The sequence below is a fragment of the Actinomadura sp. 9N407 genome, assembly GCF_044326315.1.
In the GTDB taxonomy this organism is placed as follows: Bacteria; Actinomycetota; Actinomycetes; order Streptosporangiales; family Streptosporangiaceae; genus Spirillospora.
In genome coordinates, this window is the sequence record NZ_JBIRAW010000001.1 from 508775 (window position 1) to 563907 (window position 55133).

Below are 55133 nucleotides of genomic sequence, written 5' to 3' on the forward strand. Positions count from 1 at the left end.
CGGAGGAGTACCACGTGCTCCGGGAGGCGGGGACCGAGCGCCCCTTCACGGGCGAGTACACCGAGGCCAAGACCGTGGGCGTCTACCGGTGCCGGGCCTGCGGTACGGAGCTGTTCCGCTCGGAGACCAAATTCGAGTCGCACTGCGGGTGGCCGTCGTTCTACGAGCCGTCGAAGTCCGAGGCGGTCGTGCTGCTGACGGACACCTCGATGGGCATGGCGCGTACCGAGGTGCGGTGCGCGACCTGTGATTCGCATCTCGGGCACGTCTTCGAGGGCGAGGGGTACGACACCCCGACCGACCAGCGGTTCTGCATCAACTCGATCTCGCTGAACCTGGAACCCGCCGAGTGAACCCAGAGCCCGCCGACCAGGCCGCGCAGGGCCGGGGCGGCGGGCCCCAGGAGGCCGCCTAGCGGGTCTCGCCGACCTCACAGTCGTCCTTGTCGCTCTGCTTGTTGGCGAGGACGACGCTGCCGTTGCCCGAGCTCTTGCCGTGCACGAAGACGCGGGGCTTGTCGTCCCCGCCGCTCTTGAGGAACTCGGTGGTCCACTCGCACAGGGAGACGGCGGGCTTGGAGTTCTCGTCGCCCTCCTCCAGGTCGGTGTAGACCCGCAGGAAGTCGCCGGTGCGCTGGACGTCCTTGACGTACTTGGAGACCTTCTTGTCCGGGTCCTTGGTCTGGATGTAGGGCAGGACGTCGGAGGTCTCGTCGCCGGGAGCGGCTCCGGCGGCGGTCTGCCGGGGCGAGGCGGAGGGGCTCTTCTTCTGTGCCGCGGCGGCGGTGGCGTCGTGGCCGCCGCCGGTACCGGTCGCGGAGAGTCCCACGGCGACCGCCACGCCGACGAGCGCCACGGCGCCGGTGCCCGCACCGGCCGCGACCAGCTTCCGTCTCCCGAGCGATGCCCGCACCAGCCGGTTCCATCGAAGGCTGATCTGGGACGGCGGTCTGGCATGCCTGCCACGGCTGTGCTTGGGAGGAGCTTTGGTCACGGCCAGCACCTTACTGGCCTTTTGCCCGGATCCGGTCCGCATCCCGCAAACCGCCGCCCGGCGGCCGCGGGACGCGGCGGACACCGCTACGGCAGGCTCGCGACCAGCTCCGCCACCGGCTTGCGGCGGCCGGTGTAGAAGGGGATCTCCAGCCGGACGTGCCGGCGCGTCGCGGAGCCGCGCAGGTGCCGCATCAGGTCCACGATCCGGTGCAGGTCGTCGGCCTCGAACGCCAGCACCCACTCGTAGTCGCCCAGCGAGAACGAAGGGACCGTGTTGGCCCGCACGTCCGGGTAGTCGCGCGCCATCTTGCCATGCTCGGCCAGGAGGGCGCGGCGCTCCTCGTCCGGCAGCAGGTACCACTCGTACGAGCGCACGAACGGGTACACGCTCACGTGGGCCTTTGGCTCCTCATCTGCGAGGAACGCCGGGATGTGCCCCTTGTTGAACTCGGCGGGCCGGTGCAGCGCCATCTGCGACCACACGGGCTCGCTCGCGCGGCCCAGCGCCGTACGGCGGAACCGGGAGTAGGTCTCCTGGAGGTCCTCGGACGTGGGGGCGTGCCACCAAAACATGTAGTCGGCGTCGGCGCGCAGGCCCGCGACGTCGTACAGGCCCCGCGTGGTCACATCCTTCTGCGCGGCTTGGTCAAGCAGGTCCTGTACCTCGCCCGCGTCCTTCTCGCCTACGACGCCGGTGTCCTTGACCCGGAAGACCGACCACATCGTGTAGCGGATCGTCTGGTTAAGGTCGCGTGCCTTGGGCTTGCCCTCTGCCATGGCTCATTCCTCCCCGACTATCAAGAAACTCCTGTACCCGGGCCGCCGCAGCGCGCGCGCTTGCGATGCAGGCCGGGATGCCCAGTCCGTCGTACGCCGCGCCCGCCACGGCCAGCCCTGGTTGCTGGAGTACGGCGGCGCGGACGCGGGCCACCCGATCGGCGTGGCCCACGTTGTATTGCGGGAGCCCTCCGCCCCAGCGGGTCACCCGGCTCTCCACGGGAAGCTCAGAGATCTCACAGGTGGCGGCCAGCTCCGCCATCGCGGCGGCCTTGAGCTCGCCGTCGTCCCGCTGCAGGACGTGCTCGTCCCCGAACCGCCCGATGGAGCACCGTACGGCGATGACGTCCGGCTCACGGTCGCGCAGGTGCGGCCACTTGATGGAGCTGAACGTGACGGCCTTGACCTCACGCCCCTCGACGGCCGGTACGAGGTAGCCGCTCCCGCGAGGGAAGCGCCGGAACGCGGTCGTCGAGTAGGCGAGGGTGATGATGGCCATGCTCGCGTACTCGACGCGGCTCAGTTCGCGCGTGGCGGCCGGTACGTCGTCGTTCAGCAGGCGCGCGGCCGGGGCGGCGGGTACGGCCAGCACCACGGCGTCCGCGTCCACCTGCTCGGGGTCGCGGGTCGGTCCCAGCGTCAGCCGCCAGCCGTCGGGTGTGCGGTGCAGCTCGCGGACCATCGTTCCGGTACGGATCGTTCCGCCCGCGGCGGTGAGGTCCTCGGCCACCAGCTCCGGCAGGGTTCCGAGGCCTCCGGGCAGTGTCGCGAACACCGGCCCGGCGGCGGCGGGGTCGGGTGCCGCCTGGCGTATGCCGCGTACGGCGGCGATGAGTGAACGGTGCGAACGGGCGGCGGCGGCGACGGCCGGCAGCGTCGACTCGAACGACAGCTGCTCGACGCGTCCGGCGTACACCCCGCCCAGCAGCGGCTCGACCAGCCGGTCCACGACCTCCCGGCCCATCCGGGCGCCGATGTAGTCGGCCACCGACACGTCACTGCCGCGCGGGGTCTCCGGGAGCACCAGGTCCAGCGGTACGCGCGCCATCCCGGAAGGTGACAGCACGCGCGAGTCCGCGAGCGACCGCAGGTCGGAGGGGACGCCCATGACCTGGCCGGCGGGAAGCCGCCGCAGGGCCCCATGGCTGAGGATCGCCGACGACGTCGTCCCGGGATTCACCAGGTCATCGGAGCGGCCGAGGTCGCGGACGAGGTCCAGGCCCTCGGGACGGCGGGCCAGCATCGCCTCCGCGCCCTCGTCCACGGGCACCCCGGCGATCTCGCTGACCTGGAGCTTGCCGCCGATGCGGGGAGAGCCCTCCAGTACGGTCACGCGCGCGCCGCCGCGGGCCAGCAGGCGCGCCGCCGCCAGGCCCGCGATGCCCGCCCCGACGACCACGACATGGGAGGTGCTCATGGCGTCAACGATCCCAGATACCCCCCGCGGACCGGTAAGCACCCCACCCTCGCCGGAGGGTTCGGACGCCGTCCCGGCGAAGGCACGGCCGGGACGTGACCTGAGCGCCGCGGGCGTGACCTCAGCGCCGCCGCATCGTGGCCTTATCGCGACGCGGGCACCGGAACGGTGACTTGCGCCATAGCCGTCCAAGGCCCATGAGGACCGTGATGACCGTCAGACACGCTCCGGGCGTGCTCGTCGCCCTGCTGCTGGCCGGCACCCTGGCCGCCTGTGGCGGAGGCGGTGGCAGCGACTCCACCCAGGCGGGACAGCCCGCCTCGGCCAGAGATGGCGGGAGCACCCGCAACCCGGCCGGCGACCGCGATCCCACCGCCGCCGGCGGCGCCAACCAGAACAGGGAAGGCGGGCAAGGGACCGGCCAGGCCCCCGGCAAGCAGCCCGGCCAGGTCACCGTGCCCACCGGCCGTTCCGTCGTCCACACGGCCGAACTACGGGTCAGTGCCCCCGATGTCGACCAGGCGGCGACCAAGGCCAAGCAGATGGCCACCGGTGCGGGCGGCTACGTCGAGAACGAGTCCTCGACCACCTCGCCCGCCTCCGCCAGGCTCTCCCTGAAGATCCCGGCCGACCGCTACACCAGCGTCCTGGACCAGCTCACCCGGCAGCTCGGCGAGAAGCTCTCGCTGCGCCAGGAGGCCGACGACGTCACCGAGGAGGTCGCCGACGTCGGCAGCCGGGTCCGTTCGGCGGAGGCCACGCTGGCCTCGTTCCGCAAGCTGCTCGACAAGGCCGACACGGTCGGCGAGGTCATCAACGTCGAGGAGCAGATCGCCGAGCGGCAGGCCAACCTGGAGTCCCTGCAGGCGCGGCAGAAGGCGCTGCAGGAGAGCACGAGCTACGCGACCGTGTCGCTCACGCTGCAGACGCCCGCCAAGGCCGCGAAGGAGGCCGAGGAGGACCCGGGAGGCTTCATCGGCGGCCTCGAGAACGGCTGGAACGCCTTCACGGGCTTCATTTCCGGGCTGGCGCTCGTGGTGGGCTGGCTGTTGCCCTTCCTGGTCCTGGCCGCCGTCATCGGCATCCCCGCGTACCTCTACTGGCGCCGGCACCAGCGGAGCCAGGGCCCGAGCCCGAGCTCCGCACCGGCACCCACTCCGGCACCGGCACCGGCACCGGAATCGGTTCCGGCTTCGGCTTCGGAATCAGGGGACGCGCCCAAGCCGCCCCAATAGGGGACGGCCCGCGTCAGCGCTCGCTCGCCTCGTGGACCAGGTCCGTGAGGCGGGCGAGCATGTCGGGGTTCGCCGTCGGCGGCACGCCGTGCCCGAGGTTGAAGATGTGGCCCTCGGCGGTACGGCCGCGCGCCAGCACGTCGCGGGCCCGCCGCTCCACGACCTCCCAGGGCGCGAACAGCAGCGCCGGGTCGAGGTTGCCCTGCAGCGCCTTGCCGGGCTCGACCCGGCCGACGGCCTCGTCCAGCGGCACCCGCCAGTCGACGCCCACCACGTCGGCCCCGGCCTCGCCCATCAGGCCGAGCAGCTCGCCCGTACCGACGCCGAAGTGGATGCGGGGCACGCCCAGCGCCTCGGTCTCGGCGAAGATGCGGCGGGTGTGGGGCAGCACCGAGGCGCGGTAGTCCTCCGGCGCCACCGCGCCCACCCACGAGTCGAAGAGCTGGACGGCGCTCGCCCCGGCGGCCACCTGGACCTTCAGGAACGCGATCGTGATGTCGGACAGCCGCCGCATCAGGTCGGCCCACAGCTCGGGCTGCCCGTACATCACGGCCTTGGTCAGCTCGTGGTTCTTGGACGGGCCGCCCTCGATCAGGTACGAGGCGAGCGTGAACGGCCCGCCGGAGAACCCGATCAGCGGCGTGTCGCCCAGCTCGCCGACCAGCCCGCGCACCGCCTCGGTGACGTACGGCACATCGCCGGGCTCCAGCGGGCGCAGCCGGGCCGCGTCCGACGGGTTCCGGATCGGGTCGGCGATCACCGGGCCGACGCCGGGCTTGATGTCGAGGTCCACGCCGATCGCCCGCAGCGGCACCATGATGTCGCTGAAGAAGATCGCCGCGTCCACCGCGTACCGCCGTACCGGCTGCATCGTGATCTCCACGATCAGCTCGGGCCTGGCACAGGCCTCCAGCATGGCCACGCCCTCGCGGGCCTTAAGGTACTCCGGGAGCGACCGGCCGGCCTGGCGCATGAACCAGACCGGGGTGTGCGGAACCGGCTCACGGCGGCACGCCTTCAGGAAGGCGCTCTCCCGGAGCCCGGCGGAATCCTGCGGAACATCAGCGTCGTCGGCCACCTCTCGATGGTCCCACGGGGCCCGCACCACCACGCACCCAGGTCGCGGGTACGAGGCACGGCACCGGCCACGAAGTTCCGGACACGCCGAGCGAAGTCCCGCATTCTGTCGGTGGCTCATGCGAACGTGATCCGTGTCATAGCCGAGGGAGGTCCCCCTTGTACTGCTCCACCTGCGGCGACGAGCGCGAGTTCGAGCGGCCGCCCTGCCAGGACGGGCACGGCCCGGACTGCCCGGAGCGCGCCTGTGTCGAATGCGGCTCGGCCGTTCTGACCGGCCTCCCGGCCGGCGTCGCGTGGCCTGACGAGCCCGCCGCGACCGGCTCCGCACCCTCCCCCAGGGCCCACCCGGCCACGTCCGCCCCCCGCGCGACCGCGTCCAAGCGGGCCGTGGCCTGAACGCCCCGGCCCCCGAAACGAAAACACCTGTGCTGTGCCTGCATCCCCGCCCTCCGTACCCGTCTCCACGCCTCCCGGCCTGGCGGGTCACCCTCCTATCCCTCCGGCCGGCCCGCACCACCGGGCCGGTCTCCCCGCAGCGCCGCACACCCCCGCGACAGCGGGTACGGCCATGACCCCGGCACCGTTCCAGAAGGCCGTCGACACGCTGCAGGCGATCCTCGAGGGCCCGGCGCCCCGGCCCGAGCTCGAACTCGAGGAGATGCCCGCACCGCAGCGCCTGGCGCCCCACGCGGCCGCGCTGTCGGGCAGCGTCTACCGCGAGGACGACACCGAGATCGCCATGGGGCGGCTCATCGTCCTGTACGACCCCGACAACCGCTCCGGCTGGACGGGCGGGTTCCGCATCGTCGCCTACATCAGGGCCGATCTGGAGCCGGAGATCGCCGCCGACGAGCTGATCGGCTCGGTGGCCTGGAGCTGGCTGCTGGAGTCCCTGGAGCCCGCCGGATACGCCGGCGAGTCGGGCACGATCACCCGCGCGGTCTCCGAGAGCTTCGGCGACAAGCGCGACGAACCGTCCACCACCGAGCTCGAACTGCGCGCCTCCTGGTCACCGACAGGTGACGATCTGGCCCCGCACGTACGGGCATGGTGCGAGGTGATGTGCACCACGGCGGGCCTGCCGCCCTCCGGTGTCAGCTCGCTACCCGACCGCCCCGGCGGTACGACCGGCTGAGCGACGTACGGTAGGGGCGTGGGAAGCACAGCGTCCGAGACCGAGACGGCCGGAGGCGGCGAGCAGCCGCCCTCCCCGGCGGCCGTCCGGCCCGCAGCAGAGTCCGAGGAGTCCGCCACGACCGATCAGGCCACCGAGCCCGAGCCAGAAGCCACCCCCGGCGCGGCCACCGCCGCCGCCGAGGCGGGCGCTGCAGCCGTGGACGCGGGAGCGGCCGCCGCCACGACGGCCGCCGGCGCCGTCGTGGCCGAGGGCCCGCCCCCGGTCCCCCTGCTCGACCCCCGCGAGGGGGTACCGCCCGTGATCACCGATGCCGCCGGCTTGGAACGTGTCATCGCCGCGTTCGCCGCGGGCACCGGCCCGGTCGCGGTCGACGCCGAGCGCGCCTCCGGCTACCGCTACGGGCAGCGCGCCTACCTGATCCAGCTGCGCCGGGCCGGAGCGGGCACGGCGCTGATCGACCCGATCGCCTGCCCCGACCTGTCGGAGCTGGACGCCGCGCTCGCGGAGACCGAGATGGTCCTGCACGCGGCCAACCAGGACCTGCCGTGCCTGGGCGAGGTCGGCCTGACCCCCCGGCGGCTGTTCGACACCGAGCTGGCCGGGCGGCTGCTCGGCTACCCCCGGGTCGGGCTCGGCTCCATGGTCGAGAACGTGCTCGGCTTCGTCCTGGAGAAGGGCCACTCGGCGGCCGACTGGTCCACCCGCCCGCTGCCGGAGGACTGGCTGCGGTACGCGGCGCTCGACGTCGAGCTCCTGGTGGAGCTGCGCGACGATCTCGAGCAGCGGCTGGTGGCCGCGGGCAAGCTGGAGTGGGCGCTGCAGGAGTTCTCGGCGATCCTGGCCACCCCGCCGAGGTCGCCGCGTCCCGACCCCTGGCGCCGTACGTCCGGGATCCACCGGGTGCGCAACCGCCGGGCCCTCGCCGTCGTACGGGAGGTCTGGGAGGCGCGCGACGAGATCGCGCAGGAGCGCGACGTGTCCCCGGGCCGGGTGCTCCAGGACACCGCGATCGTCGAGATGGCGCTCAACACCCCCAAGACCCCGGCCGAACTGCACGCCCTCCAGGGCATGCGCAACCGGGGCGCCCGGCGCCACCAGACGGCGTGGCTGCGCGCGGTCTCGCGAGCCAAGGGCCTGCCGGACGACGCGCTGCCCGAGCCCAACCTCCCCGGAGACGGCCCGCCGCCGGCGCACCGCTGGGCGGAACGCGACCCCGAGGCCGCCAAGCGCCTCACCGCCGCCCGCGCCGTGGTCGCCGCACTGGCCGACGAGCACACGCTTCCCAGCGAGAACCTGCTGCAGCCCGACTCCGTACGCCGGCTGGCCTGGTCTCCCCCGCAGGAGAGCACCCCCGAGACCGTCGCCGCCGCCCTGCGCGCGCTGGGCGCGCGCGCCTGGCAGGTCGATCTCGTCGCCAAGCCCTTGGCGAAGGCCCTGCTCCGCCTGGAATGCAAGGGCGACCTGTAGCGACGGCCTACAAGGTGGTCTTGCCGCCCATCGCCAGGGCCAGCTTGCGGAACGGCTCGGCCTCGGCAGGGCGGCTCCGCCGTTCCAGCGTACGGGCGAGGGCCTCGTGCGCCCACGCGTTGCACGGGTCCAGCTCCACCAGCCTGCGGAACGTCTCCTCGGCCCGCGAGAGCTGGGCGGAGTGGAAGTAGGCACGGGCGAGCAGTTCGACGACATCGCGGTTGCCGGGCTGCTCGTCGGCCAGCGGCTTCAGGATCCGCGCCGCCTCGGCCGGGTCGCGCAGATCGAAGTAGAGGCGGGCCCTTTCGAAGGTCTGGAAGTGCTGCTCGTTCGCCATGCCTCGCGCAACGACCGCCGGCGGCCGGCTATTCCGGGTCACAGGTCGGGCAGCGGGTCCCTGGGGAGGCTGTCGCGGGCGAAGATCTCGGCGTCGGCGGCGTTGAGGACCGGCACGTACTCGTCGTCCACCTCGAAGAACGCCCCCGCGAACTCGAACGAGGCGCCCGTGCCGGTCTCCACCGGGCCGATCCGCGTGCCCCGCGGGTAGCTGCCCCACACGCTGCGCGGCTTGGCGCCGCTGAGCGATCCGGTGGAGATCACGGCGATCTGCTCGTCGGTCACGATGAAGATGAAACCGGCGCCGCCCCCGTACGTCATCGCGGGGAAGATGTAGCGGATCTCCCCCTCGATGCCCAGGAACTCGCGGCATCGGTCGCGCATCGGGCGTGGCACCGGCATGGCGGCGGGAACCTCCGGGGAACGAGCGTCGTCGGCCGTCCCAATCATGCACCGGTTCCTCAGACCGTGGCCAGAGCCATGGTCGGCGACAACCGGGCCGCCCGCATCGCCGGGTAGAGCCCCGCGACCGTACCGATCAGCAGCGTCGCCGCGAGGGCACCGCCGAGGGCCCACGGCGGTACGACCGGTGGCCAGCCCCGGTAGAGCGCGAACCCCGCGGTCACCCCCGTGCCCAGGACGACCCCGACGGCTCCCCCCAATGCCGACAGCAGCAGCGACTCCGCCAGGAACTGCACCCGCACCTGGCCCCTGGTGGCCCCCAGCGAGCGGCGCAGACCGATCTCCCGGCGCCGTTCCAGTACGGAGATCACCATCGTGTTGGCCACCCCGACCCCGCCCACCAGCAGCGCCACCGCGCCGAGCCCGAGCAGCAGGCCGGTGAACGCTCCGGCCGCCGCGGCCTTGGCCTCCAGCGCGTCCGATGGCCGGCTGACCTCGACCTCTTCGGGGTTCTCCGGGTTGACCGTACGGGCCAGCACCGCCCGCACGTCCTCGACCGACGCGTCCGTGGACCGCTCGTACAGCGTCGTCGGATGCCCGTCGAAGCCCAGGTAGCGCTTCGCCGCGTCCCAGCCGACCATCGCGGAACGGTCGATCTCGGGCGCCAGCTCCGCCGGTCCCAGGACGCTCAGCACCGTGAACCACCGCCCGCCGATCCACACCTGCCCGCCCGGCCGGTCGAACCCGAGCCGCCCCGCCGCCTCCGCTCCGAGGACCACGCCCGGGTAGCGAGCCGTACCCGCGTTCAGCCAGACCCCCTCCCGTACGCTCACGCCCAGCGTGCCGATGAGCTGCTCCGAAGCGGCCACGACCCCGATCCCGTGCGTGATCTCCTCGGGAATCCGGTCGGTCCTGCGCACCGAGGCCTCGACCGTCCCGGTGGCTCCCACGGCCGTGACGGGACCGATCCGCGAAACCATCGAAACGGCACCCTGCGGCAGTCGGGCCTCCGCACCGAAGAGCGTGTCGCCCGGCTTGGCGGTCAGCAGGTTGGTCCCGAGCCGGTCGAGCCGGCGCAGCAGATCCTCCTTGCTGGACGAGGAGATCCCGATGACCGCGACCATCGTGGCGATCCCGATCGCGATGCCCAGCGCCGACAGGACCACGCGGGCCGGCCGGGCGCGCAGCCCGGCGAGCCCGACCCGCAGCACGTCCCGCCCGCTCAGCCGCGCCGGTACGAGCCCGCTCATCGGACCTCCACCATGATCGCCCCGTCCCGCATCCGGACCCGCCGGGGCGCCCGCCCCGCCACCTCCATGTCATGCGTGATGATCGCGATGGTCGTCCCCGTCCCGTGCATCCCTTCCAGCAGTTCCAGAACCTCGGCGCCCGCCGCGGAGTCCAGATTCCCGGTCGGCTCGTCCGCCAGCAGCAGGTCCGGCTCCCCCACCACCGCGCGCGCCACCGCCACCCGCTGCTGCTCCCCGCCCGACAACTCGTGGGGCCGATGCGTGACCCGCTTGCCGAGCCCGACCCGTTCCAGCGCGGCCCTCGCGCGCTCCCTGCGCTCCCCGAGCCCGGCGCCGCTGTAGAGGATCCCGTCGGCCACGTTGTCGAGAGCGCTCACGCCCACCGCCAGATGGAACTGCTGGAACACGAACCCGATATGCCGCGCCCGCAGCGCCGACAGCTCCCGATCGGTCAGGCCGGCGACCTCATGGCCCGCGATCCGCACGGTGCCCTCGCTCGGCCGGTCCAGCGTCCCGATCATGTGCAGCAGCGTGGACTTCCCCGTTCCGGAAGGCCCCACGATCGCGGTCAGCTCGCCCCGCCCGATCACCAGATCGACCCCCTTGAGCGCCTGCACGCCGCCCGCGTACCGCTTGACGACCCCTTCGAGCTCCACGATGCGCTCACTCACTGAACGGCACCCCGACCTTCATGCCCTCGGCCAGCCCGCCCCCGCCGACCTCGACCCGCCCGCCCCCGAACGTCCCGGTCTCGACGGGAACGACCCGCTTCGCCGTCCCCTCCACGACCTCGACCCCGAAGCCGCCCTCCTTGAGCGCCAGCAGCGCCTCGATCGGTACCGACAGCACGCCCTTGCGCCGCTCGCTCTCCAGCTCCACGGTCACGGGCGCCTGGTCCAGCCTCGTCTCGGCGCCCTCACCGAGCGTGATCTCCACGTCCACCGTGGTCTTGGGACTCTGCTCGGTCCCGGTGCTCTCGGCCACCGTGCCCACGGACGCGATCCGTCCCGCCGCCGTCGTACCGCCCGGCATCTCGACCGACACCTTCGCGCCCTTGCGCGCCATGTCCTGCTTGTCGGCCTCCAGATCGACATGAACGACCCGCCGCGTACCCGCGACGGTCAGCACCGGCTGCCCGGGACCGGCCTTCTCGCCCTCCGGAGCCTTGACCTCCTTGACCCGTACGGCCCCGGCCAGGAAGACCACCTGACGCGAATCCACCGCGCCGCTGACGGCCAGCCCCAGATCGTCCTGCCACTCCCGTACGGCCGAATCCGTCGCGCCGGTGAACTCCTTGTCCACGGTCAACTCATCGCCGTACCCGAGGGCCTTGAGGTTGCTCTCCAATTGCCGGACATCAGCGCCGTCGGAAACCCCGCCCTGAAGCGTCCGATACATGGGCGTTCCCCCGTACATGAGCACCACAGGCTCGCCCTGCACCCGTACAAGAGGCTTCCCCCTTCGAACGGTCGCCCCCTGAGCCGGCGTCCAGGTGACAACCCCCGAAGCGCCCACCCAAACGGACTGCTCCCCGTCATAAGTGAGGGTCCCGTCCACTTTCTCGGTATCAACGAGATCGCCCTTGGTGACCACAGCCGTGGCCGGCCGCACAGCACCCTCGCTCTTCGCCTCCCCGTCGCCGCCGACAGCGAAGGCCACACCACCTGCCACCACGATCACCGCGGCACCCACCACCAGGACCCGCTTCACTTCGCCCGCCCTGGCAGGAGCTCCCCGCAGACCTTCCGCGCCTTCTCCAGCTGCGCCCGGTCAACGTCCTGCACCAGGCCCTTGAGCCCTTCCTCCCCGGTCGGATCGGGAATGTCGATCCCGTTCTTGCGCGCACACTGAGCGAACTTGACGAGCTGGTCCCGCGTCTTGGGATCGTTCAGGTCGGGCAGCTTTCCGCTCGCCTCCAGGAACCGCCGGCACTTCTCCAACGCCGTCTGCAGCTTCTCCCGATCGGTGCCCTTCCTCATCTCCATCCGGAAGTCCTGGCCGGGCTTGGGGTCGGGAACGTCCACTCCGTTCTCCCGCATGCACCGCGCGAACTGCAGCTGCGCGTCCTCAGGACTCAGCGACCTCGACGGCGAAGCCGAAGCCGTGGCCGCAGCTCCCCCAGCACTGGCGACCCCGCTTCCTTCCTGGCCACCCCCACACCCGACCAGCCCGAGCAGCACCGGCACGGCAAGCCCCACCAGGGCCCATCCACGGATCCGCATCCCATCCTCTCCGCCAGAGGCACCACACCCCCAGCGGAGCTCATGAGACCGCCCCCAGGGTTAAACCAGCATCAGCCCGAGGCGCTCCCACCTCGTCGCCCCTCCGCGTCTTTCCGGGGCGGGTGGGGTTTGTGGGAGATCTTCAGGGTGTTGTCGGCGTACTTGCAGGTACGGGCCCTAGAACAGAGGGTCATGGGGCTGACACGGCGGGGATTCATGATGGGGGGCGGCCTGGTCGGGGCCGCTGTCGTTGCGGGAGGGGTGGCCTCGTTCCGGCAGGAGCCGGCTCGGAGTGCGCCGGCGACCGGGCCCAAGAGGTTCGTGACCAGGCCGGACATCGAGATTCCGGAACTGAGCGTACGGAAGTCGGGGGCGACCGCGAGCGGGCTGCTGTTCCTTTCGCCGCATCGGGGGACGGGACTGGCCGACGCGCTGATCTTCGACGATCAGGGCGAGCCGGTCTGGTTCCACCGGTCGAACCAGCTGCTCACCGACTTCCGGACCCAGATGTACGACGGTGAGCCCGTGCTCACGTACTGGGAGGGACAGCGCAAGACGGGCGGGCACGGGGCGGGGGTCGGCGTCGTCCTGGATCGGAGTTACCGGAGGGTGGCCACGGTACGGGCCGCGAACGGGGTGCACAGCGATCTGCACGAGTTCCGGCTCACCGATCGCGGCACCGCGCTGATCATCGCCTATCCGGAGGTCAAGGCCGATCTGCGGGTGCTCGGCGGGGACGAGCGCGGAAGGATGCTGGACAACCGGATCCAGGAGATCGACATCAGGACCGGGCGCGTGCTGCTGGACTGGAGTGCGCTCGATCACCTTGAGCTGGACGAGAGCTTCGTCAAGGTCGATGAGGGGACGGTCGATCCGTTCCATGTGAATTCGGTGGAGGCCGACGGGGAGACGCTGCTTCTTTCGGCTCGCAATACGCATGCCGTCTACTCGATCGATCGGCGTACCGGGAAGGTGCGCTGGCGGCTCGGTGGGAAGAAGGGCGACTTCGCGCTGGGGACGGGGGCGTCGTTCGCGTGGCAGCACGATGCGCGGCGGCGTGGGGATGGGAACATCTCGCTGTTCGACAACAGCATCGCGAACGCGGGTGACGGGCCCTCTCGCGGGATCGTCCTCAAGGTGGACGAGACTCGCCGCCAGGCGTCGCTGGTGAGTGCCTATTCGGTCGGCTCGCGGTTCGGGCAGTACATGGGAAGCCTGCAGAACCTACCCGGGGGCAACATGCTCATCGGCTGGGGCTCCACACCCGGGGCGACCGAGTTCTCGGCCGACGGCAGGACCGTCATGGAGGTCGAGGTGGCCGAGAGCGCCTCGTACCGTGCGTACCGCCTGGCTTGGGAAGGCTCCCCCACGACGAGGCCCGATGTGGCCGTGAGTTCGGCGGGGACCGATCGGGTGGAGGTCTACGCGAGCTGGAACGGGGCGACAGGTGTGGCCTCGTGGCGGTTCCTTGCGGGCGCGGCTGAGGGCTCGCTGGCCACGGCGGCGACGGTGGAGCGGGACGGGTTCGAGACGTCCGCCAGGATCGGGCGCGCGAGTCATGTGGCGGTCGAGGCGCTCGGGAGTGATGGGACGGTGCTGGCGCGTTCGGCGGTACGTGCGGTGGGCTGATCTTGGGCCTGCCGCACGGGCGGAAAACGCGCGATGTTGGGAGGCATGAGATCACGACTTCTGAGTGTCGCGTTGATGGTGGGTCTGCTGGTTCCCGCGGGCGGGGCGGCGCAGGCCGGCTCTGTTGACAAGCCCGCGTTCCCCGATCGGTTCTCGCTGCCGGACGGGTTCCAGCCGGAGGGGATCGCCATCGGTCCCGGGCCGGTGGCGTACTTCGGGTCGCGGGTGGACGGCCGGGTCTACCGGGTCGATCTGAGGAACGGGCAGGGCCGCGTCTTCAGCCCCGGACCCGGCACGCCCTCGCTCGGTATGAAGACCGGGAAGGGCCTGCTGTACGTCGCGGGCGGCAGCGGCGGCGATGCCCGGGTGATCGACACCCGGAACGGGAGGGTGCTCAAGCGGTACGCCCTCGCGGCGGGTCCGGCGTTCGTGAACGACGTCATCCTCACCCGGGACGCCGCGTGGGTGACCGACTCGACCAATCCCGTGCTGTATCGGCTTCCGCTCGGGACCAGGGGCAAGGCCGAGACTCTGGCGCTGAAGGGTGAGATCGCGTACGGAACGGGCGTCAACGCCAACGGGATCGTGCAGTCACCCGACCGCAAGTCCCTGGTGATCGTGCAGTCCAACACCGGCAAGCTGTTCACGGTCGACCCCCGGAGCGGCGACACCAAGGCGGTCGATCTGGGCGGCGAGTCCCTTCCCAACGGCGATGGGATGCTGCTGAACGGCGACACGCTGTACGTCGTCCAGAACAGGCTCAACCTCGTCGCCGTACTGAAGATCAGCCGGGACGGCTCCAAGGCGCGGGTCGTGGAACGGATCGGCGACCCGAGGTTCGACGTGCCGGCGACGGTGGCGCGCTTCGGGCACCGGCTCTACCTGCCGAACGCGAGGTTCACGACACCGCCCACCCCGACGACCCCGTACGACGTGGTGGCCATCCGCCCCTGATCGGCGGCTTACCGGGGCTTAACGCCGGGTGGAGCATGCTTCGGGCATGCGCGTACTGATCGTTGAGGACGAGCGGGTGCTCGCGGACGCGATCGCCGAGGGGCTGCGGGACGAGGCGATCGCCGTGGACGTGGTGTACGACGGGGACGACGCCCTGGAGCGCGCCTCGCACACGGGCTACGACGTGGTGATCCTGGACCGGGATCTGCCGACCGTGCACGGCGATGACGTGTGCCGGGAGCTGGCCGGGCGGCATCCGGGCCGCATCCTGATGCTGACGGCGGCCGGGGACGTCGAGGAGCGGGTGGACGGGCTGGCGCTGGGCGCCGACGACTACCTGCCCAAGCCGTTCGTGTTCGGCGAGCTGGTGGCGCGGGTGCGGGCGCTGGGACGCCGGTCGGCACCGGCCGTACCGCCGGTGCTGGAGCGGGCCGGGGTACGGCTCGACCCGCACCGGCGGACGGTCGTCCGGGACGGGCGGGCGCTGCGGCTGACCAAGAAGGAGTTCACGGTCCTGGAGGAGCTGCTGCGGGCCGATGGCGGGGTGGTGAGTGCGGAGACGCTGCTGGATCGGGCGTGGGACGAGCACATCGATCCGTTCAGCAACATCGTGCGGGTCACGATGGCGACGCTGCGCAAGAAGCTGGGCGAGCCGCCGCTGATCGAGACGGTCACCGGGTCCGGCTACCGGCTGGAGGCGGCGCGATGAGGGCCCTGATGAACGCGCGGGCGCGGCTGAGCGTGCGGGTCCGGCTGACGCTGGTGTACGGGTCGCTGTTCCTGGTGTCGATCGCCGTGCTGGTCGCGGTGAGCTACGTGCTGACGGCGCGGGCCATCGACCAGGGGGTCGGGACGATCCCGACGACCGGCCGGAACCGCTCGCTGGAGGCGATCCTGACCTCGACCGACCGGATACGGGCGATCGCGGAGGCCAAGGCCGCGCTCGATCGGCAGCTCGAGGAGCAGAAGCAGGACGTGCTGGCGCAGCTGCTGCAGACCTCGCTGGTCATGCTGCTGGTGTTCGGGGTGCTCGCGGTGCTGATCGGGTACGTGGTGGCGGGCCGGATGCTGCGCCCGCTCCACACGGTGACGGCGACGGCGCGCCGGCTGTCGGAGGGCAATCTGCACGAGCGGATCGCGCTGGCCGGGCCGCAGGACGAGATCAAGGACCTGGCCGACACGTTCGACCGGATGCTGGACCGGCTGGGCCGGGTGTTCGACGCGCAGCGCAGGTTCGTCGCCAACGCCTCGCACGAGCTGCGGACCCCGCTGACGATCAATCGGACCGTGCTGGAGGTGGCGCTGGCCAGCAGGCGGAGCCCGCCGGAGACCAAGGCGCTGGCGGACGTGCTGCTGGGTAACACCGCGCGGCACGAGCGGCTGATCGACGGCCTGCTGCTGCTGGCCCGGTCCGAACGGGAGCCGCAGGGACGGGTGGCGACGCCGCTGCGGGACGTGGTGCGCAGCGCGCTCGACCAGGTGGACGGACCGCACGGCGACGTCGAGGTGGAGGCGCGGCTGGCGGACGTGGTGGTCGAGGGCGATCCGGTGCTGCTGGAACGGTGCGCGGCCAACCTGCTGGAGAACGCGCTGAAGTACAACGTCGAGGGCGGGCGGGTGTGGGTGCGCACCGGGCGGCGGGACGGCATGGCGGTCCTGCATGTGGCCAACACGGGCAAGCCCGTCCCGTCGTACGAGGTGGAGCGGATCTACGAGCCGTTCCGGCGGCTGCGGGCCGATCGGGTGGGGTCGGCGGACGGGGCGGGGCTCGGGTTGTCGATCGTCCGGGCGGTGGTGGAGGCGCACGGCGGGACGGTGGAGACGGTCCCGCGCCCGGACGGCGGGCTGGCGATCACCGTGCGGATCCCCGAGTGCGGTGCCGTCATTGCGGGCCCGCCGGGTCGGGAACCGGCGGATCCGGTACGGGAGCGGCGGCCATCGGTACCGGCGGATCCCACCTGACCCGGCCTTCGGGCAGGGAGCGGCGGGGCTCGGCCGTCAGCCAGCGGTAGACGACCTTGCCGGTGGCGTTGCGCGGCAGTTCGTCGATGAAGTGGACGTCGCGCGGGACCGCGTACCGGGCCAGCTGGGCGTGGACGTGCGCGCGGACGTCGTCGGCGTCGAGGTGGGCGCCGGGACGCAGCACGATGTAGGCGGCCAGTCGCTGGCCCCACGAGTCGTCGGGGACGCCGACGACGGCGGCCTCGTGGACGGCGGGCAGGGTGAGCAGGGCGTCCTCGACGTCGCGGGGGACGACGTTCTCGCCGCCCGAGACCACCATCCCGTCCGTGCGGCCGTCCACGAACAGCAGCCCGCGATGGTCGATGTGGCCGAGGTCGCCGGTGGCCAGCATCCCGTCGTGGACCTCCATCGGGTCACCGCTGGTGTAGCCCTCGAAGAGCAGCTCGTTGGCGGCGAAGATCTGGCCCCGGGTGGAGCGGCCGACCGCGCGGCCGTCCGCGTCCAGGATCGCCAGCGAGGTGTTGCGCGGGGGCCGTCCCGCCGTACGGGGGTCGGTCCGCAGGTCGCGCGGGGTGGCGATGGCGACCCAGGAGACCTCGGTGGAGCCGTAGACGTTGTAGAGGCGGTCGCCGAAGGCGTCCATGAAGCGGGTGGCGAGGTCGCCGGGGAGGGCGGCCCCGCTGAGCGCGACGATCCGCAGCGAGGACGTGTCGTACCGGCGGCGGACCGCCTCGGGCAGCTCCATGATCCGCTGCAGCATGACCGGGACCATGAAGACGGTGGTCTCGCGGTACGCGGCGATGGAGCGCAGGGTCTGCTCGGGGTCGAACCGGCGGCGCAGCACGATCGGGGCGCGCAGGCCCCAGGCCATCTGCAGCGCCGCGTACCCCCAGGTGTGGAACAGCGGCGCCTCGATGATCATGGTGTGCCGGGCGCGGAGCGGGATCCGGGAGGTCATCGAGGCCAGCGACCACAGCCCGGGGCGCGGCGGCCGGCGGGCGCCCTTGGGGCGGCCGGTCGTCCCGGAGCTGAGCACGATCGTCCGGCTCTGGACGTGCGGCGGGGCCAGCGGGGGCGCGGGCGCGGTGTGCACGATCTGGTCGATGGTCGGGCCGGCGCCGTCCGGGCCGGTGAAGCCCGGCGGGCGGTCGGCCCACACCACGACGCGGCGCAGCGCGATGGGAACGGTCGCCAGTACCGGCGCGAACTCGGCGTCGGCGACGACCAGGTCCATCCGCAGCTCGCTCAGCACGGCCCGGACCTGCCCGGCCCCGAAGCCGGTGTTGATCAGGACGACCTCGGCACCGCGCTTGCTGCAGGCGACCAGGGTCTCGACCATCCCGCGGTGGTTGCGGCACAGCACGCCGACGCGCGGGCGTGGGCCGTCCAGGGGCAGCCCGACGGCGAGCCGGGTGGTGCGGTCGTCGAGTTCGGCGAAGGTCATCCGGCCGTACTCGTCGATCACGGCGGGCCGGTCGGGGCCGCGGGCGACGGCGGCGGCCACCACCCCGGCGAGCGTGGTGCCCCAGCGGCGCAGCGCGGCGGCCTGGGCGAACGCGTGCCGCGGTGATCCGCTGAAGACCACGCCGGTGCGCAGGAAGAGGGCGGCGAGGTCGCGGACATGCCCGATCCGTCGCCGCGGCCCGGGACGGTACACGGGTCTCGCATGTACCACCGCGCCTCCTCCGGTGATTTCCGGTCACGTTACCTACGGTCCCGGAGGCGGACAAGAGGGCCCCCTCCCGTACGGCGATGTCCGTGGTTCGTCAGTGGTTACTGACGAGTAGGATTGCTTGTTACTGACGAGTAGAGGAGGGGCGACCGTGCCTCGTACCGCACGTGACGTCGTGTTCGTCGACGGCGTACGCACGCCGTTCGGCAAGGCGGGCCCGAAGGGCCTGTACGCGGAGACCCGCGCCGATGACCTGGTGGTCCGCGCGATCCGCGAGCTGATGCGCCGCAATCCGTCCCTCCCGCCCGAACGGGTGGACGAGGTCGCGATCGCCGCCACCACCCAGACCGGCGACCAGGGCCTGACCATCGGCCGCTCGGCCGCCGTGCTGGCCGGGCTGCCCAAGAGCGTGCCCGGGTACGCGATCGACCGGATGTGCGCGGGCGCGATGACCGCCGTGACCACCTCCGGCGCCGGGATCTCGTTCGGCTCGTACGACGTCGTCATCGCGGGCGGCGTCGAGCACATGGGCCGGCACCCGATGGGCGAGGGCGTCGACCCGAACCCGCGCTTCATGACCGACAAGCTGGTGGACCCGTCCGCGCTGGTCATGGGCTCGACCGCCGAGAACCTGCACGACCGGTTCCCGGAGATCACCAAGGAGCGCGCCGACGCCTACGCGGTGCGCAGCCAGCGGAAGGTCGCCGCCGCGTACGCCGCCGGGAAGATCCAGCCGGACCTGGTGCCGACCGCGATCCGCTCCGCCGAGAAGGGCTGGGGCCTGGCCACCGAGGACGAGCCGCCGCGCCCGGGCACCACGATGGAGAGCCTGGCCGGGCTGAAGACCCCGTTCCGGGCCGCCGGCAGCGTCACCGCGGGCAATGCCGCCGGGCTGAACGACGGCGCCACCGCCTGCCTGCTGGCCGCCGAGGACGTGGCCGCCGAACTCGGGCTGACGCCCCGGATGCGGCTGGTCGACTTCTCCTTCGCCGGTGTCGAGCCCGAGGTGATGGGGATCGGGCCGGTCCCGGCCACCGAGCGGCTGCTCGGCCGCAACGCGCTGACCATGGACGACATCGGCCTGATCGAGATCAACGAGGCGTTCGCCGTCCAGGTGCTGGCGTTCCTGGAGCACTTCAAGATCGCCGACGACGACGTCCGGGTGAACCCGTGGGGCGGCGCGATCGCGCTCGGCCACCCGCTGGCCTCCTCCGGCGTCCGGCTGATGAACCAGCTGGCCCGCCTCTTCGGCGAGCGCACCGACGTCCGGTACGGCCTGACGACGATGTGCGTCGGCATGGGCATGGGCGGGACCGTCCTCTGGGAGAACGTGAACTGGGAAGGCACCAAATGAGCGACGGAGTCGTCCGGGGGACCGCCTCCGGGGAGAACACAGTGAGTAGCGTGGAAATGTGGCGCTCGCTACTGGCGAGCGAGGATCGCAATGCGGATGAGGTCGTCACTCACGCACGCGTACGTGACGTCGAGTTGCCGTTCGGCGCGGGCAGGGCCGCGCTCATCACGCTGGACAACGGCTTCGATCACACCAAGCCGAACACGTTCGGACCGCGCGGCCTGCTCGCGCTGAACGACGCCCTCGATCAGGTAGCGGTGCGAGATGACATCGTGGCCGTCGGGGTCACGGGCAAGCCGTTCATCTTTGCCGTGGGCGCCGATCTCAAGGGGGTCTCCTCCTTGAAGGAACATGAGGAGGCACGGCTCATCGGCAAGCTGGGACACGACGTGTTCCGGCGGCTGGGCGAGCTGGACGTGCCGTCGTTCGCGTACGTGAACGGCGCGGCGATGGGCGGCGGCGTCGAGGTGGCGCTGCACTGCACGTACCGGACGATCTCCTCCGGTGTCCCGGCGCTGGCGCTGCCCGAGGCGTTCCTCGGCCTGGTGCCCGGCTGGGGCGGTACGTACCTGCTCCCCCGCCTGATCGGCGCCGAGAAGGCCCTCCAGGTCATCATCGACAACCCGCTGGCGCAGAACCGCGCGATCAAGGGCCGGCAGGCGTACGACCTCGGCATCGCGGACGCGATCTTCGAGTCGGCCGACTTCCTGGAGGAGTCGCTGGCCTGGACCGCCCGCGTCCTGAACGGCGACCTGCGGATCGAGCGGCCCGCCGCCGACACCGGCAAGGCCTGGGACGACGCGGTCGCGCAGGCGCGCTGGACGGTCGAGGGCAAGCTGCACGGAGCCGCGCCGTCGTTCACCCGCGCCCTCGATCTGGTCGCCGCCGCCAAGGACCGGACCCGCGACGAGGGCTTCGCCGCCGAGGACGAGGCGCTGGCCGACCTCATCATGAGCGATGAGCTGCGGGCCGGGCTGTACGCGTTCGATCTCACCCAGAAGCGCGCCAAGCGGCCCGCCGGGGCGCCCGGCAAGGAGCTGGCCCGCCCGGTGACCAAGGTCGGCGTGGTCGGCGCGGGCCTGATGGCCTCGCAGCTGGCGCTGCTGTTCGCGCGCCGGCTGGAGGTCCCGGTCCTGCTGACCGACCTCGACCAGGACCGGCTGGACCGGGGCGTCGCGTACGCGCACGGCGAGATCGACAAGCTGCAGGTCAAGGGCCGGGTCAGCGCCGACAGGGCGAACCGGCTCAAGTCGCTGATCGGCGGCTCGCTGACCAAGGACGCCTTCGCCGACGCCGACTTCGTGATCGAGGCCGTGTTCGAGGAGATGTCGGTCAAGCAGAAGGTGTTCGCCGAGCTGGAGGAGTACGTCTCCCCCGAGTGCGTGCTGGCGACCAACACCTCCTCGCTGTCGGTCACCGAGATGGCCTCCGGGCTGCGGCATCCCGAGCGGGTCGTGGGCTTCCACTTCTTCAACCCGGTCGCGGTGCTGCCGCTGCTGGAGATCGTCCGCGGTGAGAAGACCGGGGACGCGGCCCTGGCCACCGCGTTCGCGGCCGGCAAGCGGCTGAAGAAGTCCTGCGTGCTGGTCAAGGACGCGCCCGCGTTCGTGGCCAACCGGATCCTGCTGCGGCTGCTGGCCGAGATCGTCCAGACCGTGGACGAGGGCACCCCGATCGAGGTCGCCGAGCGGGCCGCGGCGCCGCTCGGGCTGCCGATGCCGCCGTTCGTGCTGATGGGGCTGGTCGGCCCGGCGATCGCGCTGCACGTGAACGAGACGCTGCACGGCGCGTTCCCGAACCGGTTCCCGTTGTCGGAGAAGTTCGCCGCTTTCGTCGCGGCCGGCAAGACCGGGGTCTACCGGCCCGACTTCACCCTCGACCCCGAGGCGGTCGCGCTGCTGTCGGGCGGGACGTCGCCGTCCACCGAGGAGCAGGTCCTCGACCGGGCGCTGCGGGCGCTGGCCGAGGAGATCGGGATCATGCTGGACGAGGGCGTCGTCGCCGCCGCGCAGGACATCGACCTGTGCATGATCCTCGGCGCCGGCTGGCCGTTCCACCTGGGCGGCATCACGCCGTACCTGGACCGGGCCGGCATCGCCGAGGCGGTCAACGGCCACCGTTTCCTCGAGCCGGGCACGGCTTCGCTGCCGCGCTAGCGATCACAACAGACGAAAGAGGCGTTCCGGGTTCATTCCGGAACGCCTCTTTCGTTTCTTTCCCCCAAACCCGCACGCCGTGGTTTCGGGCGTGCGCGAACGGCGATCATCTGTCCGTACCAGCACCCCCGCCGAGGAGGACGGCGTGAGCCTGTTCCGTACCAAGACCGTCGAGGATTCCATCCGCGACACCGAGGCCGAGGCTCCCGAGCACCGGCTGCGCCGCGAGCTGTCCGCGCTGGACCTGGTCGTCTTCGGGGTCGGCGTGATCATCGGCACCGGGATCTTCGTGCTGACCGGCCAGGTCGCCAAGGACAAGGCCGGGCCGGCGGTCGCGATCTCGTTCATCCTGGCCGCCGTCGTCTGCGGCCTCGCCGCGCTGTGCTACGCCGAGTTCTCCTCGACCGTGCCGGTGGCCGGATCGGCCTACACCTTCTCCTACGCCACGCTGGGCGAGCTGCCCGCCTGGATCATCGGCTGGGACCTCATCCTGGAGTTCGCGCTGGCCGCCGCGGTGGTGTCGGTCGGCTGGTCCGGGTACGCGGCGTCGCTGCTCGACACGCTCGGCCTCACGCTGCCCGCGGCCATCGTCAGTCCACCGGGCGAGGAGGGCGGCGTGGTCAACGTCCCCGCCATCCTGCTGGTACTGGCGGTCACCGCGGTGCTCGTGCTCGGCGTGAAGATCTCCTCGCGGGTCAACGCCGTGGTCGTCGCGATCAAGGTCTCGGTGGTGCTGCTGGTGATCATCGCCGGGCTGTTCTTCGTCAAGCGCGACAACTACACCCCGTTCATTCCCCCGTCCGAGCCCACCGGGGCCGTCGAGGGCGCCAAGGCACCGCTGATGCAGGTGCTGTTCGGCATCGAGCCGGTCAGCTTCGGCTGGCTCGGCATCTTCGCCGCGATCGCGATCGTGTTCTTCGCCTACATCGGCTTCGACATCGTCGCGACCGCCGCCGAGGAGGCCCGCAGGCCGCAGCGCGACATGCCGATCGGCCTGCTCGGATCGCTGGCCATCACGGCGGTGCTGTACGCGGCGGTCTCGACGGTCGTGGTCGGCATGCAGAACTACACGCAGCTCAGCGAGGAGGCACCGCTGGCGGACGCGTTCAAGTCCGTCGGCAAGCCGGTGTTCGCCACGATCATCAGCTTCGGCGCGGTGGCCGGGCTCACCACCGTGGTGCTGATCCTGCTGCTCGGGCAGAGCCGGGTGTTCTTCTCGATGAGCCGGGACGGACTGCTGCCGGCCTGGCTGTCGGCCGTGCATCCGCGGTTCGGTACCCCGTACCGCTCGACCGTCCTGATGGGCGTGATCGCGGCCGTGCTGGCCGGGTTCATCCCGCTGTCGGCACTGGCCGAGCTGGTCAACATCGGCACGCTGTTCGCGTTCCTGGTGGTCTCGATCGCGGTGCTGATCCTGCGCCGGACGCGGCCCGACCTGCCCCGCGCGTTCCGCGTCCCGCTGGTGCCGCTGGTCCCGGTGCTGTCGGTGCTGGGCTGCCTGTTCGTGATGCTGAACCTGCCGCTGGACACCTGGCTGCGGTTCCTGGCCTGGATGGCGATCGGCATCGTCGTCTACTTCGCGTACGGCCGCCGGCACAGCCGGCTGCGCCCCGACGTCCGGCACAAGGCCGGATGACGCGCGCCGACCTGGGAAACCATCCGGTTCGCCGGGGCCCCTGTGCGGTTTCCCACCGGAGATGGGCACAATGGCGCGCATGACCGTACCCCCGCATGTCGCAGTGATCGGCTCCGGGCCCGCCGGCCTCTACGCCGCCGAGGCCCTGGTCAAGCAGACCGACGACCACGTCCGGGTGGACGTCTTCGACCGGCTGCCGTCGCCGTACGGGCTGGTCCGGTACGGCGTCGCGCCCGACCACAAGTCCATCAAGTCGATCGCCCGCTATCTGCAGCGCGTCCTGGAGAACCCGGCCGTCCGGTTCTTCGGCTGCGTGGAGCTCGGCCGCGATCTGGCCCGGACGGACCTGCTCGACTGCTACGACGCGGTGATCTACTCCACCGGCGCGATGGTGGACCGGCAGCTGGGCATCCCCGGTGAGGACCTGCCCGGCAGCATCGCCGCCACCGACTTCGTCAACTGGTACTGCGGGCACCCCGACGCCGCCGACCACGCCTTCGACCTGACCGCCGAGGAGGTCGCGGTCATCGGCGTGGGCAACGTGGCCGTGGACGTCGTGCGGATCCTGGCCAAGACCGTCGACGAGCTGCGCGAGACCGACATCCCCGTCCATGTCATGGAGGCGCTGGCGGCCAGCAAGGTACGCCGCGTCCACATGATCGGGCGGCGCGGGCCGGCCCAGGCCAAGTTCACCACCAAGGAGCTGCGCGAGCTGGGCGAGCTGCCCGGAGTGGCCGTGCACGTGCGGCCCGAGGACATGGACCTCGACCCCGCGAGCGCGGAGGTGGCCGAGTCCGACCGGCACGTGCGGGGCAACGTCAAGGTCATGAACGGCTGGACCGGTGACCCCGACGAGAGCCGCCCGCGCCGGATCGACGTGCGGTTCTGGCGGGCCCCGGTGGAGATCCTCGGCACCGAGCGGGTCGAGGGGCTGCGGGTGGAGCGGACCCGCCTGGACGAGTCCGGGCGGGTCACGGGCACCGGCGAGTACGAGACGCTCCCGGTCGGCATCGTGATGCGCTCGGTGGGCTACCAGAGCGTCCCGCTGGACGGGGTCCCGTTCGACGAGCGCGCCTACGTCGTCCCCAACGAGGGCGGCCGGATCCTCGGCCCGGACGGCGCCGCGGTCCCGCGCGAGTACGTCGCGGGCTGGATCAAGCGCGGCCCGAGCGGCGTCGTGGGCACCAACAAGTCCGACGCGGCCGAGACCGTACGGAACCTGCTGGAGGACCACGATCCGGACGGTCCCCGGCCCGCCCGGACCGTCGAGGAGCTGCTGGAGTCGCGCGGGCTGCCGGTCATCACCTACGCCGACTGGCTCCACCTGGACGCCGCGGAGATCGAGCTGGCCCGCTCGCTCGGCCGCGGCGAGCGGGTCAAGCTGGCCCGCTGGGAGGCCATGCGTTCGGCCTGCCGTCCGGACCACTAGCCCGGCCCCGCTCATCCCGGCGAAAAGCGCGGGTCGCCCGAGAACCCGATGGCGAACTAGTGACGCAGACCGGACCGGGGCGCTACGGTGCGCGTGTGAGCGGCGGTCCAGAGCTGTACGGATTCCCCCTGCCCGGCCGGCTGCCCGACCTCAGGTGGCTCGGCCCCGATTACGTGTCGGTGCTCGTCTACGACCTGACGCAGGGCCTGCTGCGCCAGGATCCGGGCACGCGTGTCATGGGCGTGCGCTGCGAGGGCGACCCCGAGCTGCGGCCGCAGGTCGATCCGTCCGGCGTCATCCGGGCGCACGACGCGACGTTCCCGCTGCAGGTCTTCGTCCAGGACGGGGCGGGCCGCCCCTGGCGGCTGCGCGGCCGGTGGACCTACTCCGGCCGCGACCTCGGCACCGCCGCCGCCTCGATCACCCACTTCTGGCAGCTGGGATCGGCCGAGGGCGTCTGACCGCTCAGCGCATCCAGATCACCGGGGCCCGGTGCGCGCCGTTCCGGCCGCCGTCCCGGCTCGCGGGCGCCAGCCCCAGCAGGCCGCTGAGCGGGCCGTTGAGAAGCGCCGGCAGCCACCGGTCGACGTAGTGATCGGCTTCGATCAGGTGCCCCACGTCGTACCCGTCCTCGACGGCGGGCGCGGGCGCCGTGCCGGGCTCGGCGGAGCTGTCGGCCGAAGTACTGGGCGATGTGCCGGCAGGGGTGCCGGGCTCGGGCGTGGTCGGGACCGGCCCGCCCGACGGCGGTACGGGCTCGGCGGCGCTGGTGTCCTCGACCGCGCGCTCACCGTCGACCTTCGTGGAGTCGAGCTGCTCGGAGTCGAGCTGCTTGGAGACCCGCGGGCCCATGCCGCCCGACGAGGAGATCGAGGCGGAGGTGTTCCGGCGGACCCGGAGCGTCGACATCCCCTTGCCCGCCCGCAGCCGCACGTCCTTCAGCACCAGCTTGACCCGCGGCCGCCCCGCCAGCTCGATCAGCGTCCTGACCTGCTCGGTGCCGCCCCAGGCGATCGTGGATCGGTTCCCCTCGATGATGAGGTCCTTGGTGACCGCCGGCAGCGCGGAGCCCGACCCGTGCCGCTTGGTCACGGTGTACGTGCACTCCTCGGCGAGCGTGATGGTGCCGCCGGCCTTGAAGGCCCGTACCAGCGCGGCCTCGTTCCCGCGGCCGTCCGGGCAAGGCACCGGCGCCGCCACGGTCGCCGCGGCGGGCAGCGCGGGCAGCGCCGCCACCAGCGCGACCGCGGGGACCATGCCCCGCAGCGCCGATCCGATCCCGATCCTGTCTCGCATGCTCTTCCCCCGTTGCTCGGTTGATCACTACGATCAACTACACACAGTTACCAATCCGCGACGCTTCAAACCGAAGCCGCAGGTCGACGGGGTACCAATGACCAGCAAAACCACTCTTTAATTACTCACAGTGTTCGTCTTGTTCGGCGGGGTAATGGACCGCGTGGAAAGTTCCGCATCGACACTTGCGCCGTGGGAGGGGGCACTCCCGACCACGGCACGAGGGGAGAGAAGAGTCGAATGAACAACCTGCAGCGCATCACCATCGTGGGCTTCGCGTCCGCCGGGATGGCACTCTTCGGGGCCGCGGCCGCATCGGCCGACGCTTACCACCAGCACGACGCGCTGGCCGCGGGCCCGCACGGTGCGGCGGCACACGGTGTCAAGGCGCACGCCGGCGACGACGGGCACCACGGCGACCATGTCTTCTTCAAGAAGTACAGCATGGTCGTCGGCCCGCACGGTGCGGCCCTCTGGGCCACCAAGAGCGCGGCCGGAGACTAACGACTCCGTCGCCGCAAGGTGATATCACCGGTCCCGCCCGCATCCGCGGGCGGGACCTCTCCTGCATTTGACGACCACACCATCGAACCAGCAAGGACGTCCGTGACCCACTCACTGCACCGGCTCACCTTCACCGGCCTGGCCGCCTTCGCGTTCCTGGCCGCCGCACCGGCCGCGGCCATCGCCGACGCGTCCCACAGCGACACCGGCATCAAGACGGAAAAGAGCGGCGCCTTCCTGCATGTGCGCTCCGGCTTCGTCGCCGATGACGGCCGTGCCTACGTCCGCGACAGCTACTACTGGGCCGGAGCCGGCTCCGCCTCCATCCGGCGAGTCGACCGCCTCGCCCGCTGACCCTGCCCTGCCCTGCGCACCGGCGGGTGCCAGGCACGCGATGGGCCGGGCCGGCCCGCTCCGGAGCGCGGAACGCCGGACGAGCGGGCCGGCTCCGGCTTCGGAGTCGGCTGGACGGATCTTCCTGAAGCCGGTTCAGTCCGAAGGGGCGGGCTCGTGGGCCTCCACCGACGTGGCACGGGAGACGGCCTCGATGATGTCGCGGGCCAAATCCTGCGGGGTGAGGCCGATGTCGGCGAGGATCATGGCGCGCTTGGCGTGGTCGAGGAACTCCTGCGGGATGCCGAACGTACGGACCGGGGTGTCGGCTCCGGCGTCGCGCAGCAGCCGCGCCACGGCGTCGCCGACGGCTCCGACCCGGCCGTTGTCCTCGATGACCGCGACCATGCTGTGCTGGGCGGCGGCCTCGACGAGGGCCGGGTCGAGCGGCTTGACCCAGCGCGGGTCGACCACGGTCGCGCCGATGCCCTGGGCGGCCAGCCGCTCGCCGACCTCCACCGCCGGGGTGGCCATCGCGCCGGCCCCGACGACCAGCACCCGGGCGCCGTTGGCGCCGTCGTGCCGGGCGAGCACGTCCATGCCGCCCAGCTGGTCGATCGCTTCGATGTCCTCGGCCACCGGGCCCTTGGGGAAGCGCAGCGCGGTCGGCCCGTCGTCGACGGCCACCGCCTCGCGCAGCAGCTCGCGGACGCGGGCGCCGTCGCGCGGCACCGCGACCCGCATGCCGGGGACCAGCTGCAGGATCGACAGGTCCCACATGCCGTTGTGGCTGGGCCCGTCGTCACCGGTCACGCCGGCGCGGTCCAAAACGAACGTGACGGGCTGGCGGTGCAGCGCGACGTCCATCAGCACCTGGTCGAAGGCCCGGTTGAGGAACGTGGCGTAGACCGCCACCACCGGGTGCATGCCGCCCATCGCCAGGCCGGCGGCCGAGGTGACCGCGTGCTGCTCGGCGATGCCCACGTCGTAGACGCGGTCGGGGTAGGCCTCGGCGAAGTCGGCCAGCCCGACCGGATGCAGCATCGCCGCGGTGATCCCGACGATGTCGGAACGCTCCGCGCCGAGCGCGACCATCTCCTCGCTGAAGACGTTGGTCCAGATCCGGCCCTTGGGCTTCTGCACGCCGGTCTCGCGGTCGTACGGCCCGGGCGAGTGGAACTGCTCTTCCTCGTCGTTCTCCGCGGGGGCGTAGCCGTGGCCCTTCTTGGTGATGCAGTGCACGATCACGGGGCCGCCGAAGTCGTGCGCCTTGCGCAGCGCGTGCTCGACGGCCTGCTCGTCGTGGCCGTCGATGGGGCCGATGTACTTCAGGCCGAGGTCCTCGAACATGGCCTGCGGCTGCAGGATGTCCTTGAGGCCCTTCTTGATGCCGTGCAGCGCCTCGTACGCGACGCCGCCGACGACGGGCGCGCGCGGGACGGTCTTCTTGACCAGCTCCAGCGCGTGCTCGTAGGTCGGGGTGACCCGCAGGTGGGCCAGGTGGCTGGCCAGCCCGCCGATGGTCGGGGAGTACGAGCGGCCGTTGTCGTTGACGACCATGATGACGCGGCGCTCTTTGCCCTCGGCGATGTTGTTGAGGGCCTCCCAGCACATGCCGCCGGTGAGCGCCCCGTCGCCGACCACGGGCACCACCACGCGGTCGCTCTCGCCGCGCAGCTCGAACGCCTTGGCCAGCCCGTCGGCGTACGACAGGGCGGTGGAGGCGTGCGAGTTCTCGATGATGTCGTGGTCGGACTCGGCCTGGCTCGGGTAGCCGGACAGCCCGCCGCGCTGCTTGAGCCCGGCGAAGTCGTGCCGGCCGGTGAGCAGCTTGTGCACGTAGGCCTGGTGTCCGGTATCGAAAAGGATCTTGTCGCGCGGCGAGTCGAAGACCCGGTGCAGCGCGATGGTGAGCTCGACGACCCCCAGGTTGGGCCCCAGGTGTCCACCGGTCTTGGCCACGGCCGCCACCAGGAACTCCCGGATCTCCCCGGCGAGCCGCGGCATCTGCGTGGCGTCCAGTCGCTTGAGGTCTCGCGGACCCTTGATCGACTCCAGCAGAGACACGCGCGTCAACTCCTCCATCAGGGGCTCCAGAGCCCCTGCTCGTCGGGCCGTTCCGAGTTTAGTCCCGGATGGCCCGCCCCGCGCCAGGGGTCGATCGTCTGCACATTCCCGCCACGAAACCCGCACGCGACGGCCATGGGGCGATGGGGTAGGAAGGGACGCATGGGTGTCGAAGAGATCGTGCTGCTCAACGCGTCGGACGAGGCCATCGGTACGGCGCCCAAGGTGCCCAGCCACCATCGTGACACGCCGTACCACCTGGCCTTCTCGTGCTTCCTCGTGGACACCGAGGGCAAGGTGCTGATCACCCGGCGCGCGCTGGGCAAGCGCACGTTCCCCGGCGTGTGGACCGGAAGCTGCTGCGGGCACCCCGGTCCGGGCGAGGGCCTGCGGGACGCGGTGATCCGCCGGCTGCACGACGAGCTGGGCGTGACGGGAAGCACACTGACCCCGATCCTGCCCGGATTCCGCTACCAGGCCACGGCCGACGACGGCACCCTGGAGAACGAGCGGTGCCCGGTCGTCCGGGCGCTGGTGCCGTCCGGTGCGCCCGTACGGAGCAATCCCGACGAGGTCGAGGACGCCGAGTGGTGGACCTGGGAGCGGTGCGTCGCGCTGGCTGACCTGCCCGAATCGTCCCCCTGGTACCGGCTGCAGATCGCCGAGCTCGCCCCGCTCGGACCGCCGCCGGCCTGGCCGGACGCCGGCACCGCCGGGCTGCCGCCGTCGCTGGCCTGGTGACGGTCCGCTCACCCGCCGGATAACCACGAGATCACTTTTCCGTTCCGGCTGTTGCTTCTCCCACCACCCGAACGGACGGTGGTGGTCCCGGGGGTGAGCGAAGGGACCGACGATGCGTGGACGATGGAAGGCGGTCGTCGCCGTGGCTCTCAGCGGCGTCCTGGCCGCTTCCGGCTGCGGTGGCGGCGACGACGGCGGCGGTGACGCGTCCCAGGTGGAGGTCTTCTCCTGGTGGACGGGTCCCGGCGAGGCCGACGGGCTGAAGGCGATGCAGGCCCTGTTCGAGCAGAAGAACCCCGGGACCACATTCGTCAACGCGGCCATCGCGGGCGGCTCGGGCACCCAGGCGCAGGCGGTCCTGGCCAGCCGGCTGCAGAACCGGAAGCCGCCGGACTCCTTCCAGGGGCACGCGGGCGCGGAGCTGCTCGACTACATCAAGGCCGGCCAGATCGAGCCGCTGGACTCGTTCTACGAGGAGAACAACCTCAAGCAGGCCTACCCGCAGCAGCTGCTGGAGCAGATCACCTACCAGGGCAAGATCTACTCGGTGCCGGTGAACATCCACCGCTCCAACATGCTCTGGTACAACCCCGGGATCCTGAAGGACGCCGGGATCGAGGGCCCGCCCGAGTCCATCGCCGAGTTCATCACCGCGCTCAAGGCGGTCAAGGACGAGACGGGCAAGGTCCCGCTGTCGCTGGGCGCCCAGTGGACCGCCGACCACCTGCTGGAGAACGTGCTGCTCGGCGATCTCGGCACCGACGCGTACAACGCGCTGTGGAAGCCGGGGGCCGACTGGAGCAGCCCCGGTGTCACCAAGGCGCTGACCGACTTCGCCGAGATCATCAAGTACACGACGGCGGAGGCCGCCTCCACCGACTGGCAGGGCGCGGCCAAGGCGGTCGTGGACGGCAAGGCCGCGTTCAACATCATGGGCGACTGGGCGTACGGCTACTTCACCGGTCCCGCGCCGAACGGGCTCGCCAAGAAGCTCGGCACCGACTTCGACTACGCGGCTTCCCCGGGCACCGGCGGCACGTACATGTGGCTCTCGGACAGCTTCACGCTGCCCAAGAACGCACCGCACCGCGGTGGGGCGCTGGCCTGGCTCAAGGTCGCCTCCAGCAAGGAGGGCCAGGACGCCTTCAATCCCAAGAAGGGCTCCATCCCGGCGCGCAAGGACGCGGACAAGAGCCTTTACAAGGGCTATCTGGAGTACGCGTTCAACGAGTGGAACAAGCCGGGCGTGAAGCTGGCGGGCTCGTTCTGGCACGGCGTGTACGCGAACAAGAAGTGGCACACCGACATCGACACCGCGGTAGGCCTCTTCCTGCAGAGCAAGGACGTGGCCAAGCTGCAGGAGGCGCTGGTGGGCGCCGCCAAGAACAACGCCCAGTAGGGCCCGGGTGAAGTACCAGACGAGCCGCCGCCGGTGGGTGCCCCGGCGCGCCCGGCGGTGGCTTCCCGGACTGCTGCTGGTCTCGCCGTCGATCGCGCTGATCGGCCTGTTCGTGTACGGGCTGATCTTCTGGAACGTCCGCGTCGCGGTGAGCGGCTCGCACGACGCCGTGACGCCGTACGGGTTCGACAAGGGGAAGAACTTCGTCGACCTGTGGGACGACCCCAGCTGGCCGCCCGCCGTACGGCACGCGCTGCTGTTCACCGTCGTGTTCGTGGGGGGCGCGCTGCTGCTCGGCGCGTTCCTGGCGTTCCTGATGGAGAAGGGCATCAAGGCGGAGGCGGGCTTCCGCGCCGTCTACCTGTTCCCGATGGCCATCTCGTTCATCGCCAGCGGGGTCGTGTGGCGCTGGCTGATGAACCCCGCTCCCCCCGAACGCGCCGTCGGCCTCAACCAGCTGTTCGGCAAGACCGGGCTCGACGCGCTGGCCAACAACTGGTGGCAGCACCCGCAGTGGGGCATGGCGGCGATGGCGCTGCCCGCGATCTGGCAGATGTCTGGGTACGTGATGGCCCTCTACCTCGCCGGTTTCCGCGGCGTACCGGAGGACCTGCGCGAGGCGGCCCGGGTGGACGGCGCCTCGGAATGGAAGGTCTACCGGTACGTCGTCTTCCCGCAACTGCGGCCGGTGACGCTGTCCGCGCTGATCATCCTGGGCCATATCTCGATGAAGGTGTTCGACCTGATCATGGCGATCGCGGGCAAGCAGATCATCACGTACGTCCCGGCGATCGCCACGTACGTCGAGGTGTTCGACTCGCACGACCCGGCCAACGGCGCCACCATCGCCACCTACCTGCTGCTGGCGGTGGCGCTGCTGGTGGTCCCGTATCTGGTCTGGTCCGTACGGGCGGATCGGCAGGGACGGGCATGACCGCGCTGCACGGCGGCGCGCGCGCCAGGCCGAGGGGGCCGCGCGCCATGCGGATGGTGCGGTTCGCGCTCCTGCTGGCCTTCGCGCTGCTGTTCCTGATGCCGGTGTACGTACTGATCGTCACCAGCTTCAAATCCATCCAGGAGGCCGACCCGAGCACCGCGTGGAGCCTGCCCGGCGAATGGAGCACCGACGGCTGGTCGGCCGCCTGGGAGACGCTGCGCCCCGGCCTGGCCAACAGCGTCAAGATCGCCGTTTCCGGGTCGCTGATCGCGGCCGTGCTGGGTTCGCTGAACGGCTACGTGCTGTCCAAATGGCGTTTCCCCGGCGCGGACGCCGTGTTCACACTGTTCCTTTTCGGGATGTTCATCCCTTATCAAGCGGTCATGATCCCGCTGGCCGGATTGCTGACCGACATCGAGCTGGTCGGCACCATTCGCGGGCTGGTCCTGGTGCATGTGGTCTACGGCATCCCGATCTGCACCTTGATCTTCCGGAACTACTACGTGACCATCCCGAACGAGCTGATCGAGGCGGCCCGGGTCGACGGCGCCGGCATGTTCCGTACCTACGGCTCCATCGTGCTCCCGGTGTCCGGACCCGCGTTCGCCGTCACGCTGATCTGGCAGTTCACCTCGCTGTGGAACGACTTCCTGTTCGCCGTCTTCCTGGGCGCCCCCGACAGCTGGCCGGTCACGGTGATGCTGAACAACACCGCCGGTTCGGGGGCGGTCGCCGTCCAGTACAACCAGCAGATGGCCTCGGCCCTGCTGGCCTCCCTGCCGACGCTGCTGGTCTATCTGCTGCTCGGCCGGTTCTTCATGCGCGGGCTCATGGCCGGGGCGCTCAAGGGATGAAAAATTCGCGAACCACGGCAACCACTCGCGACACATAAGCGTCACATAAAGGCCAGATCCAAGCACCCCGCCTGATCACAGGGAATGTCATGACCCTCAGACGACTGGCCGCAGCGGGAGCCGCCGGAGCCATGGGCTTCGCCACTCTCGCCCTGACCGCTGGACCCGCGTACGCGGACCCGAGCATTTCGGCCAGCCCCAACCCCTTCGTCCCCGGCAGCACCCTCACGCTCGGGGTGAAGGACTGTACCGACAAGCCGGTGCAGGTCGACGACGACGGGCTGTTCGCGACGGCTCCGAGCTGGACGAAGGGTGCCGCCGAAGGCGCCTGGACGGCCGCCGCCAAGACCAACAAGGTCGCCCCGGGCCACACCTACGTGGCCAAGTTCACCTGCAACTTCGAGGACAAGAAGTTCGAGCTCACCCTCACGGTCAACCCCAAGGAGGACGAGAAGCCCGAGCCGCCGAAGTTCCAGTTCGGCTATGACGACGTGAAGATGTCGACGACCAAGGTCGCCCCCAACGGGAAGACCGCGTTCACCGTGACCTGCCCGACCGAGGTCACCATCACCAGCAACGGCTACACCAAGAACCCGCTGCCGGTGACCAAGAGCGGCAAGAACACCTGGACCGCGAACGGCACGTTCAAGTCGTCGCTGCCCGACCCCACGCTCGCCACCGTGGCGTGCAAGGGGTACGGCTCGGTGAAGTACTCCACCAGCCCGGAGAAGGGCGAGATGACGCCGAAGAAGCCGACCGGGAAGATCCCGACCGGCCGGATCGACACCGGTGACGGCAGCACCGTGGCCGGCGGCGGCCCCGGTACGAGCCTGCTGGCGGGCGGCGCGGCCACCGCGCTGGCCGGCGCGGGCCTCGGCGCCATGATGCTGCGCCGCAGAATCGGGCAGGAGCGGTAATCACCTGTGCGTTCCACCATGCCCGCCGGCCGCCGCGTGTTCGCCGCGGCGGCCGGCGTGCTGCTCTCCGGGCTCCTGCTCACCGCCTGCGGCGATGAGCAGGAGCCGGCGTCGGCCCCCACGGCCGCCTCACCCTCACCCTCGGCGTCCGCCGGGGTGAAGGCCGCGAAGGACGCGGCGCCGATGACGGAGTCGCGGCCCAAGACGATCAAGATCCCGAAGATCGGCGTCTCCGCGCCGGTGTCCCTCATCGGTCTGCGCCCCAACGGCGAGATCGAGGAGCCGCCGCTGAGCCGCCCCAACCTGACCGGCTGGTACAAGGAGGGGGTCACACCCGGCGAGGCCGGGCCCTCGGTGATCCTGGGCCATGTCGACGCCAACAAGAAGGCGGCCGTCTTCGCCCGGCTCAAGGACCTGAAGGCCGGCGACACCATCCAGGTGGTCCGCCAGGACGGTTCCACCGCGACGTTCGCGGTGACCCGGCTGCAGAGCGTGGACAAGAACGCGTTCCCGCACAAGAAGGTGTTCGGCGAGGAGATCGACTACTCGTCGCTGCGCCTGGTCACCTGCGGTGGCGCGTTCGATGCGGCGAGCGGTCACTACCGCGACAACCTCATCGCCTACGCGAAGCTCGTCCAGTCCGTCTGATCCCGGTTCGGACCGTTCCCGTTCCCCCTTCCGGAACGGGGACGGCCCGGATCCGGTGCGGCCGAGTTGCCGATCACGACAAATCAGGGAAAATCGCTTACTGGACCGTTCGGCCGGCCGGCTGACCCCAGGGTCATGGTCGCCTGGCAGAACGGTGGAATCCGGCTCACCGGGCCGGATACTCCATCGGAAACCGGGCACCACGCTCCGAACGGTCCGTCCATCCGGAGACCGCAGGAGCACGGAGGTGACCGCGTGCAGGCGATCAGCGTTCAGCAGCCCTGGGCCTTCGCGATCGCGCGGGGCGGCAAGGCCGTCTCGAACCAGGCGCTGCCGACCGCCTACCGCGGTCCGCTGCTGATCCACGCCTCCCTGCGGGTCGATCTGAAGGCCTGCGACTCCCCGCTCATCCAGGCCGCGGGCTGGGACCCCCGCGACCCGCTCGCCACCATCGGCGCGATCATCGCCATGGCCGACCTCGACGACGTCTGCTCCGCCGCCGTACGCGACGGCGGCTGCGACTGCGGCCCCTGGGCCCAGCCGGCCGCGCACCACTGGCGGCTGACCTCCGTACGGGCCCTGCCCCGCCCCATCATCGCCCTCGGCCGCACGGACCTCTGGCAGCCCTCCACCGCCCTGCTGACCGAGGTCCAGACCATGCTCACCACCGCCTCAGCCGCCATCAACCGCCTCCCCTGACGGTGTTCGGTCAGCTACTCTGAGTCCTCGCGACGATCGGGGTAACGTGGTGGCACGTTGATCCGTCACGCCACCGACGGGAGCGGGCCATGAGCATTGCGTCGACGCATGACCACGGCGGATTCGGCCCGTACACCATCGAGGACCTGCACGCCCGCGAGGACGATGGCAAGGGCCTGGAGCTTGAGGACGGGTGGCTGATCGAGCTGTCTCCGAGCGCAGCGACCGCGTACGCAAGCTGAGGGAGTACGCGGACCTGGGCATCCCCCAGTACTGGCTCGCCGAGTTCACGCCACGCCCCAAGGTGCATGTCATGGCGCTGGACGATGACGCGGCCGTCTACCGTTCCCAGCACATGGTGATGGAAGGGGCGCTGGTCGAGACCGTGCTCCAGGCCGACAAGCCGATCGAGATCCGGTTCGACCCGCGGATCATGATCGAGTTCTAGCGGGCGGCGTCGCGGAGGCGGGCGAACTCGGCGGCGAGCCTGTCGATGGTCCAGCTCGCGTTCAGGCCGCTGGGGTTGGGCAGCACCCAGAGCCGGGCGGGACCGAACGTCTCGTCCTGGGGACCGATCTGGGTACGGGGCCTGCCGAACGCCGTGCGGTAGGCGGTGACGCCCGCGACGGCCAGGTAGGCGGGGCGGTGCCGTTCGACCAGGGCGGTGAGGCGCCGGCCGCCCTCGCGCAGTTGCTCGGTGGTCAGCTCGTCGGCGCGGGCCGTGGTGCGGGGTACGAGGTTGGTGATGCCCAGGCCGTACGAGGGCAGCAGGTCCTCCTCGGCCGGTGAGAGCAGGCGGGGAGTGAAGCCCGAGCGGTGCAGTGCGGGCCAGAAGCGGTTGCCGGGACGGGCGAAGTGGTGCCCGGTGGCGCCCGAGTACAGGCCCGGGTTGATGCCGCAGAACAGGACGCGCAGCGCCTCGCCGTCCGCGGGCAGGACGTCGGGGACGACACGGTCTCGGGCCGCTTCCAGCTCGGATTTAGAAGGAGCCATCACATCAGGCTACGCACGATCAGGGTGATGGCCGAGGCGCCCACGACGACGAGGATGGCCGTGCGCATCCGGCCGTCGTCGACGTACCGGCGCACGGGACCGGCCAGCACGAAGCCCGCCAGGACGAACGGGGTCAGCACCAGCCCGGCCGTCACCTGCTCGCCCGGGAGCTGGCCGGCGGCGGCGAGGGTGACCAGGGACAGCAGGGCGCCGCCGGTGAAGAAGACCGCGAGCGTGGCGCGGACCTTGGGACCGCTCTCGTGCTGGTAGAGCAGCGCGATGGGCGGCCCGCCGATCGCGGACGCGCTGCCGGTGGCGCCCGCGATCATGCCGGCGGTCGTCAGCGTGGCCCGGTTGCGCGGTACCCGGCCGCGCCACAGCCCGGCGCCGAGCGCGGCCAGGACCATCGCGCCGATCACCGCGCCGAGGACGCGGACGGGAACGACCGCGACCACCCAGACGCCGAGCGGGGTCCCGGCCAGCCGGCCGCCGAAGGCCCAGCCCAGCCCCTTCAGATCGGCGTGCCTGACCTCCTGCGCCAGCGTGGCCAGCGGCAGTACGGTCGCGGCCACCAGGATCGAGCCCGGCATCAGGGACGGGAACAGCATCGTGACGATCGGCGTCGCCACCAGGCCCACCCCGAGCCCGACGCTGCCCTGCACGATGGCTCCGAAGAGCGCGGCCAGTCCCCCGAAGAGGAGGAAATCGAGTCCAGGCACGGGGTGGAACGATACATCCCGGCATTCCCGGCCGCTCACTCGGAGGCGGCGGTGAGCCGTTCGGTCTCCTCGGCGGTGAGCTCCAGCTCGGCGATCGCCATCAGGGCGGGCAGCTGCTGGACCGTGCGGGCGCTGGCGATCGGCGCGGCCACCGTCGGGCGGCCGCGCAGCCAGGCCAGCGCCACGGTCGCCACCGAGACATCGCGAGCCTGGGCGATCTCGTCCAGCGCGGCCAGCACCCGGGGTCCGCGCTCGGACTTCAGGTACTCGCCCGCCTTGCCCGCGCGGGGGCTGTCGACCGTACCGCCCGGACGGTACTTGCCGGTCAGGAAGCCGGAGGCGAGCGCGTAGTAGGGCACCGCCGCGAGCCCGTGCCGTTCGGCGATCCGCATCCGCTCGCCCTCATAGGTGTCGCGCGAGACCAGGTTGTACTGGGGCTGGATGGCGGCGTACTTCGCCGTCCCCTCGCGGTCGCTGAAGGCCAGTTGCTCCTCCAGCCGGCCGGGCTCGATGTTGGACACCGCGATCTCGCGTACCTTGCCCTCGCGCACCAGCGCGTCCAGCGCGGTGATGATCTCCTCGGCCGGCACCGTCGGGTCGTCGTAGTGCGTGTAGTACAGGTCGATGTAGTCGGTACGCAGCCGGCGCAGCGAGTCCTCGGCCGCCGCCTTGATCGTCTCCGCCTTCAGCCCCTTGTGCGCGGGATGCGACCCGGCCTTGGTCGCCAGCACGATCTGCTCGCGCGTGCCACGGGCGGCGAACCACTCCCCGATGAGCTCCTCGGACTCCCCGCCCTGGTTGCCACCGACCCACGCCGAGTACACGTCCGCCGTGTCGACGAAGTTGCCGCCGCCCGCCGCGTAGGCGTCCAGGACCGCGAACGACCCGTCCCGGTCGGCCGTCCAGCCGAACACGTTGCCGCCCAGCGCCAGCGGGAAGACGTCCAGCGCGCCGATCTTGTTCGTGAGGTTGGTCATGGGAAGATCCAATCGCGCCCGCGTCCGGCCCGTTCCGCCGCCCCCACCCCTTTGACCAGCGGCGCACACTCCCGATGCGAACATATGAGGCATGCTGACCGCCGCCCTGGCCTTCGCCGCGATGGCCGCCCTGATCACGGTCACCCCCGGCCTGGACACGATGCTGGTGCTGCGCACCACCGTGACCGGCGGCCGGCGCTCCGGTCACCTGGCCGCACTCGGCATCACCGCCGGCTGCCTGACCTGGGCGGTCGCCAGTGCCGCCGGGCTGACCGCGCTACTGGCCGCGTCCCGGACGGCGTTCGACGTCCTGCGCGTCGCGGGAGCCTGCTACCTGCTGTGGCTGGGCGTCCAGGCCCTCCGTACGGCCGGGCGCGCCTCGGAGGCCGACGAGGCCGCGCCCCGTTCCGCGGTACGGACGGGACTGGTCACCAATCTCCTCAACCCCAAGATCGGCGTCTTCTACATGAGCCTGCTGCCGCAGTTCGTCCCGGCCGAGGCGCCGGTGTTCTGGACGAGCCTGCTGTTCGCGCTGATCCACGCCGTCCTCGGCCTGCTGTGGTTCGGACTCGTCGTCCTGGCCGCCGGCGCCGCCCGCCGCGCCCTGTCCCGTCCCGCCGTCATGCGCCGCGTCCAGCAGATCACCGGCCTGGCCTTCATCGCCTTCGGCCTCCGCCTGGCCACCCAACACTGACCCCACCGGCGGCCCCGATTCCACGGGCTTCCCTCACAGGACTCACCGGGCGGACTTCCTTCTCAAAACGGTCGGCTTCTGGTGTCCAGCGGCTTGATCTGTATAGGATAAGCTATACCTTCGCAGGTGAAGGAAGTAGAAGAGTGGGAGATCTTCGCCACCGATGAGGTCCGCGAGTGGGCCGACGGCCTGGACCATGTGACCTATGATCTCGTCGCCAGGGCGATCGACAGGCTGGCCGCGGCCGGGCCGGGTCTCGGGCGACCGCTGGTCGACCGCATCGAAGGTTCGCGGATCCATAACCTGAAGGAGTTACGGCCTGGCTCGGCGGGGCGGTCGGAGATCCGGGTGCTGTTCGTCTTCGATCCGTGGCGCTCGGCGATCCTGCTGGTCGCCGGGGACAAGAGCGGCGATTGGAAGCGATGGTATTCCGGCGCCGTCCAGCGCGCCGAGGAGTTGTACGAGCTGTATCCGAAGGAACGTGCGATCGAGGAAGAGGGGGCCTGATGGGCTTCGTCAGGTGGTCCGAGGTGCGCGATGCCCGGCGGGCCGAGATGGTGGAGGAGATCGGGGAAGAGGCCGTCCGCCGGCTCGAGGCCGAGTCGGAGCGGAAGCTCGATGCCCGTGTCCAAGGGCATCACCTGGCGCAGGAGCGGACGTCCCAAGGGCTGACGCAGGCGCGGCTGGCCGAGCGGATGGGCGTGACCAAGGGGCGCGTGTCGCAGATCGAGCAGGGCAAGGTGTCGACCCTCGCCGCGATCGCACAGTACGTGGAGGCGCTGGGCGGGCGGCTCAAGGTGGTGGCGGAGTTCAGCGATCACACCCGGCACGTGGCCGGGCCGGAGAGTCCGGACGCGGCCGCTTGAAGCGGAACGGGCCGCCTCCCCTTGAGTGGGAGGCGGCCCGTGGGTTCTGCTGGGGTTACTTGCGGATGAGGTTGCGGAGGACGTACTGCATGATGCCTCCGTTGCGGTAGTAGTCCGCCTCGCCCGGGGTGTCGATGCGGACGACGGCGGTGAACTCCTTACCAGCTCCGTGCGCGGCAGGATCCGTGGCCTTGACGGTGACCTCGGTGACGCCGCCCTCGTTGAGCTTGTCGACGCCGGTGATGTCGAACGTCTCGGTGCCGGTGAGGCCGAGGGAGGCGGCGGTGTCGCCGTCCTGGTACTGGAGCGGGAGCACGCCCATGCCGATGAGGTTGGAGCGGTGGATCCGCTCGTACGACTCGGCGATCACGGCGCGGACGCCGAGGAGCGCGGTGCCCTTGGCGGCCCAGTCGCGGGACGAGCCGGAGCCGTACTCCTTGCCGGCCAGGACGACCAGCGGGGTGCCCTGCGCGGCGTAGTTCTGCGCGGCGTCGTAGATGAACGACTGGGGCGAGCCGTCCTGGGTGAAGTCGCGGGTGTAGCCGCCCTCGACGTCGTCCAGGAGCTGGTTGCGGAGCCGGATGTTGGCGAACGTGCCGCGGATCATGACCTCGTGGTTGCCGCGGCGGGAACCGTAGGAGTTGAAGTCCTTGGCGGTGACGCCGTTGTCCTTGAGGTACTCCGCGGCCGGGGTCCCGACCTTGATGGCGCCGGCCGGGGAGATGTGGTCGGTGGTGACCGAGTCGCCCAGCAGGGCCAGCACGCGGGCGCCGTGGATGTCGGTGACCGGGTCGGGGTCCATGCCCATGCCGTCGAAGTACGGGGCCTTGCGGACGTAGGTGGAGGCCTCGTCCCACTCGAAGGTGTTGCCGGTCGGGATCGCCAGTTCCTTCCAGCGGGCGTCGCCCTCGAAGACGTCGGCGTAGTCCTTCAGGAACATCTCCTGGCCGATCGAGCCCTCGACGATCGTCTTGATCTCCTCCAGCGACGGCCACAGGTCGCTGAGCATGACCGGGCCGTCGGTGCCCTCGGCGATCGGGTCGTTGAGGATGTCGATGTCCATCGTGCCCGCGAGCGCGTAGGCGACCACCAGCGGCGGCGAGGCCAGGTAGTTCATCTTCACGTCGGGGTTGATCCGGCCCTCGAAGTTGCGGTTGCCCGACAGCACCGAGGTGACGGCGAGGTCGGCGTCGTTGACCGCCTGGGAGATCTCGTCCTGCAGCGGGCCGGAGTTGCCGATGCAGGTGGTGCAGCCGTACCCGACCAGGTTGTAGCCGATCTTGTCCAGGTACGGGGCGAGGCCCGCGCGCTCCAGGTAGCCGGTGACGACCTGGGAGCCGGGGGCGAGCGAGGTCTTGACCCACGGCTTGCGGGTCAGGCCCTTCTCGACCGCCTTCTTGGCCAGCAGGCCGGCGGCGACCATCACGTACGGGTTGGACGTGTTGGTGCAGGAGGTGATCGCGGCGATCACGACCGCGCCGTGGTCGAGCTCGAACGTGGTGCCGTCCGAGAGCGTGACCGGGGTCGGGGCGTGCGGGCGGCCGCCGCCGTTGGTGCCCGGCACGCGCGGCTTGTCGCCGTTGCCGCCGTGGCCGATCGCCGGCGAGTCCGAGGCCGGGAACGACTCGGCCGACGCCTCGTCGATCGGGCCCTTGATGCCGTCGCCGGCGACGTAGTTGCGCACGTCGCGGCGCCAGGTCGGCTTGGCGTCCGACACCGAGATGCGGTCCTGCGGGCGCTTGGGGCCGGCGATGGACGGCACGACGGTGTTGAGGTCGAGCTCCAGGTACTCGGAGAACTCGGGCTCGACGGACGGGTCGAGCCACATGCCCTGGGCCTTGGCGTACGCCTCGGTCAGCGCGATCTGCTCCTCGCTGCGGCCGGTGAGGCGCAGGTAGGTCAGGGTCTCGCCGTCGATCGGGAAGATCGCGCAGGTGGAGCCGAACTCGGGGCTCATGTTGCCGATGGTGGCCCGGTCGGCGACCGGCAGCGCGGCCACGCCCTCGCCGTAGAACTCCACGAACTTGCCGACCACACCGTGCTTGCGCAGCGCCTCGGTGATGGTCAGCACCAGGTCGGTGGCGGTGGTGCCGGCGGGCATCTTGCCGGTCAGCTTGAAGCCGACCACCCGCGGGATGAGCATCGAGATGGGCTGGCCGAGCATCGCGGCCTCGGCCTCGATGCCGCCGACGCCCCAGCCGAGCACGCCGATGCCGTTCTGCATCGTGGTGTGCGAGTCGGTGCCGACGCAGGTGTCGGGGTAGGCCGTGCCGTCACGGTCGAAGACCACGCGGGCCAGGTGCTCGATGTTGACCTGGTGCACGATGCCGGTGCCGGGCGGGACGACCTTGAACTCGTCGAACGCGGTCTGGCCCCAGCGCAGGAACTGGTAGCGCTCGCCGTTGCGCTCGTACTCGCGCTGCACGTTGCGCTCGAACGCGTCGGGCGAGCCGAAGTAGTCGACGATGACGGAGTGGTCGATGACCATCTCGGCCGGGGCGAGCGGGTTGATCTGGGCCGCGTCGCCGCCCAGGTCGCGTACCGCCTCGCGCATGGTGGCCAGGTCGACCACGCAGGGCACGCCGGTGAAGTCCTGCATGATCACCCGGGCCGGGGTGAACTGGATCTCCTTGCTGGGCTGGGCCTGGGACTCCCAGCCGGCCAGCGCGCGGATGTGCGCGTCGGTCACGTTCGCGCCGTCCTCGGTGCGCAGCAGGTTCTCCAGCAGCACCTTGAGGCTGTACGGGAGCCGGGCCGAGCCCTCGACGGCGTCCAGCCGGTAGATCTCGTACGACTTGTCGCCCACCTGCAGCGTGTTGCGGCTGCCGAAGCTGTTCGCGGACACGGACTCCTCCTCCATCGCCGTCGCGCGTCCGGTCCGAGACGTGTGTCGCGCGACGCTCGCGTCATGTTCGATATGCCGGCCCGCCGGGCCGCCGCTCTGCGCGGCGGGCCCTGCGGCCGAATCCTGGCGGGCGGAACTCTCCCTGAATCCTGCCCTAGTCGTGGTCTTGCTCGGGACCCGGGGGCGGCTAACTTCCCGGCCTTTTCTCTTGACGTCAAGCTATCCCCGATTTATCTCGACATCAAGTTACTTGCAAGTAGACCCAGGGACGGAACGAAGGCCGGGAACCCTCTGGCCGCCTCGCGCGTTTTCGATATATCGTTGTCGTATCGCGAGAGATCAAAGAATGATCTCGGAAGGCGGTGGAGAACATGGGGACGACGCATGGTCACGGGGCTGATCTGCGCTGGGCCTTCGCCGCGGCGGCGCTGGGCGCCAAGGCGGCCCACGTCGCGGCGCACGCGGCGCGCGGGCACGAGCAGCGCGGCGGCTGCGGCCCCCGCACCGAGGCCGGACCGCAGTTCGGCTGGATGTTCGGCGGCGGCGGACCGGGGCCCGGCCCGTGGGGCCCGCCCGGACCTCCGTGGGCGCGCGGCCGGGGCGGCCCGTGGGGCCGCGGTACGAGCGGCCGGGGTCCGAGGGCGCGCAAGGGGAACGTGCGCGCGGCCATCCTCGCGCTGCTGGCCGAGCAGCCGCGCAACGGCTACCAGATCATCCAGGAGATCAACGAGCGCAGCGACGGCGGCTGGAAGCCCAGCCCCGGCGCGATCTACCCGGCGCTGCAGCAGCTGGCGGACGAGGGCCTGATCCGCGGCGAGGAGTCCGCGGGCCGCCGGACGTTCCAGCTGACCGACGAGGGCCGGGCCTACGTCGAGGAGCACGCCGACGAGGTCTCCGAGCCGTGGGCGGCGATGGCGCCCGACTTCGGCGAGGGCGTACCCGACCTGTTCAAGCAGGTGGCGCAGACCGGCGCCGCGGTGATGCAGATCGTCCACTCGGGCTCGCCCGAGCAGGTCGCCAAGGCCAAGGACGTGATCGCCGACACCCGGCGCCGCCTCTACCTGATCCTGGCCGACGACGAACCGGCCCCCGAGGACGACCCGGGCCCCGACGCCCCACAGGAGTGATGGTGACCGCACCGGACGAGATGCGCATCGGCGACGCCGAGCGGGACGCGGTGACGTCGGCCCTGCACGAGCACTTCGCGGCGGGCCGGCTGGACCGCGAGGAACTCGACGAGCGGCTCGGCACCGCGCTGGCCGCCAAGACGCAGGGCGCCCTGCGGACGATCGTGAAGGACCTGCCCGGCCCCAACGGCCTGCCGGGGACGGAACGCCCCGTACCCGCGCACTGGACGCACGCGCACGCGCACGCCTTCGCGCATGCGCAGCGGTACGGGCATCCCGCGCGGGTCCACCATCGCGGGCCGTTCCCGGCGTTCCCGCTCATGCTGGGCGTCTTCATCTTCATGACGTTCGCCGTGGGGATCGGGGCCGCGATGCTGACCGTGCTCCAGGTGGCGATGCTGGTCTGGATCGTCCGCGCGGTGACGCTGGCCGTCGGCGCCCGCCGCGCCCGGCCACGCTAGGAGGCCGGATACCTGCGGGTATGGACCGGGCCGGGCAGGGGTGAGAACGTCTGATTCATGAACCCCGAGCGGTTCCTGCATCCGGTCTCGCCGGTGGCCCGTCCCGACGAGGCGGCGCTGCGGGCCACGGTCGAACGGCTCGCCGCCATCGAGCGGCCGCCGTGCTCGCCCGGCGAGCGCGAGGCCGCGCACCTCATCGCCGACCGGCTGCGCGCGGCGGGCGCGGCGGCCGAGGTCGAGGAGGTCCCCGCGTACGGGTCGTACGCCCGGCCGGTCGGAGCGCTGGCCGGGCTGGCGGTCCTCGCGGGGACGGCCGGCGGCCGGGTGCGCGCGCTCGGCGCCCTCGGCGGCGCGGTGGCCGCCGCCGGGATCGCCGACGAGGTCTCCTGCGGCCGCCAGTACGCCCGTGCGGTCCTGAGCGCGCGCCGTACGGCCTGCAACGTCGTGGCCGGCATCGGCGATCCGGACGCGCCCCGGACGCTGGTGGTCATGGCCCACCACGACGCCGCCCCGACCGGCCGCGTCTTCGCCCAGACGGCCGCCCGCCGGCTCGCCCGCCGCTGGCCCGGGCTGCTCGACAGGATCGCCGAGCGGCCCCCGATCTGGTGGCCCGTCCTGGCGGGCCCGGTCTGCGTCGCGCTGGGCAGCGCCACCGGGGTCGCCTGGCTGCGCCGTACCGGCACCGCCCTGAGCGCCCTGACCGTGGCCGCGATGGCCGACATCGCGAGCCGCCGGGCCGTCCCCGGCGCGAACGACGACCTCAGCGGTGTGTCGGTCCTGGTCGCCCTGGCCGAGTCGCTGGAACGCCGTCCGCTGCCGGGCCTGCGCGTCCTGCTGTTCTCGGCCGGCGCGGAGGAGGCCATGCAGGAGGGCGTCCGGGGCTTCGCCCGCCGGCACTTCCCCGGCCTGCCCACGAGCAGTACGTGGTTCCTCAACCTGGACACCGTCGGCTCCGGCAACCTCGTGCTCCTGGACGGGGAGGGCCCGCTGCGCACGGAGCCGTACGACACGGGCTTCGGCGACCTCGTCGCGCGCTGCGCCATCGAGCAGGACATCCCCGTCGAGCGCGGGCTGCGCGCACGCGCCGGCACCGACGCGATCGTCCCGCACCGGCACGGCTACCGCACCGCCTGCCTGGTCTCGCTCGACGACCAGCGGCTCATCCCGCACTACCACCTGCCGACCGACCTGCCGGAGAACGTCGACTACCGCTGCGTCGCCGACGCGACCCAGCTGACCGAATCCGTCGCCCGAGCCCTGGCCGCCCACTGACATCGCGGGCTTCCCGGTCTCAGACCAGCCCGGCGGCCTTGCTCGCCAAGTTCTCGATGTGGGCCCAGTCGCGGTCCCGTACGGCGTCCGCCGGGGTCAGCCAGGTGCCGCCCACGCAGGCGACGTTGGGCAGGGCCAGGTAGCGGGACGCGTTGTCCTGGGTGACGCCGCCGGTGGGGCAGAACCGGATCTGGGGCAGCGGACCGCCGAGCCCCTTCAGGTAGTCCGGGCCTCCGGCCGGGCCCGCCGGGAAGAACTTCATCGCGGTGATGTCGTACTCCAGCAGCGCCATCGCCTCGGAGGCACTGGAGACACCCGGCAGGAACGGCAGGTCGATGGCGGTCATCGCCTCCCGCAGCCTGTCCGTGCAGCCGGGGCTGACCAGGAACTTCGCGCCCGCCGCCGCAGCACGCCGCGCGTCCTCGGGACCGACGACGGTGCCCGCGCCCACGACGGCGTCCGGTACGGCGGCGGCGATCCGTTCGATGACGGCCAGTGCCTTCGCGGTACGCAGCGTGACTTCGATGACCGGCAGGCCGCCCGCCACGAGGGCCCGCGCCATCGGTACGGCGGCGTCCGGGTCGTCCAGGACCACGACGGGGATGACGGGGGCGAGGTCGAGGAGTTCGCCGGCTTTCATGAAGGCTCCATCGCTGTTTCGAGCAGGGCCGCGGCGCCGGTCAGCGCCGGGTACGGGTGGACGATCAGGGCTGCGGGGACCGCCCGCAGGAAGTCCTCGACCGGTGGCTTGCCCTCGAAGCGGCGCCGGAAATCACTGCGGCCGAGGGCGTCCGCGATGCGCGGCAGGATGCCGCCGCCCAGGTAGACGCCACCGCGCGCGCCCAGCGTGAGCGCCACGTTCCCCGCGAACGATCCCAGCAGGCCGCAGAAGGTCCGCACGGTCTCGGCGCACAACGGGTCGTCGTCCATCGCGCAGATGTCGGCGGCCGTGAGCGGGTCCACCTGTTTCCCGTGTATCAGCGCCAGCAGCCGGCGCAGCCGGACGAGCCCGTTCCCCGACAGGATGTACTCGGCGTTTCCGGTGCCCATCTCGGCGCGCAGCAGGCGCATGACCTCGATCTCCAGGTCGGTCCCGGCGGGCAGGTCCACCTGCCCGCCCTCCCCCGGTATCGGCGTCCAGCGGCCGTCCACCGGAACGAGCCCGGCCACGCCGAGCCCGGTCCCTGGACCCAGCACCGCCAGCGGCGCCGTCCCATCGGGCGCGGGCAGGGCGCCGCCGCCGATCGGGCGCAGTCCGTCCCGCTCCAGGTGCGGCAGGGCCAGGGCCAGCGCCTCGAAGTCGTTGATGATCCGGAGGTTCGGCAGGTCGATCCGCTCGGCCGAGCCGGGGGCCCAGCCCGCGTTCGTGAGGTGGTAGCGCCCGTCCGAAACAGGACCGGCCACCGCGAGGCAGCAGGCGCCCGGACGTACGCCGAGTGTCGCGAGGTAGGCGGCGGCCGCCTCGCCCAGCCCGGCGTGATCGCGTGTCGGCAGCGCCCGTACCCGGCCGGGAGGCCGGCCCGGCCCTTCGATCAGCGCGAACCGCGCATTGGTGCCGCCGACGTCGGCGACCAGCCAGGGGAAGCTCACGAGAAGACCCCGGCGCCGGATTCGGCCGGGCCCACGGCGTTGCGGAACGCGGCGAAGAGCTCCCGGCCGGTGCCCGGCTCGGGGGCGGGAGTCTCGGCCGGTGCGCGGGCGGCGAACTCCTCGTCCGGGACGAGGACTTCGAGCAGGCCCTTGCCGGTGTCGAGGCGGATCGTGTCGCCGTCCCGTACGCGGGCCAGCGGGCCACCGGAGGCGGCTTCGGGCGAGACGTGGATGGCGGCGGGCACGGCGCCCGAGGCACCGGACATCCGGCCGTCGGTGACCAGGGCGACGCGGTGGCCGCGGTCCTGCAGGACCGACAGGGGCGGGGTGAGCTTGTGCAGCTCGGGCATGCCGTTGGCCTGCGGGCCCTGGAAGCGGACCACGGCGACGACGTCGCCGTCGAGGTCTCCGGCGGCGAAGGCGTCCTGGAGTTCGTGCTGGGAGGCGAAGACGCGGGCGGGCGCCTCGATCGTGCGGTGCTCCGGCCGTACGGCCGACACCTTGACGACGGCGCGGCCGAGGTTGCCCCGGACGGTGTGCAGGCCGCCCTGCTCGTCGAACGGCTCGTTCACCGGACGCAGGACGCCGAGGTCACCGGACGTCCCGCTGGAGGGACGCCAGGCCAGGCCCTCTTCGGTGAGGATCGGGTACTCGCGGTACGCGGCCAGGGTCTCGCCACCGACGGTGAGGGCGTCGCCGTGCAGGAGTCCGGCGTCCATCAGTTCGCCGATGAGGAACGCGGTCCCGCCGGCGGCGTGGAAGTGGTTCACGTCGGCCGAGCCGTTGGGGTAGAGCCGGGTCAGCAGCGGGGTGACAGCGGACAGCTCGTCGAAGTCGTCCCAGGTCAGCTCGATCCCGGCGGCCGCGGCCATGGCGACCAGATGCAGGGTGTGGTTGGTGGAGCCGCCGGTGGCCAGCAGGGCGACGACGCCGTTCACGAAGGAGCGCTCGTCCAGCATCTCGCCGACCGGGGTGGTCAGGCGCAGGATCCGGCGGGCGGCCTCCTCGGTGAGCGCGTCGCGCAGTTCGGTTCCCGGCGGTATGAAGCTCGCGCCGGGCAGATGCAGGCCCATGACCTCCATCAGCATCTGGTTGGAGTTGGCCGTCCCGTAGAAGGTGCAGGTCCCGGCCGAGTGGTACGAGGCGGACTCGGCGGCCAGCAGGTCCTCGCGGCCGACCTCGCCGGCGGCGAACCGCTTGCGGACCTGGGACTTCTCGGTGTTCGGCAGGCCGGAGGCCATCGGCCCGGCGGGGATCAGGATCGTCGGCAGGTGGCCGAAGGACAGCGCGCCGATGACCAGGCCGGGCACGATCTTGTCGCAGACGCCCAGCATCAGGGCCCCGTCGAACATCTCGTGCGAGAGCGCGATCGCTGCGGCCATGGCGACGACGTCCCGGCTGAACAGGGACAGCTCCATGCCCGCGCGGCCCTGCGTGATGCCGTCGCACATCGCGGGCACGCCGCCGGCGAACTGGGCCGTACCGCCCGCCGCGCGGATCGCTGCCTTGAGGATGTCGGGATAGTCCTTCAGCGGCTGGTGCGCCGAGAGCATGTCGTTGTACGCGGACACGATCGCGATGTTCTTCGCCGTGCCGCCCTTGAGCTGGAGCTTCTCGGCGGGGCCGCAGGCGGCGAAGCCGTGCGCGAGGTTGGCGCAGCCGAGCGACGCGCGGGCGGGCCCCACGGAGGCGGCCTCGCCGATCCGCCGCAGGTACGCCGCGCGGCGGGCGGCGCCGCGTTCGGCGATGCGCCGGGTGACCCGCGCGACGACGGGATGGGGTGAGCCGGTCATCGGGACGCTCCTCGCGCTCTTCAGATAATGATCCCCCCTACTTAAGCACGATAGATGACAAAAGTCCGTATCTTGTGGCAAGTGAGCTGCCATGCTTCACTGGCCGGATGACCAGACGCCCGTCGTCCAGCGGTGATGTCCTGCGGCTGATCCGGGAGGGCGTGGCCACCCGCGCCGAACTCGGCCGGATCACCGGGCTGTCCCGTCCGGCGGTGGCCCTGCGGGTGACCGAGCTGATGACGAACGGCCTGGTCGTCGAGCGCGCCGACGGCCCGTCCACCGGTGGCCGCCCGCCGGCGCGGCTGTCGTTCAACGCCTCCGGCGGGGCGATCCTGGTCGCCAACCTGGGCCGGTCGCGAGGGCAGGCGGCCGTCTGCGATCTGGCCGGCGAGGTCCTCGCGCGGAGCGACATCACCCCGGGACTGGACGCCCTCCTGGACGCCTGGGACGTCCTGCTCGCCGAGATCGGGGCACCGCCCGTACGAGGCGCGGGCATCGGCGTCCCCGACCCGGTCGAGTCCGCGACCGCGCTGTGGGACGGGACGGCCGTCGGGCCTCCCATCGCCGAGCGCTTCGGCGTCCCCGCGTACCTCGACAACGACGTCAACATCGCCGCGCTGGGCGAGTACCGGGCCAGGTTCAGCCGGGACGTCGACGACCTGCTCTTCGTCAAGCTCTCCACCGGCATCGGCGCGGGCCTGATCCTCGGCGGCCGGGTCCAGCGGGGCGCGCTGGGGGCGGCCGGCGAGATCGCGCACATCCCCATATCCGGGGGAGACGGCGTCGTCTGCCGCTGCGGCAACCGCGACTGCGTGGAGGCGGTCGCCGGCGGCGCGGCGCTGCTGGCCCGCTCCCCCGCCGCCGACCTCGCCGGGCTCGCCGAACTGGCGCGCGCGGGCGACCCCGCGACCGTGACCCTCGTCCGCGAGGCCGGCCGCCGCATCGGCGAGGTCGTCGCCGGGGCCGTCAACCTCCTCAACCCTGCGGTCGTCGTCCTCGGCGGCGACCTCACCGGCGCCTACGAGCCCCTGATGGCGGGCGTACGGGAGGTCGTCTACCAGCGCGCCACGGCGCTGGCCACCCGCGGGCTCCGGATCGAGCCGAGCCGGCTGGGCGACGCGGCGGGACTGACCGGCTGCGCGGCGCTCGTCCTGGACCACGTCCTCGCCCCCGAGGCCGTGGACGCGGCGCTATCGCGCGATTCGTCCCCCTGGGAGACCCGCTCGTCGCTAGCCTGATCTCCGCCGCTCAGGAGGTCCGCGCGTGCCATTCCCCGAACTGGCCGGGAACGACGCCTACGCCCTGCTCGACGTCCGCCCCACCGCGACCGGCGAGGAGATCCGCCGGGCGCACCGTGACCTGATCAAGGAGAACCATCCCGACCGGTTCACCGATCCCGAGCGCCAGGCGGAGGCCGCCGCCCGCACGCGGCTGCTCAACGCCGCGCGCCAGGTCCTGATCACCCGCCGTATCGAGTACGACGCGTCCCGGCCCGCCCCGCCGCCGCCCTGGTGGCGCCGACCGCGCGGACAGGGCGGGCCGCGCAAGAACGGCCGTATCGCGCTGTTCTCGGTTCTCGGGTGGGGTGCGCTGGCACTGCTGGTGACGCTCCTCCTGCGGCCTTCGAACGAGCCGGTGACGGTGCCCGCGAGCATGATCGGCTCCTGGGGCGGAACGGTCACCCACCTGCACGCGCCGATGTCCTTCGGCCGCTTCCGCACGTACCAGGAGTCCTGGAGCGCGGAACTCACCCTGCGCCGGGACGGCGGGAGGGTCAGCTACCTGGACGGCAGCTGCTCGGGCACCGCCGCCCCCCTCGCCCTCAGCGGCGGCACCCTGGTCCTCAAGGCCGAGGTCACCCGCGAGTCGGAGGAATGCGACCTCGGTGACGCCCGGCTGAGGCCGCGCGACGACGGCGACCTGTCCGTCGAGTTCCGCGGGCGCAACGGGATGCCCCCTGCCGAGGGCGTCCTCCGCCGGCGCTGAGCGAGGGTGAGAGAAGGTGGAGGCATGCAGCACTACCTGCTCAGCATCTACCAGCCCGCCGGCGGCGGCGCCCCGTCCCCGGAGTTCCTCGAGCCGATCATGCGGGACCTCGCCGAGCTGAACGAGGAGATGCGGGAGGCCGGCGCCTGGGTCTTCGCCGGTGGCCTGCACGAACCCGGTACGGCGACCGTCCTGCGCGCCAGGGAGGGCGAGGTCCTGATGACCGACGGCCCGTTCACCGAGGGCAAGGAGGTCCTCGGCGGGATCACCGTCATCCGGGCGGCCGACCTGGACGAGGCGCTCGAGTGGGGGCGCAGGCTGTCGCGCGCGACGACACTGCCGGTCGAGGTTCGCCCGTTCCAGGGGGACGCGTAAAGGAGGGGTCGCCCTGCTGGAGATCGAGCGCGTCTTCCGCGAGGAGTACGGCCGCGCGGTGGCCGTCCTGGTGCGGCGTTTCGGCGATATCGACCTCGCCGAGGAGGCGGTCCAGGACGCGTTCGCCGTCGCGCTCCGCACCTGGACCGAGGGGCCGCCGCCGAGCCCGGCCGGGTGGATCATCACCACCGCCCGCAACCGCGCGATCGACCGGCTCCGCCGCGAGGCGTCCCGCGCGGACCGCCAGGCCGAGGCCGCCCTCCTGCACGACGGCGGCGAGCCCGCCGAGGAGGGCCCCGTGCGCGACGAACGGCTCCGGCTGATCTTCACCTGCTGCCATCCGGCGCTGGCACCGGACGTGCGGGTCGCGCTGACGCTGCGGCTGCTCGGCGGCCTCACCACCGGCGAGATCGCGCGCGCATTCCTGGTCCCCGAACCGACCATGGCGCAGCGACTCGTCCGGGCCAAGGGCAAGATCCGCGACGCCCGGATCCCGTACCGGATCCCCCAGGACGCCGACCTGCCCGCCCGCCTCGGTGCCGTGCTGGCCGTGCTGTACCTGGTCTTCAACGAGGGCTACACCGCCGGCTCGGGCGACGCCCTGATCCGCGCGGACCTGTGCGCCGAGGCCATCCGCCTCGGCCGCATCCTGGACGGTCTGATGCCGGACGAGCCCGAGGTCATGGGCCTGCTCGCGCTCATGCTCCTGCAGGAGTCGCGCCGCCCGGCCCGGACGGCACCGTCCGGCGACCTCGTCCTGCTGGCCGACCAGGACCGCGGCCTGTGGGACCGCGATCTGATCGTCGAAGGCCAGGCCCTCGTCCGCCGCTGCCTGCGCCTTGGGCGGCCCGGCCTGTACCAGATCCAGGCGGCGATCAGCGCCGTGCACAGCGAGTCCCCGCCCACCGACTGGCGGCAGATCCTGCGGCTGTACGACCGGCTCATGGCCATCGCGCCCACGCCGGTCGCCGCCCTCAACCGCGCCGTCGCGGTGGCCGAGGTGGAGGGACCCGAGGCCGCCCTCGCCCTCGTCGACGGCCTCGATCTCGACCGCCATCACCTCTTCCATGCCATCCGCGCCGATCTGCTGCGCCGCCTTGGCCGTACGTCGGAGGCCGCGCAGGCGTACGAGGCTGCCCTCACCCGTACCGGCAACGCCGCCGAACGCGCCTTCCTCAGCGGCAGGCTCCGCTCACTGGAGAGCTGACACGGTCCGCGATCGATCCATGCCCGTGTGTGACTCATCACTGGTGGGGTAAGTGCTGCTCCGTGTCCGCCATCGGGGGCGTACGCGCGGCTCGCACACGGGACGGGGTGATGGGGCGATGCTCCTCGGCTTGCAGGAGAGGGAACGCCTGATGATCTATACGGCGGCCAAGCTCGCCGAGGAGCGCCGGGCGCGCGGGCTGAAGCTCAACCTTCCCGAGGCCACGGCGCTGATCTCGTGGCGGCTGCTGGAGGGCGCCAGGGACGGCCGTACGAAGGCCGACCTCCAGGACGCCGGACGGACGATGCTCGGCCGGGACGACGTGCTGGACGGAGTCCCGGAGATGCTCGGCGAGGTGCAGGTCGAGGCGACGTTCCCCGACGGCACGAAGCTGATCGCGGTGCAGAGGCCGATCGGTTGAGCGAGCGGCAGCGGCGCCCGGGAACCGGCAAGGAGATCATCCCCGGCTCCGGCAAGGGCAAGACCAGCGGGCTCGTCCAGCCCGGCGCCGAGTCCGGTACCGAGCCGGGAGCGCCGGGGCAGATCATCTACCACCCCGATCCGGTGGTGATCAACGCGGGCCGCCCGGTGGTCACGGTCACGGTCGTCAACACGGCCGACCGGCCGATCAGCGTCGGCTCGCACTACCACTTCGCGGAGGCGAACGAGGCGCTGGAGTTCGACCGCGACCTCGCCTGGGGACACCGGATGAACATCCTCGCCGGAGCCATGAAGCGCTTCGACCCGGGCGCCACGGTGGAGGTGGAGCTCATCCCGCTGGGCGGCCGGCGCGTCGTACGGGGCCTGCGCGGCAAGTGCGGGGGGTCGCTCGATGACTGAGATCGAACGGCAGCGGTACGACGCCTCGCTGGGGCCGAGCACGGGCGACCGGATCCGGCTGGCCGACACGGACCTGCTGATCGAGATCGAGGAGGACCACTGCGCCGGCGGCGACGAGGTCGTCTTCGGCGGCGGCAAATCGGGCCGGGAGTCGCAGGGGCAGTCGCACGCCACCCGCGCGGAGGGCACCCCTGACCTGGTCATCGCGGGCGTGGTCGTCCTCGACCACTGGGGCGTCGTCAAGACCGACGTCGGCATCCGCGACGGCCGGATCGTGGCGCTCGGAAAGTCCGGAAACCCCGACATCATGGACGGCGTGCATCCCGATCTGGTCATCGGGCCCTCGACCGAGCTGGTCAACGCCAGCGGCCTGATCATGACCGCGGGAACCGTCGACACGCATGTGCATTTCGTGTCGCCCGACATGTGCGTGCTGGCGCTGGAGAACGGCACCACGACGCTCGCCGGCGGCGGCACCGGTCCCACCGACGGCTCCAAGGCCGCGCTCACGACGCCGGGCGGCTGGTGGATGGAGCGGATGCTGGAGTCGTTCGAGCCGTGGCCGGTGAACGTGCTGTTCCTCGGCCGCGGCACCACGGTCTCCGAGGAGTCGCTGTGGGAGCAGCTGCGTTCCGGCATGGGCGGGTTCAAGTGCCATGAGGACTGGGGCGCCACCCCGGCCGTGATCGACACCGCGCTGCGGGTCGCGGAGGCCGCCGGGGTCCAGGTGGCGATCCACAGCGACACCCTCAACGAGGCCGGCTTCGTCGAGGACCTGCTCCGTACCGTCGCGGGGCGCACCTTCCACGCCTTCCACACCGAGGGCGCCGGCGGCGGCCACGCGCCCGACATCATCCGGATCGCCGGCGAACCGCACGTCCTGCCGTCCTCGACCACGCCGACCCGCCCCTACACGGTCAACACCGCCGACGAGCAGCTCGACATCTGCCTGATCGCCCACCATCTGAACCCGCGGATCCCGACGGAACTGGCGTTCGCCGAGAGCCGGGTGCGCGCCTCCACGATGGCGGCCGAGGACATCCTGCAGGACATCGGCGCGATCTCGGCGATGTCGTCCGACGCCCAGGCGATGGGACGGCTCGGCGAGGTGGTCCGCCGTACCTGGCAGACCGCGCACGTCATGAAGCGGCTGCGCGGGTCCCTGCCCGGCGACGACCGCGCGGACAACAACCGCGCCCGCCGGTACGTGGCGAAGTACACCATCGTCCCGGCCATCATCCATGGGATGGAGCGCGAGGTGGGCTCCGTGGAACCGGGCAAGCTCGCGGATCTGGTGCTCTGGGAGCCGGCCCTGTTCGGGGTACGCCCCAACACCGTCTACAAGGGCGGCATGGCGGCGATGGCCCTGCTCGGCGACCCCGGCGCCGCGGTCCCGCCGCCGCAGCCCGTCCTGCCCCGGCTCGGCTACAACGTGGCGACGCGATCGGCGGCCTCCACCAGCGTGGCGTTCGTCGCTCCGGCCGCGATCGAGGACGGGCTCGCCGACCGGGTCGACATCGAGCGCGGGCTCGTCCCGGTGGCGAACATGCGCGGCCGTAGCAAAGCCGACCTGCCCGAGAACGGCGCGCTCCCGCACATCGAGGTCGATCCCCGGACCTTCGCCGTGCACATCGACGGCGTCGAGGTCGACCACGAGCCGGCGACGGACCTGCCGATGTCGCAGCGGTACTTCCTGTTTTGACAGGCCGGCCGAACGCACTCGACGACGCCGTTCCAGGCTCCGGACCGGCCGCCCTCCTGATGCTGGCGGACGGCCGTTTCCCCGCCGGAGGCCACGCCCACTCCGGCGGACTGGAAGCGGCGGTCGCCGCAGGCCGGGTCAAAGACACCGGCACGCTGGAGGCGTTCCTCACGGGCCGGG

At 71.6% G+C, this 55133-nt stretch carries 59 protein-coding genes (2 of these 59 running past the window's edge); 39 read left to right on the plus strand and 20 right to left on the minus strand.

The genetic code is table 11. From position 1 onward, the window contains the following. Positions 1-353: the 3' portion of a peptide-methionine (R)-S-oxide reductase MsrB gene (gene msrB, locus ACH34Q_RS02205; RefSeq protein ID WP_395980972.1), read on the plus strand. Its footprint begins 49 nt before the window's first position; only the last 353 of its 402 coding nucleotides appear in the window; its start codon lies off the left edge, out of view; the stop codon is at positions 351-353. A gap of 58 nt (positions 354-411) precedes the next feature. Here the strand turns inward: msrB and ACH34Q_RS02210 are convergent, their stop codons facing one another. The 3 genes from ACH34Q_RS02210 to hemG all read right to left on the minus strand — a co-directional run bounded on the left by ACH34Q_RS02210 (position 412) and on the right by hemG (position 3201). Next, complete coding sequence (locus ACH34Q_RS02210; protein WP_395980973.1) at positions 412-993, minus strand: hypothetical protein; 582 nt, start codon at positions 991-993, stop codon at positions 412-414. 86 nt (positions 994-1079) lie between these two features. After that, positions 1080-1772 carry a hydrogen peroxide-dependent heme synthase gene (hemQ, locus tag ACH34Q_RS02215; protein WP_395980974.1) on the minus strand — a complete coding sequence of 231 codons (693 nt, stop codon included), beginning with the start codon at positions 1770-1772 and terminating at the stop codon, positions 1080-1082. Then, positions 1738-3201 carry a protoporphyrinogen oxidase gene (hemG, locus tag ACH34Q_RS02220; RefSeq protein WP_395981075.1) on the minus strand — a complete coding sequence of 488 codons (1464 nt, stop codon included), beginning with the start codon at positions 3199-3201 and terminating at the stop codon, positions 1738-1740. The genes hemQ and hemG overlap by 35 nt, the downstream gene beginning before the upstream one ends. 197 nt (positions 3202-3398) lie before the next feature. Between hemG and ACH34Q_RS02225 the strand changes: the two genes are divergently transcribed. Then, positions 3399-4424, plus strand: coding sequence for a DUF4349 domain-containing protein (locus ACH34Q_RS02225; protein WP_395980975.1), 1026 nt, complete (start codon positions 3399-3401; stop codon positions 4422-4424). 13 nt (positions 4425-4437) lie between these two features. Here ACH34Q_RS02225 and hemE read toward each other — a convergent pair whose 3' ends face one another. Further along, a complete protein-coding gene (gene hemE / locus ACH34Q_RS02230) occupies positions 4438-5502 on the minus strand; it encodes a uroporphyrinogen decarboxylase (RefSeq protein WP_395980976.1) in 1065 nt (354 codons plus the stop codon). A 158-nt stretch (positions 5503-5660) separates the two neighbouring features. Between hemE and ACH34Q_RS02235 the strand changes: the two genes are divergently transcribed. The 3 genes from ACH34Q_RS02235 (at position 5661) to ACH34Q_RS02245 (ending at position 8109) form a co-directional block, all read left to right on the plus strand. Next, positions 5661-5900, plus strand: coding sequence for a hypothetical protein (locus ACH34Q_RS02235; RefSeq protein WP_395980977.1), 240 nt, complete (start codon positions 5661-5663; stop codon positions 5898-5900). A gap of 172 nt (positions 5901-6072) precedes the next feature. Further along, positions 6073-6639, plus strand: coding sequence for a DUF3000 domain-containing protein (locus ACH34Q_RS02240; RefSeq protein ID WP_395980978.1), 567 nt, complete (start codon positions 6073-6075; stop codon positions 6637-6639). Between the two features lie 243 nt (positions 6640-6882). Then, complete coding sequence (locus ACH34Q_RS02245; RefSeq protein WP_395981076.1) at positions 6883-8109, plus strand: HRDC domain-containing protein; 1227 nt, start codon at positions 6883-6885, stop codon at positions 8107-8109. Between the two features lie 7 nt (positions 8110-8116). Here the strand turns inward: ACH34Q_RS02245 and ACH34Q_RS02250 are convergent, their stop codons facing one another. The 6 genes from ACH34Q_RS02250 to ACH34Q_RS02275 form a co-directional block, all read right to left on the minus strand. Next, positions 8117-8446, minus strand: coding sequence for a tetratricopeptide repeat protein (locus ACH34Q_RS02250; RefSeq protein WP_395980979.1), 330 nt, complete (start codon positions 8444-8446; stop codon positions 8117-8119). A gap of 38 nt (positions 8447-8484) precedes the next feature. After that, on the minus strand, positions 8485-8895 hold the full coding sequence (locus ACH34Q_RS02255) for a hypothetical protein (protein WP_395980981.1): 411 nt from the start codon (positions 8893-8895) through the stop codon (positions 8485-8487). Between the two features lie 11 nt (positions 8896-8906). Further along, a complete protein-coding gene (locus ACH34Q_RS02260) occupies positions 8907-10097 on the minus strand; it encodes an ABC transporter permease (RefSeq protein ID WP_395980982.1) in 1191 nt (396 codons plus the stop codon). Further along, positions 10094-10768: an ABC transporter ATP-binding protein gene (locus ACH34Q_RS02265; RefSeq protein WP_395980983.1), complete on the minus strand. Its 675-nt coding sequence runs from the start codon at positions 10766-10768 to the stop codon at positions 10094-10096. The genes ACH34Q_RS02260 and ACH34Q_RS02265 overlap by 4 nt, the downstream gene beginning before the upstream one ends. Continuing rightward, positions 10761-11495 carry a peptidoglycan-binding protein gene (locus ACH34Q_RS02270; RefSeq protein ID WP_395980984.1) on the minus strand — a complete coding sequence of 245 codons (735 nt, stop codon included), beginning with the start codon at positions 11493-11495 and terminating at the stop codon, positions 10761-10763. Before ACH34Q_RS02270 ends, ACH34Q_RS02265 begins: the two co-directional genes overlap by 8 nt. A gap of 308 nt (positions 11496-11803) precedes the next feature. Further along, entirely contained in the window at positions 11804-12121 is a 318-nt protein-coding gene (locus ACH34Q_RS02275) for a hypothetical protein (protein WP_395980985.1), read from the minus strand. A 519-nt stretch (positions 12122-12640) separates the two neighbouring features. Here ACH34Q_RS02275 and ACH34Q_RS02280 point away from each other — a divergent pair. The 4 genes from ACH34Q_RS02280 (at position 12641) to ACH34Q_RS02295 (ending at position 16864) form a co-directional block, all read left to right on the plus strand. Then, positions 12641-13948, plus strand: coding sequence for an arylsulfotransferase family protein (locus ACH34Q_RS02280; protein ID WP_395980986.1), 1308 nt, complete (start codon positions 12641-12643; stop codon positions 13946-13948). A 75-nt stretch (positions 13949-14023) separates the two neighbouring features. Continuing rightward, the gene (locus ACH34Q_RS02285) at positions 14024-14902 is read left to right on the plus strand and encodes an SMP-30/gluconolactonase/LRE family protein (protein ID WP_395980987.1); all 879 of its coding nucleotides are present in this window, start codon (positions 14024-14026) and stop codon (positions 14900-14902) included. A gap of 46 nt (positions 14903-14948) precedes the next feature. Beyond that, positions 14949-15611: a response regulator transcription factor gene (locus tag ACH34Q_RS02290; RefSeq protein WP_395980988.1), complete on the plus strand. Its 663-nt coding sequence runs from the start codon at positions 14949-14951 to the stop codon at positions 15609-15611. An 8-nt stretch (positions 15612-15619) separates the two neighbouring features. Then, a complete protein-coding gene (locus ACH34Q_RS02295; protein WP_395980989.1) occupies positions 15620-16864 on the plus strand; it encodes a sensor histidine kinase in 1245 nt (414 codons plus the stop codon). Here the strand turns inward: ACH34Q_RS02295 and ACH34Q_RS02300 are convergent. Next, the gene (locus ACH34Q_RS02300) at positions 16785-18539 is read right to left on the minus strand and encodes an AMP-binding protein (protein ID WP_395980990.1); all 1755 of its coding nucleotides are present in this window, start codon (positions 18537-18539) and stop codon (positions 16785-16787) included. The two genes, ACH34Q_RS02295 and ACH34Q_RS02300, sit on opposite strands and share 80 nt — an antisense overlap. A gap of 148 nt (positions 18540-18687) precedes the next feature. Between ACH34Q_RS02300 and ACH34Q_RS02305 the strand changes: the two genes are divergently transcribed. The 5 genes from ACH34Q_RS02305 (at position 18688) to ACH34Q_RS02325 (ending at position 25572) form a co-directional block, all read left to right on the plus strand. Beyond that, a complete protein-coding gene (locus ACH34Q_RS02305; protein ID WP_395980991.1) occupies positions 18688-19890 on the plus strand; it encodes a thiolase family protein in 1203 nt (400 codons plus the stop codon). Between the two features lie 56 nt (positions 19891-19946). Further along, positions 19947-22046 carry a 3-hydroxyacyl-CoA dehydrogenase NAD-binding domain-containing protein gene (locus ACH34Q_RS02310; protein WP_395981078.1) on the plus strand — a complete coding sequence of 700 codons (2100 nt, stop codon included), beginning with the start codon at positions 19947-19949 and terminating at the stop codon, positions 22044-22046. Between the two features lie 145 nt (positions 22047-22191). Next, positions 22192-23682 (plus strand): amino acid permease, encoded by a 1491-nt coding sequence (locus ACH34Q_RS02315; RefSeq protein WP_395980992.1) that lies wholly within the window; start codon positions 22192-22194, stop codon positions 23680-23682. Positions 23683-23761: 79 nt separating this feature from the next. Then, positions 23762-25111 (plus strand): FAD-dependent oxidoreductase, encoded by a 1350-nt coding sequence (locus ACH34Q_RS02320; protein ID WP_395980993.1) that lies wholly within the window; start codon positions 23762-23764, stop codon positions 25109-25111. 95 nt (positions 25112-25206) lie between these two features. Beyond that, complete coding sequence (locus ACH34Q_RS02325) at positions 25207-25572, plus strand: hypothetical protein (RefSeq protein WP_395980994.1); 366 nt, start codon at positions 25207-25209, stop codon at positions 25570-25572. A gap of 4 nt (positions 25573-25576) precedes the next feature. Here ACH34Q_RS02325 and ACH34Q_RS02330 read toward each other — a convergent pair whose 3' ends face one another. Next, a complete protein-coding gene (locus tag ACH34Q_RS02330) occupies positions 25577-26407 on the minus strand; it encodes a hypothetical protein (protein WP_395980995.1) in 831 nt (276 codons plus the stop codon). Positions 26408-26647: 240 nt separating this feature from the next. Between ACH34Q_RS02330 and ACH34Q_RS02335 the strand changes: the two genes are divergently transcribed. Both ACH34Q_RS02335 and ACH34Q_RS02340 read left to right on the plus strand, forming a co-directional pair. After that, complete coding sequence (locus ACH34Q_RS02335; protein WP_395980996.1) at positions 26648-26911, plus strand: hypothetical protein; 264 nt, start codon at positions 26648-26650, stop codon at positions 26909-26911. Between the two features lie 102 nt (positions 26912-27013). Then, positions 27014-27265: a hypothetical protein gene (locus ACH34Q_RS02340; protein WP_395980997.1), complete on the plus strand. Its 252-nt coding sequence runs from the start codon at positions 27014-27016 to the stop codon at positions 27263-27265. Positions 27266-27400: 135 nt separating this feature from the next. Here the strand turns inward: ACH34Q_RS02340 and dxs are convergent, their stop codons facing one another. Next, positions 27401-29311, minus strand: a complete 1911-nt coding sequence (dxs, locus tag ACH34Q_RS02345) for a 1-deoxy-D-xylulose-5-phosphate synthase (RefSeq protein WP_395981079.1) — start codon at positions 29309-29311, stop codon at positions 27401-27403. Positions 29312-29473: 162 nt separating this feature from the next. On the opposite strand from dxs, the gene idi reads away from it, so the two are divergent. The 9 genes from idi to ACH34Q_RS02390 all read left to right on the plus strand — a co-directional run bounded on the left by idi (position 29474) and on the right by ACH34Q_RS02390 (position 35954). Beyond that, positions 29474-30052: an isopentenyl-diphosphate Delta-isomerase gene (idi, locus tag ACH34Q_RS02350; RefSeq protein ID WP_395980998.1), complete on the plus strand. Its 579-nt coding sequence runs from the start codon at positions 29474-29476 to the stop codon at positions 30050-30052. A gap of 112 nt (positions 30053-30164) precedes the next feature. Then, complete coding sequence (locus tag ACH34Q_RS02355; protein WP_395980999.1) at positions 30165-31451, plus strand: ABC transporter substrate-binding protein; 1287 nt, start codon at positions 30165-30167, stop codon at positions 31449-31451. A 7-nt stretch (positions 31452-31458) separates the two neighbouring features. Further along, positions 31459-32385: a carbohydrate ABC transporter permease gene (locus ACH34Q_RS02360; protein WP_395981000.1), complete on the plus strand. Its 927-nt coding sequence runs from the start codon at positions 31459-31461 to the stop codon at positions 32383-32385. Then, positions 32382-33242 (plus strand): carbohydrate ABC transporter permease, encoded by an 861-nt coding sequence (locus ACH34Q_RS02365; RefSeq protein ID WP_395981001.1) that lies wholly within the window; start codon positions 32382-32384, stop codon positions 33240-33242. The genes ACH34Q_RS02360 and ACH34Q_RS02365 overlap by 4 nt, the downstream gene beginning before the upstream one ends. 89 nt (positions 33243-33331) lie before the next feature. Continuing rightward, on the plus strand, positions 33332-34159 hold the full coding sequence (locus ACH34Q_RS02370) for a hypothetical protein (protein WP_395981002.1): 828 nt from the start codon (positions 33332-33334) through the stop codon (positions 34157-34159). A gap of 6 nt (positions 34160-34165) precedes the next feature. Then, positions 34166-34807, plus strand: a complete 642-nt coding sequence (locus tag ACH34Q_RS02375) for a class F sortase (protein WP_395981003.1) — start codon at positions 34166-34168, stop codon at positions 34805-34807. Positions 34808-35062: 255 nt separating this feature from the next. Next, positions 35063-35506: a hypothetical protein gene (locus ACH34Q_RS02380; RefSeq protein ID WP_395981004.1), complete on the plus strand. Its 444-nt coding sequence runs from the start codon at positions 35063-35065 to the stop codon at positions 35504-35506. 89 nt (positions 35507-35595) lie between these two features. Then, positions 35596-35748, plus strand: coding sequence for a hypothetical protein (locus ACH34Q_RS02385; RefSeq protein ID WP_395981005.1), 153 nt, complete (start codon positions 35596-35598; stop codon positions 35746-35748). Continuing rightward, positions 35700-35954 (plus strand): hypothetical protein, encoded by a 255-nt coding sequence (locus ACH34Q_RS02390; protein WP_395981006.1) that lies wholly within the window; start codon positions 35700-35702, stop codon positions 35952-35954. Before ACH34Q_RS02385 ends, ACH34Q_RS02390 begins: the two co-directional genes overlap by 49 nt. Here ACH34Q_RS02390 and mug read toward each other — a convergent pair. From mug to ACH34Q_RS02405, 3 genes are read right to left on the minus strand one after another with little or no spacing between them, the layout of a single operon-like run. Then, positions 35951-36499, minus strand: coding sequence for a G/U mismatch-specific DNA glycosylase (gene mug, locus ACH34Q_RS02395; protein WP_395981007.1), 549 nt, complete (start codon positions 36497-36499; stop codon positions 35951-35953). The genes ACH34Q_RS02390 and mug overlap by 4 nt on opposite strands. Next, the gene (locus ACH34Q_RS02400) at positions 36499-37218 is read right to left on the minus strand and encodes a sulfite exporter TauE/SafE family protein (protein WP_395981008.1); all 720 of its coding nucleotides are present in this window, start codon (positions 37216-37218) and stop codon (positions 36499-36501) included. The genes mug and ACH34Q_RS02400 overlap by 1 nt, the downstream gene beginning before the upstream one ends. A 35-nt stretch (positions 37219-37253) precedes the next feature. Next, positions 37254-38195, minus strand: a complete 942-nt coding sequence (locus ACH34Q_RS02405; RefSeq protein WP_395981009.1) for an aldo/keto reductase — start codon at positions 38193-38195, stop codon at positions 37254-37256. 91 nt (positions 38196-38286) lie between these two features. Here ACH34Q_RS02405 and ACH34Q_RS02410 point away from each other — a divergent pair, with 91 nt between their 5' ends. From ACH34Q_RS02410 to ACH34Q_RS02420, 3 genes are all read left to right on the plus strand, one after another. Then, positions 38287-38889, plus strand: coding sequence for a LysE family translocator (locus ACH34Q_RS02410; RefSeq protein ID WP_395981010.1), 603 nt, complete (start codon positions 38287-38289; stop codon positions 38887-38889). A gap of 126 nt (positions 38890-39015) precedes the next feature. Next, the gene (locus tag ACH34Q_RS02415) at positions 39016-39396 is read left to right on the plus strand and encodes a type II toxin-antitoxin system RelE/ParE family toxin (protein WP_395981011.1); all 381 of its coding nucleotides are present in this window, start codon (positions 39016-39018) and stop codon (positions 39394-39396) included. Then, on the plus strand, positions 39396-39755 hold the full coding sequence (locus tag ACH34Q_RS02420) for a helix-turn-helix domain-containing protein (RefSeq protein WP_395981012.1): 360 nt from the start codon (positions 39396-39398) through the stop codon (positions 39753-39755). The genes ACH34Q_RS02415 and ACH34Q_RS02420 overlap by 1 nt, the downstream gene beginning before the upstream one ends. Positions 39756-39810: 55 nt before the next feature. Here ACH34Q_RS02420 and ACH34Q_RS02425 read toward each other — a convergent pair whose 3' ends face one another. Further along, entirely contained in the window at positions 39811-42615 is a 2805-nt protein-coding gene (locus tag ACH34Q_RS02425; protein ID WP_395981013.1) for an aconitate hydratase, read from the minus strand. 356 nt (positions 42616-42971) lie between these two features. On the opposite strand from ACH34Q_RS02425, the gene ACH34Q_RS02430 reads away from it, so the two are divergent. The 3 genes from ACH34Q_RS02430 to ACH34Q_RS02440 are packed head-to-tail and all read left to right on the plus strand — an operon-like array spanning position 42972 to position 45460. After that, on the plus strand, positions 42972-43727 hold the full coding sequence (locus tag ACH34Q_RS02430; protein ID WP_395981014.1) for a PadR family transcriptional regulator: 756 nt from the start codon (positions 42972-42974) through the stop codon (positions 43725-43727). Further along, positions 43727-44188, plus strand: a complete 462-nt coding sequence (locus tag ACH34Q_RS02435) for a DUF1707 domain-containing protein (RefSeq protein ID WP_395981015.1) — start codon at positions 43727-43729, stop codon at positions 44186-44188. The genes ACH34Q_RS02430 and ACH34Q_RS02435 overlap by 1 nt, the downstream gene beginning before the upstream one ends. Positions 44189-44245: 57 nt before the next feature. Further along, positions 44246-45460, plus strand: coding sequence for a M28 family peptidase (locus ACH34Q_RS02440; protein ID WP_395981016.1), 1215 nt, complete (start codon positions 44246-44248; stop codon positions 45458-45460). Positions 45461-45479: 19 nt separating this feature from the next. On the opposite strand, the gene eda is transcribed toward ACH34Q_RS02440, so the two are convergent. Genes eda through edd form a run of 3 tightly spaced genes read right to left on the minus strand, consistent with a single transcriptional unit; the run spans position 45480 to position 48843 of the window. Then, positions 45480-46100, minus strand: a complete 621-nt coding sequence (eda, locus tag ACH34Q_RS02445) for a bifunctional 4-hydroxy-2-oxoglutarate aldolase/2-dehydro-3-deoxy-phosphogluconate aldolase (protein WP_395981017.1) — start codon at positions 46098-46100, stop codon at positions 45480-45482. After that, positions 46097-47050 carry a glucokinase gene (locus ACH34Q_RS02450; RefSeq protein WP_395981019.1) on the minus strand — a complete coding sequence of 318 codons (954 nt, stop codon included), beginning with the start codon at positions 47048-47050 and terminating at the stop codon, positions 46097-46099. Before ACH34Q_RS02450 ends, eda begins: the two co-directional genes overlap by 4 nt. Beyond that, positions 47047-48843 carry a phosphogluconate dehydratase gene (gene edd, locus ACH34Q_RS02455; protein ID WP_395981020.1) on the minus strand — a complete coding sequence of 599 codons (1797 nt, stop codon included), beginning with the start codon at positions 48841-48843 and terminating at the stop codon, positions 47047-47049. Before edd ends, ACH34Q_RS02450 begins: the two co-directional genes overlap by 4 nt. 107 nt (positions 48844-48950) lie before the next feature. On the opposite strand from edd, the gene ACH34Q_RS02460 reads away from it, so the two are divergent. The 8 genes from ACH34Q_RS02460 to ACH34Q_RS02495 form a co-directional block, all read left to right on the plus strand. Then, positions 48951-50081, plus strand: coding sequence for an ROK family protein (locus tag ACH34Q_RS02460; RefSeq protein ID WP_395981021.1), 1131 nt, complete (start codon positions 48951-48953; stop codon positions 50079-50081). Between the two features lie 25 nt (positions 50082-50106). Continuing rightward, the gene (locus ACH34Q_RS02465; protein ID WP_395981022.1) at positions 50107-50829 is read left to right on the plus strand and encodes a J domain-containing protein; all 723 of its coding nucleotides are present in this window, start codon (positions 50107-50109) and stop codon (positions 50827-50829) included. A gap of 24 nt (positions 50830-50853) precedes the next feature. Continuing rightward, on the plus strand, positions 50854-51204 hold the full coding sequence (locus ACH34Q_RS02470; protein ID WP_395981023.1) for a YciI family protein: 351 nt from the start codon (positions 50854-50856) through the stop codon (positions 51202-51204). Positions 51205-51226: 22 nt separating this feature from the next. Then, positions 51227-52411 (plus strand): RNA polymerase sigma factor, encoded by a 1185-nt coding sequence (locus tag ACH34Q_RS02475; RefSeq protein ID WP_395981080.1) that lies wholly within the window; start codon positions 51227-51229, stop codon positions 52409-52411. A 118-nt stretch (positions 52412-52529) separates the two neighbouring features. Beyond that, complete coding sequence (locus tag ACH34Q_RS02480; RefSeq protein ID WP_395981024.1) at positions 52530-52832, plus strand: urease subunit gamma; 303 nt, start codon at positions 52530-52532, stop codon at positions 52830-52832. Further along, complete coding sequence (locus tag ACH34Q_RS02485; protein ID WP_395981025.1) at positions 52829-53251, plus strand: urease subunit beta; 423 nt, start codon at positions 52829-52831, stop codon at positions 53249-53251. Before ACH34Q_RS02480 ends, ACH34Q_RS02485 begins: the two co-directional genes overlap by 4 nt. Further along, positions 53244-54953, plus strand: a complete 1710-nt coding sequence (locus ACH34Q_RS02490) for an urease subunit alpha (protein WP_395981026.1) — start codon at positions 53244-53246, stop codon at positions 54951-54953. Before ACH34Q_RS02485 ends, ACH34Q_RS02490 begins: the two co-directional genes overlap by 8 nt. Then, a protein-coding gene (locus tag ACH34Q_RS02495) for an urease accessory protein UreF (protein WP_395981027.1) crosses the window boundary here: on the plus strand, positions 54950-55133 show its 5' portion. 515 nt of this gene lie beyond the right edge of the window; 184 of the gene's 699 nt are visible here — the first part of the coding sequence; it begins with the start codon at positions 54950-54952; its stop codon lies beyond the right edge, outside the window. Before ACH34Q_RS02490 ends, ACH34Q_RS02495 begins: the two co-directional genes overlap by 4 nt.

What these genes read in the sequence shown, in the direction of transcription:
- ACH34Q_RS02270 (WP_395980984.1), bottom strand. Translation starts at nt 11,495, where the DNA reads ATGTATCGGACGCTTCAGGGCGGGGTTTCCGACGGCGCTGATGTCCGG.
- ACH34Q_RS02260 (WP_395980982.1), bottom strand. Translation starts at nt 10,097, where the DNA reads ATGAGCGGGCTCGTACCGGCGCGGCTGAGCGGGCGGGACGTGCTGCGG.
- ACH34Q_RS02405 (WP_395981009.1), bottom strand. Translation starts at nt 38,195, where the DNA reads ATGACCAACCTCACGAACAAGATCGGCGCGCTGGACGTCTTCCCGCTG.
- ACH34Q_RS02490 (WP_395981026.1), top strand. Translation starts at nt 53,244, where the DNA reads ATGACTGAGATCGAACGGCAGCGGTACGACGCCTCGCTGGGGCCGAGC.
- ACH34Q_RS02425 (WP_395981013.1), bottom strand. Translation starts at nt 42,615, where the DNA reads ATGGAGGAGGAGTCCGTGTCCGCGAACAGCTTCGGCAGCCGCAACACG.
- ACH34Q_RS02355 (WP_395980999.1), top strand. Translation starts at nt 30,165, where the DNA reads ATGCGTGGACGATGGAAGGCGGTCGTCGCCGTGGCTCTCAGCGGCGTC.
- ACH34Q_RS02410 (WP_395981010.1), top strand. Translation starts at nt 38,287, where the DNA reads ATGCTGACCGCCGCCCTGGCCTTCGCCGCGATGGCCGCCCTGATCACG.
- ACH34Q_RS02250 (WP_395980979.1), bottom strand. Translation starts at nt 8,446, where the DNA reads ATGGCGAACGAGCAGCACTTCCAGACCTTCGAAAGGGCCCGCCTCTAC.
- ACH34Q_RS02320 (WP_395980993.1), top strand. Translation starts at nt 23,762, where the DNA reads ATGACCGTACCCCCGCATGTCGCAGTGATCGGCTCCGGGCCCGCCGGC.
- ACH34Q_RS02480 (WP_395981024.1), top strand. Translation starts at nt 52,530, where the DNA reads ATGCTCCTCGGCTTGCAGGAGAGGGAACGCCTGATGATCTATACGGCG.
- ACH34Q_RS02470 (WP_395981023.1), top strand. Translation starts at nt 50,854, where the DNA reads ATGCAGCACTACCTGCTCAGCATCTACCAGCCCGCCGGCGGCGGCGCC.
- edd (WP_395981020.1), bottom strand. Translation starts at nt 48,843, where the DNA reads ATGACCGGCTCACCCCATCCCGTCGTCGCGCGGGTCACCCGGCGCATC.
- ACH34Q_RS02370 (WP_395981002.1), top strand. Translation starts at nt 33,332, where the DNA reads ATGACCCTCAGACGACTGGCCGCAGCGGGAGCCGCCGGAGCCATGGGC.
- ACH34Q_RS02435 (WP_395981015.1), top strand. Translation starts at nt 43,727, where the DNA reads ATGGTGACCGCACCGGACGAGATGCGCATCGGCGACGCCGAGCGGGAC.
- ACH34Q_RS02460 (WP_395981021.1), top strand. Translation starts at nt 48,951, where the DNA reads ATGACCAGACGCCCGTCGTCCAGCGGTGATGTCCTGCGGCTGATCCGG.
- mug (WP_395981007.1), bottom strand. Translation starts at nt 36,499, where the DNA reads ATGGCTCCTTCTAAATCCGAGCTGGAAGCGGCCCGAGACCGTGTCGTC.
- ACH34Q_RS02295 (WP_395980989.1), top strand. Translation starts at nt 15,620, where the DNA reads ATGAACGCGCGGGCGCGGCTGAGCGTGCGGGTCCGGCTGACGCTGGTG.
- ACH34Q_RS02365 (WP_395981001.1), top strand. Translation starts at nt 32,382, where the DNA reads ATGACCGCGCTGCACGGCGGCGCGCGCGCCAGGCCGAGGGGGCCGCGC.
- ACH34Q_RS02420 (WP_395981012.1), top strand. Translation starts at nt 39,396, where the DNA reads ATGGGCTTCGTCAGGTGGTCCGAGGTGCGCGATGCCCGGCGGGCCGAG.
- ACH34Q_RS02240 (WP_395980978.1), top strand. Translation starts at nt 6,073, where the DNA reads ATGACCCCGGCACCGTTCCAGAAGGCCGTCGACACGCTGCAGGCGATC.
- ACH34Q_RS02440 (WP_395981016.1), top strand. Translation starts at nt 44,246, where the DNA reads ATGAACCCCGAGCGGTTCCTGCATCCGGTCTCGCCGGTGGCCCGTCCC.
- idi (WP_395980998.1), top strand. Translation starts at nt 29,474, where the DNA reads ATGGGTGTCGAAGAGATCGTGCTGCTCAACGCGTCGGACGAGGCCATC.
- ACH34Q_RS02285 (WP_395980987.1), top strand. Translation starts at nt 14,024, where the DNA reads ATGGTGGGTCTGCTGGTTCCCGCGGGCGGGGCGGCGCAGGCCGGCTCT.
- eda (WP_395981017.1), bottom strand. Translation starts at nt 46,100, where the DNA reads ATGAAAGCCGGCGAACTCCTCGACCTCGCCCCCGTCATCCCCGTCGTG.
- ACH34Q_RS02225 (WP_395980975.1), top strand. Translation starts at nt 3,399, where the DNA reads ATGACCGTCAGACACGCTCCGGGCGTGCTCGTCGCCCTGCTGCTGGCC.
- ACH34Q_RS02385 (WP_395981005.1), top strand. Translation starts at nt 35,596, where the DNA reads ATGAGCATTGCGTCGACGCATGACCACGGCGGATTCGGCCCGTACACC.
- hemQ (WP_395980974.1), bottom strand. Translation starts at nt 1,772, where the DNA reads ATGGCAGAGGGCAAGCCCAAGGCACGCGACCTTAACCAGACGATCCGC.
- ACH34Q_RS02310 (WP_395981078.1), top strand. Translation starts at nt 19,947, where the DNA reads ATGTGGCGCTCGCTACTGGCGAGCGAGGATCGCAATGCGGATGAGGTC.
- ACH34Q_RS02430 (WP_395981014.1), top strand. Translation starts at nt 42,972, where the DNA reads ATGGGGACGACGCATGGTCACGGGGCTGATCTGCGCTGGGCCTTCGCC.
- ACH34Q_RS02335 (WP_395980996.1), top strand. Translation starts at nt 26,648, where the DNA reads ATGAACAACCTGCAGCGCATCACCATCGTGGGCTTCGCGTCCGCCGGG.
- ACH34Q_RS02255 (WP_395980981.1), bottom strand. Translation starts at nt 8,895, where the DNA reads ATGATTGGGACGGCCGACGACGCTCGTTCCCCGGAGGTTCCCGCCGCC.
- ACH34Q_RS02330 (WP_395980995.1), bottom strand. Translation starts at nt 26,407, where the DNA reads ATGCGAGACAGGATCGGGATCGGATCGGCGCTGCGGGGCATGGTCCCC.
- ACH34Q_RS02290 (WP_395980988.1), top strand. Translation starts at nt 14,949, where the DNA reads ATGCGCGTACTGATCGTTGAGGACGAGCGGGTGCTCGCGGACGCGATC.